50 protein-coding genes and 1 tRNA gene (1 of these 51 cut by a window edge) are annotated in these 57490 nt (G+C 72.1%); 21 read left to right on the forward strand and 30 right to left on the reverse strand.

Annotated features, from left to right (window positions below):
• The first annotated feature begins 198 nt into the window (after positions 1-198).
• Both Psi01_RS09850 and Psi01_RS09855 read left to right on the forward strand, forming a co-directional pair.
• Entirely contained in the window at positions 199-600 is a 402-nt protein-coding gene (locus Psi01_RS09850) for a hypothetical protein (RefSeq protein ID WP_204063648.1), read from the forward strand.
• Positions 601-653: 53 nt separating this feature from the next.
• Positions 654-881 carry a hypothetical protein gene (locus Psi01_RS09855; protein ID WP_204063649.1) on the forward strand — a complete coding sequence of 76 codons (228 nt, stop codon included), beginning with the start codon at positions 654-656 and terminating at the stop codon, positions 879-881.
• A gap of 66 nt (positions 882-947) precedes the next feature.
• On the opposite strand, the gene Psi01_RS09860 is transcribed toward Psi01_RS09855, so the two are convergent.
• The 6 genes from Psi01_RS09860 to Psi01_RS09885 all read right to left on the reverse strand — a co-directional run bounded on the left by Psi01_RS09860 (position 948) and on the right by Psi01_RS09885 (position 7991).
• The gene (locus Psi01_RS09860) at positions 948-1715 is read right to left on the reverse strand and encodes a group II truncated hemoglobin (protein ID WP_204063650.1); all 768 of its coding nucleotides are present in this window, start codon (positions 1713-1715) and stop codon (positions 948-950) included.
• 113 nt (positions 1716-1828) lie between these two features.
• A tRNA-Met gene (locus tag Psi01_RS09865) sits at positions 1829-1905 on the reverse strand.
• Between the two features lie 89 nt (positions 1906-1994).
• On the reverse strand, positions 1995-4961 hold the full coding sequence (locus Psi01_RS09870; protein WP_239127389.1) for a UPF0182 family membrane protein: 2967 nt from the start codon (positions 4959-4961) through the stop codon (positions 1995-1997).
• 259 nt (positions 4962-5220) lie between these two features.
• Positions 5221-6270, reverse strand: coding sequence for a YlbL family protein (locus Psi01_RS09875; protein ID WP_204063652.1), 1050 nt, complete (start codon positions 6268-6270; stop codon positions 5221-5223).
• A 95-nt stretch (positions 6271-6365) separates the two neighbouring features.
• Positions 6366-6791, reverse strand: coding sequence for a molybdenum cofactor biosynthesis protein MoaE (locus Psi01_RS09880; protein ID WP_204063653.1), 426 nt, complete (start codon positions 6789-6791; stop codon positions 6366-6368).
• Between the two features lie 126 nt (positions 6792-6917).
• Positions 6918-7991: an NAD-dependent epimerase/dehydratase family protein gene (locus Psi01_RS09885; protein ID WP_204063689.1), complete on the reverse strand. Its 1074-nt coding sequence runs from the start codon at positions 7989-7991 to the stop codon at positions 6918-6920.
• 79 nt (positions 7992-8070) lie between these two features.
• Here Psi01_RS09885 and Psi01_RS09890 point away from each other — a divergent pair, with 79 nt between their 5' ends.
• The 3 genes from Psi01_RS09890 (at position 8071) to Psi01_RS09900 (ending at position 11067) form a co-directional block, all read left to right on the forward strand.
• Positions 8071-9381, forward strand: coding sequence for a zinc-dependent metalloprotease (locus tag Psi01_RS09890; RefSeq protein WP_239127391.1), 1311 nt, complete (start codon positions 8071-8073; stop codon positions 9379-9381).
• 49 nt (positions 9382-9430) lie between these two features.
• Positions 9431-9976, forward strand: a complete 546-nt coding sequence (locus Psi01_RS09895) for an NUDIX hydrolase (RefSeq protein ID WP_204063654.1) — start codon at positions 9431-9433, stop codon at positions 9974-9976.
• Positions 9977-10062: 86 nt separating this feature from the next.
• A complete protein-coding gene (locus Psi01_RS09900; RefSeq protein ID WP_204063655.1) occupies positions 10063-11067 on the forward strand; it encodes an endonuclease/exonuclease/phosphatase family protein in 1005 nt (334 codons plus the stop codon).
• Between the two features lie 45 nt (positions 11068-11112).
• Here Psi01_RS09900 and Psi01_RS09905 read toward each other — a convergent pair whose 3' ends face one another.
• The 3 genes from Psi01_RS09905 to Psi01_RS09915 form a co-directional block, all read right to left on the reverse strand.
• A complete protein-coding gene (locus tag Psi01_RS09905) occupies positions 11113-11757 on the reverse strand; it encodes a glycosyltransferase family protein (protein WP_239127393.1) in 645 nt (214 codons plus the stop codon).
• The gene (locus Psi01_RS09910; protein WP_204063657.1) at positions 11754-12287 is read right to left on the reverse strand and encodes a M48 metallopeptidase family protein; all 534 of its coding nucleotides are present in this window, start codon (positions 12285-12287) and stop codon (positions 11754-11756) included. Before Psi01_RS09910 ends, Psi01_RS09905 begins: the two co-directional genes overlap by 4 nt.
• 141 nt (positions 12288-12428) lie before the next feature.
• A complete protein-coding gene (locus tag Psi01_RS09915; RefSeq protein ID WP_204063658.1) occupies positions 12429-13214 on the reverse strand; it encodes an enoyl-CoA hydratase/isomerase family protein in 786 nt (261 codons plus the stop codon).
• A gap of 375 nt (positions 13215-13589) precedes the next feature.
• Here Psi01_RS09915 and Psi01_RS09920 point away from each other — a divergent pair, with 375 nt between their 5' ends.
• Positions 13590-14690: a ThiF family adenylyltransferase gene (locus Psi01_RS09920; protein ID WP_204063659.1), complete on the forward strand. Its 1101-nt coding sequence runs from the start codon at positions 13590-13592 to the stop codon at positions 14688-14690.
• A 47-nt stretch (positions 14691-14737) separates the two neighbouring features.
• Entirely contained in the window at positions 14738-16102 is a 1365-nt protein-coding gene (locus Psi01_RS09925) for an ABC1 kinase family protein (protein ID WP_307819228.1), read from the forward strand.
• A 401-nt stretch (positions 16103-16503) separates the two neighbouring features.
• Here Psi01_RS09925 and Psi01_RS09930 read toward each other — a convergent pair whose 3' ends face one another.
• The 6 genes from Psi01_RS09930 to Psi01_RS09955 form a co-directional block, all read right to left on the reverse strand.
• A complete protein-coding gene (locus Psi01_RS09930) occupies positions 16504-17241 on the reverse strand; it encodes a phosphotransferase family protein (RefSeq protein ID WP_204063660.1) in 738 nt (245 codons plus the stop codon).
• An 883-nt stretch (positions 17242-18124) separates the two neighbouring features.
• Positions 18125-18319 carry a hypothetical protein gene (locus Psi01_RS09935; protein WP_204063661.1) on the reverse strand — a complete coding sequence of 65 codons (195 nt, stop codon included), beginning with the start codon at positions 18317-18319 and terminating at the stop codon, positions 18125-18127.
• Between the two features lie 61 nt (positions 18320-18380).
• Entirely contained in the window at positions 18381-18650 is a 270-nt protein-coding gene (locus Psi01_RS09940; RefSeq protein ID WP_203873588.1) for a WhiB family transcriptional regulator, read from the reverse strand.
• A 133-nt stretch (positions 18651-18783) separates the two neighbouring features.
• Positions 18784-19092 carry a hypothetical protein gene (locus Psi01_RS09945; protein WP_204063662.1) on the reverse strand — a complete coding sequence of 103 codons (309 nt, stop codon included), beginning with the start codon at positions 19090-19092 and terminating at the stop codon, positions 18784-18786.
• Between the two features lie 116 nt (positions 19093-19208).
• Positions 19209-20075 carry an acyl-CoA thioesterase gene (locus Psi01_RS09950; RefSeq protein WP_204063663.1) on the reverse strand — a complete coding sequence of 289 codons (867 nt, stop codon included), beginning with the start codon at positions 20073-20075 and terminating at the stop codon, positions 19209-19211.
• Complete coding sequence (locus Psi01_RS09955) at positions 20072-22141, reverse strand: ATP-dependent DNA helicase UvrD2 (protein ID WP_204063664.1); 2070 nt, start codon at positions 22139-22141, stop codon at positions 20072-20074. The genes Psi01_RS09950 and Psi01_RS09955 overlap by 4 nt, the downstream gene beginning before the upstream one ends.
• Positions 22142-22347: 206 nt before the next feature.
• Between Psi01_RS09955 and Psi01_RS09960 the strand changes: the two genes are divergently transcribed.
• Positions 22348-23250 carry an alpha/beta hydrolase gene (locus tag Psi01_RS09960; protein WP_239127395.1) on the forward strand — a complete coding sequence of 301 codons (903 nt, stop codon included), beginning with the start codon at positions 22348-22350 and terminating at the stop codon, positions 23248-23250.
• 130 nt (positions 23251-23380) lie between these two features.
• Positions 23381-23632, forward strand: a complete 252-nt coding sequence (locus Psi01_RS09965) for a mycoredoxin (protein WP_275424511.1) — start codon at positions 23381-23383, stop codon at positions 23630-23632.
• Between the two features lie 97 nt (positions 23633-23729).
• On the opposite strand, the gene nudC is transcribed toward Psi01_RS09965, so the two are convergent.
• Complete coding sequence (gene nudC, locus Psi01_RS09970) at positions 23730-24713, reverse strand: NAD(+) diphosphatase (RefSeq protein ID WP_239127396.1); 984 nt, start codon at positions 24711-24713, stop codon at positions 23730-23732.
• Between the two features lie 218 nt (positions 24714-24931).
• Here nudC and Psi01_RS09975 point away from each other — a divergent pair, with 218 nt between their 5' ends.
• Genes Psi01_RS09975 through Psi01_RS09985 form a run of 3 tightly spaced genes read left to right on the forward strand, consistent with a single transcriptional unit; the run spans position 24932 to position 29414 of the window.
• Entirely contained in the window at positions 24932-26110 is a 1179-nt protein-coding gene (locus Psi01_RS09975; protein WP_204063667.1) for an ATP-grasp domain-containing protein, read from the forward strand.
• Positions 26107-27771 carry an IucA/IucC family protein gene (locus Psi01_RS09980; RefSeq protein ID WP_204063668.1) on the forward strand — a complete coding sequence of 555 codons (1665 nt, stop codon included), beginning with the start codon at positions 26107-26109 and terminating at the stop codon, positions 27769-27771. The genes Psi01_RS09975 and Psi01_RS09980 overlap by 4 nt, the downstream gene beginning before the upstream one ends.
• Positions 27768-29414, forward strand: coding sequence for an IucA/IucC family protein (locus Psi01_RS09985; RefSeq protein WP_204063669.1), 1647 nt, complete (start codon positions 27768-27770; stop codon positions 29412-29414). Before Psi01_RS09980 ends, Psi01_RS09985 begins: the two co-directional genes overlap by 4 nt.
• 55 nt (positions 29415-29469) lie before the next feature.
• Here Psi01_RS09985 and Psi01_RS09990 read toward each other — a convergent pair whose 3' ends face one another.
• From Psi01_RS09990 to Psi01_RS10040, 10 genes are all read right to left on the reverse strand, one after another.
• The gene (locus tag Psi01_RS09990; protein WP_204063670.1) at positions 29470-32952 is read right to left on the reverse strand and encodes an ATP-dependent helicase; all 3483 of its coding nucleotides are present in this window, start codon (positions 32950-32952) and stop codon (positions 29470-29472) included.
• A 118-nt stretch (positions 32953-33070) separates the two neighbouring features.
• A complete protein-coding gene (locus Psi01_RS43245; RefSeq protein WP_239127398.1) occupies positions 33071-36646 on the reverse strand; it encodes an ATP-dependent helicase in 3576 nt (1191 codons plus the stop codon).
• A 127-nt stretch (positions 36647-36773) separates the two neighbouring features.
• Positions 36774-38384 carry a beta-N-acetylhexosaminidase gene (locus Psi01_RS10005; RefSeq protein ID WP_204063671.1) on the reverse strand — a complete coding sequence of 537 codons (1611 nt, stop codon included), beginning with the start codon at positions 38382-38384 and terminating at the stop codon, positions 36774-36776.
• Between the two features lie 92 nt (positions 38385-38476).
• Entirely contained in the window at positions 38477-41374 is a 2898-nt protein-coding gene (locus tag Psi01_RS10010) for a CDP-glycerol glycerophosphotransferase family protein (protein ID WP_239127399.1), read from the reverse strand.
• A gap of 68 nt (positions 41375-41442) precedes the next feature.
• A complete protein-coding gene (locus Psi01_RS10015) occupies positions 41443-41727 on the reverse strand; it encodes an MGMT family protein (protein WP_239127410.1) in 285 nt (94 codons plus the stop codon).
• A 163-nt stretch (positions 41728-41890) separates the two neighbouring features.
• Positions 41891-42259 carry a hypothetical protein gene (locus Psi01_RS10020; protein ID WP_204063673.1) on the reverse strand — a complete coding sequence of 123 codons (369 nt, stop codon included), beginning with the start codon at positions 42257-42259 and terminating at the stop codon, positions 41891-41893.
• Positions 42260-42357: 98 nt separating this feature from the next.
• Positions 42358-43623: a S8 family serine peptidase gene (locus tag Psi01_RS10025; protein WP_239127401.1), complete on the reverse strand. Its 1266-nt coding sequence runs from the start codon at positions 43621-43623 to the stop codon at positions 42358-42360.
• On the reverse strand, positions 43617-44354 hold the full coding sequence (locus tag Psi01_RS10030; protein ID WP_204063674.1) for a hypothetical protein: 738 nt from the start codon (positions 44352-44354) through the stop codon (positions 43617-43619). Before Psi01_RS10030 ends, Psi01_RS10025 begins: the two co-directional genes overlap by 7 nt.
• Positions 44355-44769: 415 nt before the next feature.
• Positions 44770-45969 (reverse strand): S8 family serine peptidase, encoded by a 1200-nt coding sequence (locus Psi01_RS10035; protein WP_204063675.1) that lies wholly within the window; start codon positions 45967-45969, stop codon positions 44770-44772.
• A complete protein-coding gene (locus Psi01_RS10040) occupies positions 45963-46694 on the reverse strand; it encodes a hypothetical protein (RefSeq protein ID WP_239127403.1) in 732 nt (243 codons plus the stop codon). The genes Psi01_RS10035 and Psi01_RS10040 overlap by 7 nt, the downstream gene beginning before the upstream one ends.
• A 131-nt stretch (positions 46695-46825) precedes the next feature.
• Between Psi01_RS10040 and Psi01_RS10045 the strand changes: the two genes are divergently transcribed.
• Both Psi01_RS10045 and Psi01_RS10050 read left to right on the forward strand, forming a co-directional pair.
• Positions 46826-47320: a hypothetical protein gene (locus tag Psi01_RS10045; RefSeq protein WP_204063676.1), complete on the forward strand. Its 495-nt coding sequence runs from the start codon at positions 46826-46828 to the stop codon at positions 47318-47320.
• A complete protein-coding gene (locus Psi01_RS10050) occupies positions 47320-47622 on the forward strand; it encodes a transcriptional regulator (RefSeq protein ID WP_204063677.1) in 303 nt (100 codons plus the stop codon). The genes Psi01_RS10045 and Psi01_RS10050 overlap by 1 nt, the downstream gene beginning before the upstream one ends.
• A gap of 149 nt (positions 47623-47771) precedes the next feature.
• Here the strand turns inward: Psi01_RS10050 and moeZ are convergent, their stop codons facing one another.
• Positions 47772-48953: an adenylyltransferase/sulfurtransferase MoeZ gene (gene moeZ, locus Psi01_RS10055; protein ID WP_204063678.1), complete on the reverse strand. Its 1182-nt coding sequence runs from the start codon at positions 48951-48953 to the stop codon at positions 47772-47774.
• 73 nt (positions 48954-49026) lie between these two features.
• Positions 49027-49950, reverse strand: coding sequence for an alpha/beta fold hydrolase (locus tag Psi01_RS10060; protein WP_204063679.1), 924 nt, complete (start codon positions 49948-49950; stop codon positions 49027-49029).
• Positions 49951-50123: 173 nt separating this feature from the next.
• Between Psi01_RS10060 and Psi01_RS10065 the strand changes: the two genes are divergently transcribed.
• From Psi01_RS10065 to Psi01_RS10075, 3 genes are all read left to right on the forward strand, one after another.
• A complete protein-coding gene (locus Psi01_RS10065) occupies positions 50124-50459 on the forward strand; it encodes a hypothetical protein (protein ID WP_204063680.1) in 336 nt (111 codons plus the stop codon).
• 269 nt (positions 50460-50728) lie between these two features.
• The gene (locus Psi01_RS10070; protein ID WP_203873371.1) at positions 50729-51052 is read left to right on the forward strand and encodes a hypothetical protein; all 324 of its coding nucleotides are present in this window, start codon (positions 50729-50731) and stop codon (positions 51050-51052) included.
• 206 nt (positions 51053-51258) lie between these two features.
• Positions 51259-51603, forward strand: a complete 345-nt coding sequence (locus Psi01_RS10075) for an SH3 domain-containing protein (RefSeq protein WP_204063681.1) — start codon at positions 51259-51261, stop codon at positions 51601-51603.
• Positions 51604-51888: 285 nt separating this feature from the next.
• Here Psi01_RS10075 and ku read toward each other — a convergent pair whose 3' ends face one another.
• A complete protein-coding gene (gene ku, locus Psi01_RS10080) occupies positions 51889-52710 on the reverse strand; it encodes a non-homologous end joining protein Ku (protein ID WP_204063682.1) in 822 nt (273 codons plus the stop codon).
• Between the two features lie 206 nt (positions 52711-52916).
• On the opposite strand from ku, the gene Psi01_RS10085 reads away from it, so the two are divergent.
• From Psi01_RS10085 to Psi01_RS10095, 3 genes are all read left to right on the forward strand, one after another.
• Positions 52917-53150, forward strand: a complete 234-nt coding sequence (locus tag Psi01_RS10085) for a hypothetical protein (RefSeq protein WP_239127405.1) — start codon at positions 52917-52919, stop codon at positions 53148-53150.
• Positions 53151-53292: 142 nt separating this feature from the next.
• On the forward strand, positions 53293-53913 hold the full coding sequence (locus tag Psi01_RS10090; protein WP_239127407.1) for a TetR/AcrR family transcriptional regulator: 621 nt from the start codon (positions 53293-53295) through the stop codon (positions 53911-53913).
• Between the two features lie 143 nt (positions 53914-54056).
• Positions 54057-54290 (forward strand): DUF3107 domain-containing protein, encoded by a 234-nt coding sequence (locus tag Psi01_RS10095; protein ID WP_239127408.1) that lies wholly within the window; start codon positions 54057-54059, stop codon positions 54288-54290.
• Positions 54291-54759: 469 nt separating this feature from the next.
• Here Psi01_RS10095 and Psi01_RS10100 read toward each other — a convergent pair whose 3' ends face one another.
• Positions 54760-55404 (reverse strand): ferritin-like fold-containing protein, encoded by a 645-nt coding sequence (locus Psi01_RS10100; RefSeq protein WP_204063683.1) that lies wholly within the window; start codon positions 55402-55404, stop codon positions 54760-54762.
• A gap of 468 nt (positions 55405-55872) precedes the next feature.
• Between Psi01_RS10100 and Psi01_RS10105 the strand changes: the two genes are divergently transcribed.
• Positions 55873-57490, forward strand: the 5' portion of a protein-coding gene (locus Psi01_RS10105; protein WP_204063684.1) for a DEAD/DEAH box helicase. 194 nt of this gene lie beyond the right edge of the window; only the first 1618 of its 1812 coding nucleotides appear in the window; its start codon is at positions 55873-55875; its stop codon lies beyond the right edge, outside the window.

The raw sequence follows: 57490 nt of genomic DNA on the forward strand, positions 1-57490 counted from the left end.
AGGGTGCGGGGACTCGCCCCGCAGGAAGAACATTAGCAGGACTCCGGCGTCCCAGAGACAACTTGCCAACCATCCCCGGGGCTCAAGCGTCCCAAACCTGTCGGAGCGCGCAACCAGACGTCAAGCCATCCGCAATCGGGTCTGGATATGAATAGGCACGAGGGTCAGAACTCTGACCCCGCCACGGAGGTGACCACCATGACTCGCTCGGAGTTCGACGACATCCGCGCGCACATCACTGCGGAGGCCGATCGCCCCGGCGACCTGCTCCGAGTCGCCCGATCCCTGCTGGACGACCTGGAGGTCGCGAGGATGCGCGAGGCCACTCTGCGCGCCTACTATCTGCGCCTCCTGACCGCCGCACGGGCGACGGTCGCCGCGCAGCGGGCGGGCTACCCGGAGCCTCTCACCTTCCTCACCGACGAGCTCGCCAAGCGTGGCCAGTTGCCGGGGACCGAAGATGAGGTGAACCGGGTACTGGCCGATGCGCACACCGCGGCGGCTCTGCTGGCATGCCTGGAGCAGAGCCCGATGAGGACGACGGGCTCCGCGCCTCGTGTCCGGAAGTGTGCAGGTAGTGGCCGTACTCTCCCCCACTGAGGCATTCCTCATCGTTGACCTGGCCTTGAACTGATATCTGCAAGACTCCAGGCATGTGGCAGCGGGGGATGAACTGGACGGCGACCGTCCTCGTGGGCGGCTTCGGGATTCTCTGGCTCGGCGTCATGGTCTTCGCGGCCGAGCAACTCTCGATGTGGGCCCGGATCGGCCAGGCCTTCCTGGGGGTGTTCCTCATCGGCTGGGCCTTCTACAAGGCCGGCCTGCTGCTGCGCCGTACCGAGCCGAAGTTCACCCCCAGGCACCGCCGGGTCAGGGCCTGAGCACGCGCCCTTCCCACTCCGAGGCTCACTCGCGGGCCCTGAGGCACTGAGCCTCGCCCCGCGCACTCAGTCCTTCGGGATGTACGGCGGCGCCACGCCCCAGCCCCAGTGCGGCACCGGAGCCCGGGTCGGCGGGGCGGCCCCCGGCTGGGAGTTGGCGAAGGCCAGCCGCGTCCCCCACTCGATGTAGCCCAGGAAGGCCGCGCGGAACTCCGGGTCGCCCGGCAGGCCCACCTCGTCGGCCGCGTCGAGGAGCAGGTTCACCCAGCGTCGGCGCTGCGGCTCGGTGATGCCCTTGCCCAGGTGCTGCGAGAGCATGTGCGGATAGCCGCCGCGTTCGCGCGTGTAGCGGTCGGGGCCGCCGAAGACCTCCCCGAGCCACATGGCCACATAGCGCGGATGCCCGGGGTCCATGTGCGCGAAGAGCGGGCCGATCAGCTCGTCCTTGCGCACGAGCCCGTAGAAGGTCTCGGTGAGCCGGTCGAGCGCCTCGGCTCCGCCGGCCCAGTCGTAGAGCGTGGGCACCGAGGAGCCCTGACCCCGGACTCCGGTGGGCTCGTAGTGGCGCATCTCCTCGATGTCCGTGACATAGGGCCGGATCTCCGCGAGGAACGCCGGGAAGTCGGGGCCCTTGCGGAAGCCCTGAAGGTGGTCCTCGGCGGAGGTCCAGGTGATGCGCAGGACGTAGCAGGCGGGCTCCTCCACGCACCGGGTGAGCTCGTAGTCGACGCACTGGAGGGCGTTCGCCAGAGGGACGGCCGCGCGCCGGTAGGCGGCCTCGAACTCCTCGGCGCGGTCGGCGGGGATGCGGTAACGGATGTACTCGACGATCATCGGTCCACCCTTCGGGGGCGATTCGGGTCGATCACATGTAATCATGTAATCGCGATCATGGGTACCCCGGAAAAACAAAAGGCCCGGATCTCGATGAGATCCGGGCCTTCCCGTGGTAGCGGGGACAGGATTTGAACCTGCGACCTCTGGGTTATGAGCCCAGCGAGCTACCGAACTGCTCCACCCCGCGTCGGTGTGTGTCTCAACACTACCGGCCTTCGGGGATGGATGCGAATCGATTAGCCTCGCGCCCTCCTCGGAACCCTCACGGGAACCCTCCTAGGAACTCGGTGACGGTGACGCCGCGGGCGTCGCCGACGGGCTGGGAGTCCCGGACGGGGACGGGGTCGCACTCGCCGTGGGAGACGGTGTGGCCGTCGGCGAGGCGTTGGACAGGTTCACGCCCTCCAGCTTCTTCAGCGCGTCGGCCAGCTTCTTCTGCGCGTTGCCGTACGCCACCCAGTCCGGCGGGTTCTTGGTCAGAGCCGTCTGGGCCTCGTTGTAGGCGGCCTGCGCGTCGTCGATTGCCTTGGCCAGCTCCTCCTCGGACAGGTTCGGCTGCTGCGGTGTGTCCGGCTGATCCGGCTGGTCCGGCTGGCCGTTGTCGGGCGTGGTCGGCAGCCGGTCGGCGTCGGCGAAGACCTGCTTCAGAGCGTCTTCCAGGGTGTTGGCCGAACCCACCTTGCTGCCGTATCCCACCAGCACCCGGCGCAGGATCGGGTACGGCTCCTGGCCGGAGCCTCCCGCGATCTCCACGTAGACCGGCTCGATGTAGATCAGGCCGCCGGCGAAGGGCAGGGTCAGCAGGTTGCCGTACCGGACCTTGGACTGGCCCAGGCCCAGCACGTTGAGCTCACCGGAGAACTTGTTCTGGAAGTTGTTCTGCACCTGGCCCGGACCGGCGACCGTCGTGTTGGACGGCATGCGCAGGATGCGCAGCTTCCCGTAGTCGTCTCCCGGCGTCGCGTTCACGGCCATGAACGCCGCCAGGTTGGGACCCTGGCGCGGCACGAACGTGGTGGTCAGCGAGAACGACGGGTTCGGCGAGCCGGGCATCTTGACCGACAGGTAGTACGGCGGCTGCTTGACGTCCCCGCCCGACGGGTCGTTCGGGACGTTCCAGAAGTCCTGGCCGCTGTAGAAGGCGTCCGGGTCCTCGATGTGGTAGCGGGACAGCACGTCGCGCTGGACCTTGAACAGCGCCTCGGGGTAGCGCAGGTGCTGCTCCAGGCTGTCGGAGATCTCGCTCTTCGGCTTGATGACACCCGGGAACGCGTTGGTCCAGGTCTTCAGGATCGGGTCCTTCTCGTCCCAGGTGTACAGGTTCACGGTGCCGTCGTAGGCGTCCACCGTGGCCTTGACCGAGTTGCGCATGTAGTTGATCTGGTCGCGCGGCTGCTGCACCACCAGGCGCGGGTCGGTCACCGTGTCCCGCGTCATCGCCTCCAGGCTCTTGCTCTCGGAGTAGGGGTAGGCGTTGGAGGTGGTGTAGGCGTCGACGATCCAGACCACCCTTCCGTCCACGATGGCCGGGTAGGGGTTGTTGTCCAGGCTCAGGAACGGGGCGACCTTGGCGATGCGCCGGGCGGGGTCGCGCTCGTACAGGATCTTGGACTTGTCGCTGATGTCACCCGACAGCAGCAGGTTGATCTCGCCGTACTTGGCCGCGTAGAGCATCCGGTTGAAGAACGAGCCGACGGGCACGCCGCCCTTGCCGGTGTAGGTGGTGTTCTTCTGGCCGGTGCCGGTGCCGTTGTTCTCGGAGAACGGGTAGTCGAGCTCCTGGTTCCGGTCGCCGCCCACGATGGAGTACTCGGCTCCGGAGGGGTGCTCGCCGAAGTAGATCCGCGTCTCGGTCAGCTTCGTCTGGTCCACCAGGGGGCCGGTGACCGGCATGTCCTTGGCGGTGAAGTTGGGCAGGCCCTCGGCGTCGACCTCGTTGCCCGGCGCCGCCACGAACCCGTAGCCGTGGGTGTAGACCAGGTGGCGGTTGATCCAGTTGTCCTGCTCCGCCGGAGGTCCGCTGAGCTCTCGCACAGCCACCACGGTGTCGCGCATGTTGCCCGTCGCCGGGTCGGGGTAGCGGTCGACGTCGAGCTTGTCCGGGAAGTCGTAGAAACCGCGGATGCGCTGCTTCTGCTGATAGGTCTTGCCGACCAGGTTCGGGTCGAGCAGTCGCACGCCGGAGACGGAGCTGTCGGCGCTGACGTTGGCGTTGTTCGCCTCACCCTGCGCGTCGTAGGGGATGACCTCGGAATCCTTGATCCCGTAGGCCTTTCTGGTGGCCTCGATGTTTCGGGCGATGAACGTCTTCTCGCGCGCCTGCTCGTTCGGCTTGACCTGGAACTGCTGGACCAGCGCCGGGTAGACCCCGCCGATCAGGATGGCCGACAGCACCAGCAGGCCGAAGGCCACGCCGGGCAGCATGCCGCCGGGCCGTACGACACCGGCGAAGAACAGCGCCGCGCAGATCAACGCGATGATCGCCAGGATGGTCTTGGCCGGCAGCACCGCGTTGACGTCGGTGTAGGAGGCGCCGTGGACGAACCCCCGGTCGGAGAAGACGAGTCCGTACCGGTCGTACCAGTAGGCCACCGCCTTCAGCAGCACGAACACGCCGAGCAGCACCGACAGGTGGGCGCGGGCCGCCCGCGAGGCGTGCACGCCGGGCGACTGGAGGCGGAAACCGCCGTACAGGTAGTGCACGATCGCGGCCATGACGGCCGACAGCACCACGGCGGTGAACAGGAAGTTCAGCACCATCCGGATGAACGGATAGGTGAACATGAAGAAGGAGATGTCCTCCTTGAACTGCGCGTCGATCTCGCCGAACGGCACGGCGTTGACGAACTCGAGCCAGGTCTTCCACTGGCCGCCGAACGACGATCCCGCGAACAGCGCCAGCACCGCGATGCCGATCAGGAAGATCAGCTTGCGGTGCGGGTCGAGGGCCATCCGGTAGCGGTCGGCGCCGCTGGCGCCGCCGAACATCCCGGGGCCGAACATCGGCCGCATCCGGTAGGCCAGCAGCATGTTGCCGCCCACGATGCCGACCATCACCACCGCGCCCACCACGAAGAGCAGGATCTGAGTGACGATCACGCCGGAGAACACCGCCGTGTAGTCCACCGAGTCGTACCAGAGGTAGTCGGTGAAGATACCGGCGAAAAGGAAGAAGAGCGCCACGATCGCGATGAGCGCGATCGCCACAGGAAGCAGCAGTCGTGGCCGGCGGGGCAAGCGCATCGCCCTACCGGCTCCGGGGGTCCGGAAGCTCAAGGCCAACCCCTTGTCATAAGAGCACGGTCCGTGTCTGGCAACCTACACCGGTGAGGGTCCCGTCGCGCTCAGCCGCTCGGTGCGGTCCTCGTACGGTGCCCACAGGTGCCGGTCTAGTACGGCTAACGCGCGGGGGGCCGGATCGGTGCCCGTTCACGGCACGGGTTCCGGCAGGACCGGCGGACGGATTCCGTCATGACCGGCGCGGCGCCGGAGCGACCGGTGCTCAGCCGGCGGAGCAGGCGGGCAGCGCCGCCTCTGAACCCGTGCGCACCGCGTCCATGGCCTGGACGGCGCCGTGGAGCGTCTCGACCTTGATCAGCCTGAGCCCGTCGGGGACCGCGCCGAGCGCCTCGGCGCAGTTCTGGGCGGGGGTCAGGAAGAACGTGGCCCCGGACTCGCGGGCGCCGACCATCTTCTGCTGGATGCCGCCGATCGGGCCGACCCTGCCGTCGGGAGTGATCGTCCCGGTCCCGGCGACGGACTTGCCGCCGGTCATCGCTCCGGGGGTGAGCTTGTCCATGATGCCCAGGGAGAACATCATCCCCGCGCTCGGCCCGCCGACGTCGCCGACGTTGATGTTCACGCTGAACGGGAACCGGTAGGTGATCCCCATGTTGATGCCGACGATGGGAGTGCCGTCACCGGCCGCCGCGGTCGGGACGGTGACGGTCATCTCCTTGCCGCCGCGCTTGACGACGAAGGTGACCTGCTCGCCGACCTTGTGCTTGCGGACGGCCGCGGAGACGGTCTCCCGGTCCTTGCCGGGGACGCCGTCCACCGAGACGATCTCGTCTCCCTGGGTGAACTTCCCGTGCGCGGGCAGGCCCTTCTCCGTGCCCGCCACGGTGATGATCGAGGTGAAGGGGATCTTCAGCTCCGTCAGCGCCGCGGCGGTCGCGTCGTCCTGGGAGTTGGTCATCTCCTGGGTGTTCTGCTCCTCGACCTGCTCGGCGGTGGTCGCCGGAGGGAAGATCGTCTCCTCGGGGACGACCGCGATGGTCGGGTCGAGCCAGCCGCGCAGCGCGGTGAACAGGTCGATCCGGCTGCCCGGCCCGCCCTGGTAGGCCACCGTCACGAGGCTGATCTCGCCCTCGGTCGGGTAGGTCTCGCGCCCGGTGATGCTGATCACCGGCTTGCCCTTCACCTGGCCGATGGTGTTCTCGGTCGGCCCGGGGCTCAGCACGACGTACGGCACCGGCACCAGGGTGCCCACCACGCCCAGGGCGAGGGTGAGGAAACCGGCCACCATGAGGGTCAGCGCACGTCGGGACATGAAAAGCAGCCTATGCGGTCGTAGCGGCTGGAAGCGGACGGCATCGTGCGGTGTGGGGGATCTTCACGGGAAGATCCTTCCCATCCGGCGGGGAGTCACTCGCAGGCGCCGACCCATTCGGTCGAGCCGTCGGCGAAGATCTGGTTCTTCCAGATCGGGACCTCGCTCTTGAGGTCGTCGATGAGGCGGCGGCAGGCGGCGAACGCCTCCGCGCGGTGCGGGCAGGCGACCGCGACGATGACCGCGATGTCGCCGAGCCGGAGGTCGCCGACCCGGTGGACCGCGGCCAGGGCGGTGGCCTGGAAGTCGGCCGCCACCTTGCCCGCGACCCGGCGCAGCTCGTCTTCGGCGCTGGGGTGGGCGGAGTAGGACAGCTGCGTGACCGGCTTGCCGTGGTCCTGATCGCGCACCGTGCCGATGAAGAGCGCCGTGCCGCCGGCGGCGTGATCGCCTACCGCGGCCAGGACCTCGTCCACCGAGAGCGTCTCATCACGAATACCCAGCAACCGGATGACATCCACGCGGAAAGACTACCGCCCCGAAGCACCCGGGCTCCGGGGCGCGTTCCCGTCGCGTCTCCGCTCCCGCCCCGCCCCGTTCTCCCCCTCCGTTCCCGCCCCGTTTCCTCCCCCGCGCTCCCCGTGCTCCTAGGTGCGGCGCTTCTTGCGCGCGACGCGCACGATCGCGGCGGTGCCCAGGACCGCGACGGTGGCGCCGGCCGCGGTGAGCGTCGCCTCCTTGCCGGACAGGCGGCGGCCGACGACCGCGTGCTTGCCCTCGCGCAGCTCCAGCAGCTGGGTCAGGGCGGCCTCGTTGGTCCACTGGGGCTTCCAGCCCGCCGTACGCAGAGCCGCGCAGTCGACCACCCACGGGTAGACGACGTAGTGCAGGTCGGTGGCCGGGGCCGGGGTGATGCCCAGCCGGTGCAGGCGCTGGGCGGTGCCGAAGGTCAGCCCGGCGGGCAGTTCGAAGCGGCGCAGCCCGGAGATCTCCTCCACCTGCTCCTGCTCCAGCCAGCCCTCGCCGCCCACCGCGACCACCCCGGAGACCGTGCCGAGCGCGGCCAGCTCCAGGGCGGAGACCAGGTCGTCGACGTGGCAGAACTGCCAGCGGGGGCTGCAGCCCTTCACGGTCAGCAGCCTGGGCGCCTCGAAGTGCCGGGTGACCACGTTGTCCACACCCGGGCCGACCAGGGCCGCGGGGCGCAGCACGGTCACCTCGAGGCCGGGATGGCTGCGCAGCGCGCGCCGTACCAGAGCCTCGATCTCCAGGTGGTCGCCGACGACCCCCGTGTCCAGCTCGGCCGCCACCGCGGAGTCCTCCGGCAGCGGGACCTCGTTGTCGGGCGCCGCGCCGTACACCATGGCGCTGGTGACCAGGACGACGCGCCGGACCCGGGCGGCGGCGCTGGCGGTGAGCACCGTCTGGGCGGCGCGCAGGTTGTAGGCACGCCGCTCCGCGGCGTCGGACCCGAGTGCGCAGTCCGTCGCCAGATGGACGAGGACGTCGATGTCGGATATCCGGTTCGCCAAGAGCGGATCCCGGATGTCGAGCACCCGCCACGTGACGTCGGGCACGTCGCCGCGCTGCTCGTCGATGGCCACGACTCTGCGGAAATCCGCAGACGAGGCGACCTTCGCGAGAAAGGCGCGGCCTATGCCCGAGGCCGCGCCGGTGACGGCGACGACCGGTGGCCGGAGGCGTTTCGAGGTAGGCACCAGGTCCTCACTTTGCACTGATCCGCCGTCCGACGGATAACGTGGCGGATGTGGACTCCTCCATCCTGCATGAGGTAGAGCGGTGACTGACTTGCCAGGTCGGGAAAACGACCCCAACGAGAACCCGTTCGCCATGTTCGGGAACCCGGAGCAGATCGCGGCGGCGATGCGCCAGTTCGCCGACATGCTGTCCGCTCCGCAGAGTTCCGGTCCCGTCAACTGGGACATGGCGAAGAACATCGCACGGCACACGGTGGCCGCCGAAGGCGACCCCAGTGTCGTGGAAGGCGAGCGGCGTCAGATCGTCGACGCTCTGAATCTCGCCGACCTGTGGCTCAACGAGGCCACCGCGCTCCCGAGCGGTGTGGGCAACCCCCAGGCGTGGAGCCGGTCGGAGTGGATCGAGAAGACGGTCCCCGTCTGGCAGCAGCTCTGCGACCCCGTCGCCGCCCGCATGGTGGAGACCATGGGCGGCACGCTCGGCGCCGCGGGCCTGCCCGCCGAGGCCCAGGCCATGGCCGGGCCGCTGATGGGCATGATGAAGCAGATGGGCGGCATGATGGTCGGCCAGCAGATCGGCCAGGCCCTCGGCTCGCTCGCCCGCGAGGTGGTCGGCTCCACCGACATCGGCCTGCCGCTGTCGGGTGACGCCGCCCTGCTGCCCGGCGGGATCGCCGCGTTCAGCCAGGGCCTGGAGATGCCAGCCGAGGAGATCCGCCTGTACCTCGCGCTGCGCGAGGCGGCCCACCACCGGCTGTTCCAGCACGTGCCGTGGCTGCGCGCCCACCTGCTGAACGCCGTGGAGGAGTACGCCAGGGGCATCACGGTGGACGTGTCCGGGCTGGAGGAACAGCTGCGCGGGCTCGACATCAACAACCCCGAGCAGATCCAGGAGATCCTGGGCGGGGGCGCCCTGCTCAAGCCCGAGGAGACCGAGCAGCAGAAGGCCGCACTGAGCCGTCTGGAGACCACCCTCGCCCTGATCGAGGGCTGGGTGAGCACCGTGGTCACCGGTGCCGCCGCCGGCAAGCTTCCCTCCGCCGCCGCCCTGGGTGAGACGGTACGGCGCCGCCGCGCGACCGGCGGGCCCGCCGAGCAGACCTTCGCCACCCTCGTCGGCCTCGAACTGCGGCCGCGCCGCCTGCGTGAGGCCGCCGCCCTGTGGCAGGCGCTGGAGGCCGACCGCGGCGTCGACGGCCGCGACGCGGTCTGGAACCACCCCGACCTGATGCCCACCGCCTCCGACCTCGACGACCCGGCGGGCTTCGTCCGGGGCGAGCCCGAGTTCGACCTGTCCGGGCTGGAGGCCTCCCTGCGGGAGTCCGCGGGCGAGAACGAGAAGAAGGACGGCGAGGAGAAGAAGGACGACGGCGAGGAGGGCCGCGGCGCGTGAGCGTGCGAGTCGAGGGGCGCGGCCGCGCCGCAGGACCGGCGGGAGCCGAGTGAGCCTGCACGCGGACGCCCGGGCCGTGCTCGGGGGGTGGACGGCGCCGACCGCGCAGGAGGAGCTCCTGCGCAAGGACTTCCTGGAGCACCTGCACGCCAACGAGGACGGGATGTACCGCGAGTGCGTCCCCGGCCACCTGACGGCCACGACGGCGGTGCTCTCCCACGACGGCGAGATGGTGCTGCTGACGCTGCACGGCAAGGCCAGGATGTGGTTCCCGATGGGCGGCCACTGCGAGCCCGCCGACCTCTCGCTGGAGGGTGTGGCCCTGCGGGAGGCCACCGAGGAGTCGGGGATCCCGGGCCTGCGCCTGCTGCCCGGGCCCCTGGCGCTCGACAAGCACCGCGTCTGGTGCCACCAGCCGTTCAGCCACCACCTCGACGTCGAGTACGGCGCGGTCGCCCCGGCCGGGGCCGAGGCGGTGATCAGCGAAGAGTCGATGGACCTGCGCTGGTTCCCGGTGGACGAGATCCCCGACCCGACCGACGAGGCCACCCGGAGGCTGGCCCGGCGCGCCCGGGACGTCCTGCTTTCCGGCTAGGTGCGCCGAAGTTGGACCGTTTTACACGCGTTTCACGTGATGCCGGTTATGGTCGTGCTCACAGACGACGAGTGAATCGGGGCAGCGTGAGTGTGGACATCGCGTCGAGCAGGAGCGTCGGCGGCACGATCGTGACGCCTCCCCGTCGCCGCTGGCGCGTTCCCACCGCGCTGGCCTGGGCGGCGGTGGCCCCGTTCGCCGCCTGGGCGGTCGCCCGGGTGGGCGGTCTGGAGCGGGACTCGCTGACCACGCAGCTCATGACCGCGACGCCGTACGCGGCGGCGGGCTCGCTGGTGCCGGTCGTCTTCGGCCTGCTCGCCCGCAACCGCGCGGCCACCGCCGTCGCGCTGGTCACCACGGCCGCGCTCGGCTTCAGCGTGCTGCCCCGGGCCGTCGGCTCGGCCGAGGCCGCCGGGTCCGGCGCGCCGCTGCGCGTGCTGAGCCTCAACATGTTGTTCGGCCACGCCGAGACCGACGCCGTCATGGACCTGGTCAAGCGGTTGAAGCCGGATGTGCTGAGCACGCAGGAGCTCACGCCGGGGATGGTCGAGAAGCTCGACGCGTCCGGGATCGGGGAGATCCTGCCGCACCGCGTGCTCCAGGACGAGTGGAGCGCCGGAGGCAGCGGCCTGTACTCCCGGTATCCGATGACCCCGCTGGAGAACCTGTTCCAGGCGATCGGGCACAACATGCCCGCCGCCGTCATCACGGTCCCGGGGGTCAAGCCGATCGAGTTCGTGGACGTGCACCCCTACCCGCCGCTGGGCAACCAGGTGCACGACTGGACGGCGGCCATCGAGGCCTTCCCGCCGGCCGCGTCCGACAGGATCCGCATTCTCGCCGGCGACTTCAACGCCAGCCTCGACCACGTGGTGATGCGTCGCTTCCTGGACCAGGGGTACGCCGACGCCGCCGACCGGGCCGGCAAGGGCCTCGTCCCCACGTGGCCGGCGGGCAGGAGCATCCCGCCGATCATCACCATCGACCACGTCGTGGTGGACGAGCGGGTGGGCGTGAACGAGGTCAGCGTCCACACCGTGCCCGGCACCGATCACCGCGCCGTCTTCGCCGACCTGCGCCTGCCCTTCTGAGGGGACGGCCTTCGGGGGAGACGGCTTGCTCTTGTGGGAGAGCGGTCAGCCGTACCTTCCCGTGGCCAGCAGGTCGCGGGTGTTGTCCCAGCCCTCCAGGCCCGGGTCGAGGCGCCCGATGTCGCCGGGGACGCGCAGGCGGTGCCAGCCGGGGCCGGCGGCGACCATGCGGCGGCCGGGAGCCGAGGCGCGCAGCGCCTTGACCGGGTCGGCGTCGTCGAGGCCCGCTCCGGCCCACTCGGGATAAGGCAGGTGGGCGGCCACCGCCACGGCCCCGCCCCCGTCGGCGGGGCAGACCGCGATCCTGGCGCGTCCCAGCTCGCGGAAGAGCTTGCCGATCAGCAGCGGCGGCAGGTCGGGCGCGTCCCCGCTCAGCAGGACCGCCTGCCCGCCGTCCGGCAGGGCCTCGGAGAGCGTCGCGAAGGCCGCCGTCACCAGAGCGCCTCCGGACAGCTCGGGATCGACGGGCAGCACCGGCGTCCCCGGCCAGACGATCTCTTCCATCCCCGGCACACTCGTCACGAGCACGGGCGTCACGAAGTCGAGCCCGGCGGCCACCTCGTAGCTGTCCTCGGCCACAGCCGTCAGGAACTCGCCGGGGTCGACGCCCGCCGGCGCGGCGTCCGCGATCGCGGGCGTGACGAGGACCGCGACCAGCCGTCGATCCGCGGCCGGAAGCTCCTCAGTCACCATTCTTCAGGTGCCCCGCTGTCTTCCGCGGCGCCGTTGGAGGCCATCGAGAACCCCTCCAGGAACCCGCGCGCCCGCTCGGCCCGCGGATAGTTCTCGACCAGCGCCCAGAACCGGGGACCATGGCTGGGCACCAGCAGGTGCGCGAGCTCGTGCATGATCACGTAGTCGACCACCCACGCGGGCATGCCCCTCAAGCGCGTGGAGATCCGGATCGTCCCGTGGTCGGGGGTGCACGAGCCCCACCGGTGATGCTGGTTCTCGACCCATCGCACGCTCACCGGCCGTGCCCTGTTGTCGAGATAGCGTGCCGACAGCTCGTTGGCCCGGTCGAGGAGGCCTTGGTCGGAGGGCCTTCTGCGTTGCTCCTTGGCCGCCAGTCTGTCGAGCATCCGGCGTACCCACTGCTCTTCATCGGTCCTGCTCAGTCCGTCTGGAAGCAGCACGATCGTTTTCTCGCCGTCGCGGTACGCGGAAACGGTCCGCCGACGACGAGAACTCCGACGGACCTCGACTGTCTCGGGGGGCACATATGCACGGTAGCCGAGAATGGTGAATCACCACCAGAGGGGAGAACACGTTCCTGCTGGTCAATCCCCGTTCGTTGATTGTTCTTCCAGACCGATCGACTATGGGTCCGGCTTATCGAATTAACCGGGATATCCGCTGTCTCACGAGTTCCCGAATCGCGGGGCCCGCCGTTCTCTCTGCGCCGCGAGCCCTTCACGCATGTCGTCGGAGGTCATCGTGACCGGCTGCGCCAGGGATTCCCAGCGCAGTGCGGCCTCCAGATCCGCGTGGCCGCCGCCGGCGAGGGCGAGCTTGGTGAGCCTCGTGGCGATGGGGGCGTTGGCCGCCGTCCTGGCGGCGATCGCCAGCACCTCCTCGAGCAGGGACTCGCGGGGGAAGGCACGGGTGACGAGCCCGACGGAGGCGGCCTCGGCGCCGAGAACCGTGCGCCCGGTCAGGAGCATCTCCCTGGCCACGCCCACCCCGGCGACCCTGGGCAGCAGGTAGGTCGCGGCCATGCCGGGGTGCAGGCCGAGCGAGGTGAAGGGGACCAGCAGTTTGGCGTCCTCGGCCGCGTAGACCAGGTCGCACGCGAGAGCGAAGCAGAACCCGGCCCCGACGGCGGCGCCGTTGACCGCGGCGATGGTCGGCACCTCCAGGTCCGCGATCGACAACCACGTCCGGTAGAAGGACAGCATGCGCTCACGCAGGACGGGGACGCTCTCCGCACCCCGCTCGGCCAGCCAGGACAGGTCCCCCCCGGAGGAGAAGGCGCCCCCGGCGCCGGTGACGACGACGCACCGCACATCCCGGTCGCGGCGCAGCTCGGCGATGGTCCGCCGCCACTGCTCGGTCATCCCGTCGGTCATCGCGTTGCGCCGGTCGGGACGGTTGAGAGTGAGCAACACCACACCGTCGTCCCGCCGCTCCACCAAGAGCTCATCCATGCGGGCGAGCGTAGTGGACCCGAGATCGCCGCCACGGGCGCCCCGGGCGGTCATCCGGCGGCGGGGTCATCCGGCGGCGGGGTCGTCGGCGGCGGGTTCATCCACAGGCAGGGTTCATCCACAGGCGGATCGCCCACGGCCGGGTTGTCCACAGGCAGGTGGAGAGCCCCTCCGTGCCCGGTGGGGCCGTGGCACGCTGACACCTCCCCGGCGCCACCGGTGCGTCGCCCCCGCAGAAAGGCATCCGCATGAGGTGCTGTCCGACCCCTCGCAGGAAGGCGATCCCATGAGGTCCTGTCCGGAGCCTCGCACGGAGTCTCCATATGAGATCCCGCAGGAGGCCGGTCCCGTGCGGTCCCGTGGGAAGGCGGTCGCATGAGGCCTCGCCTGAAGCCCGCGCTCCGGCGGGTCGTCCGTGACGAGCGCACCCTGCAGTTCGGCGTGCATCCCCGTCGCGCGGTCGTGCTGACCGATCTCGAACCCCGGGTCCGGCGCTGGGTCGAGAGCCTGGACGGCACGCGCGACCTGGACGCGGCGCTGGCGGGTGCGGCCGCCGCCGGCCTCGGCGGAGATCGCGGCCGGGCCCTGCTCGGCATGCTGACCGACCGGGGAGTCGTCGACGACGCCGGGGCGGCCTCGCGGCCGGCGCGCTCCATGACCCTGGCCGAGCGCGACCGGCTCCAGCCCGACCTGGACGCGCTGTCCCTGGCCCCCGGCGTGACCGACGGCGGGCTCGCCGTCCTTGAGCGCAGGCGCGCCGCCCAGGTGCGGGTGTACGGCGCCGGCCGGGTCGGCGCGCAGATCGTCGCCCTGCTCGCCGCCTCCGGAGTCGGGCAGCTCTGCGTGGTCGACCCCGGTACGGCGCGCCCGCAGGACCTCGTCCCCGGCGGGCTCACCCGGATCGAGCCGGGCATGAGCAGGCAGGACGGCGCGGTGGAGCTGGCCAGGCGCCTGTCCCCCTCCGTCACCGCGTGGACCGGGGAGACCGCCGCCCACCTGTCCGACGGCGCCAGGCGCCCCACGCTCGTGGTGCTCGCACCGGTGACGCCGCTGGACGGCCTGCTCGTGCGCGATCTGGTGACGTGGCGGATCCCGCACCTGCTGGCGACCGCCTTCGAGGGGTTCGGCTCGGTCGGCCCGCTGGTGCTGCCGGGGCAGAGCGCGTGCCTCGACTGCCTCGACCTCGCCCGGCGCGACCGCGACCCCGGCTGGCCCGTGGTCAGCGCCCGCCTCGGCGGGTTCCCGGCAGGGGAGATCGCGTGCTCCACCGCCCTGTCCTCGCTGGTGGCGGCCATGGCGGCCGGTCATGCGCTTGCTCAGATAGATGGGTATGAGTCCTCTGTGACAAACGGCACAATAGATGTAATGCCTGATTGGAGATGGAAGAAGGCATCCTGGAACGTTCATCCTCAATGTCGTTGCTTCCGAAACGAGTTGGGTTCGCTGACAATGGTCGCGTCGGCACCCTGCCGTTGACAGGCACCACAGCGAAGGGAGGGAGCGGCGTCTCGCTAACGGGAGGCATGCCGCGAACCGAGGTGAGTGACCTTCCGCGTCGCGCAGTCACGCGCTCCGCCAAGCTGGCGGCCCTGCCCATCGGGTTCGCCGGTCGCACCGCCCTCGGCCTGGGAAAACGCATCGGAGGAAAGTCCGCCGAACTCGTCGCTCAGGAGATCCAGGAGCGTACGGCGGAGCAGATATTCAAGGTTCTCGGCGAGCTCAAGGGCGGGGCGATGAAGCTCGGCCAGGCTCTGTCGATCTTCGAGGCCGCCCTGCCTCCCGAGATCGTCGCCCCCTACCGCGCCACCCTGACCAAGCTTCAGGACGCCGCTCCGCCGCTCCCGGCCAAGACCGTGCACAAGGTGCTCTCCGAGCAGCTGGGTGACGACTGGCGCGAGCACTTCCAGTCGTTCGAGGACCACCCGACGGCGGCCGCCTCGATCGGCCAGGTGCACAAGGCCGTCTGGCACGACGGGCGCACGGTCGCGGTGAAGATCCAGTACCCGGGGGCCGGCAAGGCGCTGCTGTCCGACTTCAACCAGCTCGCCCGCCTCGGCAAGCTCTTCGGGGTGCTCCTGCCCGGACTCGACATCAAGGCCGTCCTCGCCGAGCTGCGCGAGCGGATCGTCGAGGAGCTCGACTACCTCCAGGAGGCCGAGGCCCAGCACGCCTTCGCCCTGGAGTTCAAGGACGACCCCGACTTCCTCGTCCCGGACGTCGTGGCCGCCAACGAGCAGGTGATCGTCTCCGAGTGGGTGGACGGCACCCCGCTCTCTCGGATCATCGCCCAGGGATCCCAGGAAGAGCGCGACCGGGCCGGTCTGCTGTTCGTCCGGTTCCTGTTCTGCTCCCCCTCCCGGGTCGGCATGCTCCACGCCGACCCGCACCCGGGGAACTTCCGGATCACCGACGACGGCCGGCTGTGCGTGCTCGACTTCGGCGCGGTCAACCGGCTGCCCCAGGGCTACCCGCCCGCCTTCGGCAGGCTGACCCGCATCTTCCACCAGGGCGACATGGACACCGTGATCCAGGGTCTGCGCGACGAGGGCTTCATCCTTCCCCACATCGAGGTGGACCCCGAGGCCCTGCGGGCCTTCCTGGCCCCCTACGTCGAGCCGACCGCGGTGGAGGAGTTCAGCTTCAGCCGCGAATGGCTGCAGCAGCAGGCCGCCACCGCCACCGACCTGCGCCCCGGCAACGTGGTCCGTCAGCTCAACCTGCCGGTGTCCTACGTCCTCATCCACCGCGTCCACGCGGCCGGCGTCGGCGTCCTGTGCCAGCTCGGCGCCACCGCCCGCTTCCGCGACGAGGTCGTCCGCTGGGTCCCCGGCTTCTCCGACGAATTCCCTGACCAGGACACCCCGTCCGACGACACCCCCGAGGAGTGAACCCGGGCCGCCCCCGGGATCCCGGAAAGGACGGTCACGCAGCGCCCGGCGAAACCCGCTCACGGAGCGGCCGGGCGAGACCGGTCGCGCGGTGGCGGGCGCAGTGGACGGGCGAGGGACACTCGCGCTGCGGCGAAAGCGGTGGGCGGGTGAGAAACGCCCGTCCCGTGGTGAGCGAGCGAGAGGCACTCGTGCCGTGACGGATGGGTGTGAGACGCCCTTGCGGTGGCGGGCGCAGTGGTGTCGGCGTACGGGTTCCGCTGCAGAGACAGGTACGTATCGACGCACAGAGATCGCAAGCCCGAGGTACGGGGCGTCGCCGATCACGCCTGCCGGTCCTCGCGTCAGCCTCTACGCCTGGTCACGGGCGCGTCCGCGTGGTCGTCGAGCGTGTGCGGAGCTCACATGCGGGCTCGCAGTACGTCGAACTCGCAGCCGGGCAGGGACGGGTCGAAGCCGTTCTCGATCAGCGAGCGGGCCGCCACCAGGCTTCGCCATGACCACCACCCGCGGATCACATCAAGGTCGACGTGGGTGCCATAGCCGACGACCACGTCGTCAAGGTGCTCCTCGTGTCCGAGCGTCAGGACGGCGAGGTCGTACAGGGCATCGCCCGGGGCCGCCTCGGACCAATCGATCACACCGGTGATCTCGTCATCGTCGACGAACACGTGGGCGATCTGCAGGTCGCCATGGATGAACACCGGTTTCCACGGCCGCAGCACAGCCTCAGCAATCTGGCGGTTACGGATGACCACGTCCGCGGGAAGGAGGCCGTTGCTGACGAGCCACGCGCATTCGCCGTCGAGGCGCGATGCGATCTCCTCCAGGCGCCGACCGGGCCATGGCGGCAGGGGCGCGTCGTGCAGTGCCCGCACGGCCGCACCCGCCGCGGCCCACGCCGCCGACGACGCGGGCGACGGCTCGCCGAGGCGACCCAGCGCCATCCCCGGCAGGGCAGCGAGCGCGAGCACGGGTGGCTTGCGCCACAGGACCTGCGGAGTCGGGATCGGCGCCAGAGCCATCGCCCTGACCTCGACGTCGGTGCGCGTCTGATCGACGTCGATCTTCAGGAACACATCACCCACGCGCAGGGTCGCTCGCTCGCCATGGGCGACGACGACCTCGATCTCCGCCATGCCGGCCATTATCGGGAGACGTTCACCGACGTCACAACGGGTTTACCGGGTGCTACCGCCCGGCTGACCATGTTCCCCCGGCCTACGACCTCGTGCACGATCCCGGCCGCCGGCGGGCCGGACGCCGCCGGACGACGCGTCGGGGCCTGGGCACGTGGATCGTGAAGCCCAGCGGTATGCCGCCGGGTCCGTGACCTCGACTTGCCCGAGGCCGTCGGCCGGGTGATGTCGCCGATCATCGCTGTGTACGTCCAGGCGTACCCGACTCTGCACCGATACCTGTACGCCGACAGGTGGGCGCGGTGGAGAGACCTGAAACGCTCGGGCAGCGGTAGGTGGAGTGGACATGAGAAGAGGGATGCCTCGTGTGATGAGGCATCCCTCTTCGTCATCCCGGCCGGGCCGGTGGGCCCGGGGTCGGTTCGGCCAGGTGCTCGGGGGAGCCGGACTCGGCTGAAGCCCGGCTCCGTCGAGCTTGCGGCGTCTCTGCCGGGCCCCGTCGGGCCCGTTGTCCGGGTGACCGCTGTCGACCCCGGGCCGCGGATCCCGTTCGATCCCCGGCCCGGGGGACGTGGTCGGTCCCCGGTGCAGGAAACGCCCATCACTTCCCGGCCCGGCCTCGGGAAAACATCGTTTTCCGAGGCCGGATCCCGGTTCCGGGGAGGCGGTGCGTGGGGTGGACTGGGGGCAGCCCGCGGGGGCACCGTCCCGCCGGGGCGGGAGAGGTGATCCGCGGGCTGCCTGTGGAGATGGTGCCCTCTGTTTCGGGGGGCGGCCTGTGGGGGCCGCCTTCCGGGTTCCCGTTCCGGGGTCCGGAGGGGGGAACCGGGTTCTGGATGGTGATCAGTGGGCCCGTGCCGGGTGGGGCACGGGCCCGCAGGGATCAGACCAGGCGCAGGAGGGCGTGGCGAAGGCGGACGGAGGCGCGTTCAGCGTCGCGTCGGGCGCGCTGAAGACGCTGGATGCCGGCGGCCCGGCGGTACTCCGCCGCCTCGCGGTGGAGGGTTCGTATTCGGTCGCGCACCAGTTCTTCTTGGATAGACGGTGCGTCGAGGCTCCAGGTGGAGAAGGAGTTCATCGGGGTGGTCCTTTCAGGACGTTTCAGGTTTGTCGGCTGGTGAAGCTGGTGAATCGGTCGGTCAGGCAGCGACCGGGGTCTTGCGAGGACGTCCACGCGGGCGCTTCCGCGGAACGATGACGCCCCGCAGGATGAGCTCGCCGCCCCAGACGCCCCACGGCTCCTCGCGCTCGAGCGCGCGGGCCAGGCAGGCCTGCTGGATCGGGCAGCCTCCGCAGAGCGCCTTGGCGAACTCCACGTCCTCCGGAGACTCGGCGAACCAGAGGTCGGGGTCGGTACGACAGGGGATTGCGGCTTCGTCGATCAGGTCCATGACCGTCTTGGCCCCCATCTGTGTCACCTCTCTGTTGGTATTGATCTTTTGGACTACCTCGTGGGTGGGGGTCAGGGATGATGCGGCTAAATAAGTAAGGCCGCGGATCCTGTCTGCGGATCCGCGGCCTGAAGGCTCTCCCTCTGTCAGGTCAAGTGACCTGAGGGTGCCTCCAGGGTTGCGGACCACGCAGTCCACCCTTGTTGGGGATGTGCTTGGTCTGCTGTGCGCCGTAGCCGCCGATTTCCGGGGCCGGGACAACCAGGGCGCCGTTCACCGCCGGGAAAGCGGCGGAAACGGCCTGACGGCTGGCCTGGATCTGGAAGAAGACGGACTTCTCCTGCCGAAGCCGGGCAGCCGGTGCATCCGCGAGGATGACCCGACCGGCACAGGCGGGCAGGGTCGTGCCAGTGCATGCGGAAGTGAGCCCCGTCAGGACCGGCATCATGTTGATCTTCACAGCGGACTCACCTCCATTCGTGGACCGTCGGACAGGACTGTCCGACTTGCTTGACCATGACCCTAAACCCGCCCCCCGGGAACGGGCAACATATTTTCTACCTGCAGTTTTACAGATTACGAGACGCGGATCATCGCTTCCTGCACCACGGACACCGCCAGTTCACCGGACCGGGTGAACATCTGTCCCCTGGCGAGCCCGCGCGCCGCCCCCGACCAGGGCGACTCCTGGGCGTACAGCACCCAGTCGTCGGCGCGCAGCGGCCGGTGGAACCACATCGCGTGGTCCAGGGAGGCCCCGGAGACGTTGGAGGCCCCCCACGCCAGGCCGTGGGTCAGCAGCACCGTGTCCACCAGCGTGTAGTCGGAGGCGTAGGCGGCCAGCACCACGTGCAGCAGCGGGTCGTCGGGCAGGTCGGCGTCGTAGCGGAACCACACGTTCGTCTCGGCGCCGCGCAGCTGGGGGTCGCGGTGCGCCTCCCAGGTCAGCGGGGTCACATAGCGCACGTCCACCGGGCGCGGCCTGCTCAGCCACTCGCGCAGCGGCGAGTTCTCACCGATGACCTCGCGCATCCGATCCTGCAGCGTGGGGAGATCCTGCGGCTCGGGCACGTTCGGCATCGCCGACGCCTGGTGCTCGACGCCGCTCTCCAGGATGTGGAAGGAGGCCGACATGGTGAATATCGCCTTGCCGTGCTGGACGGCCACGACCCTGCGGGTGGTGAAGGAGCGCCCGTCGCGGACACGCTCGACGTTGTAGACGATCGGGATCGCCGGGTCGCCGGGCCTGATGAAGTAGGCGTGCAGCGAGTGCACGTGCCGGTCGGAGGGCACCGTACGGCCCGCCGCCACCAGCGCCTGGGCGGCCACCTGGCCGCCGAAGACGCGCTGGATGCGCTCCTCGGGGCTGCGGCCCCTGAAGATGTCCAGCTCGATCTGCTCCAGGTCGAGCAGGTCGAGCAGCTCCTTGAGCGCCTCGTTCACGCGTTCTCCGTCCTGTCCGCGGCGTCCCGGCACAGCCCGAGCACCGCATCGCCGTACCGCTCCAGTTTGACGCGTCCCACTCCGGTGATGGACAGCAGGTCCTGTTCGGATGTCGGCGCCTTCTCGGCGATGGCCTGAAGGGTGACGTCGGTGAAGACCACGTAGGCGGGGACCTTGGCCTCCTTGGCCACGCTCGTGCGCCAGGTCTTGAGGCTCTCCAGCAGGGCCTCGTCGTAGTCGACCGGGCAGGTGGCGCACCGGCCGAGCTTCTGCTCGGCCGCGGCGACCAGCGTCTTGGCGCAGACCCGGCAGCTGACCGGGGCGGCGGCCTGGCGGCGCTCCTTGGGCGCCGCGGAGGAGGTGCGGGCGCGGGAGGCGGGGCGGCCGGTGAGTCCGTCGAGGAAGCGCGAGGGCCGCCGGGAGCGCCGGCCGCCCTGGGCGCGCGCCAGCGCCCACGACACCGTCAGGTGGACCCGGGCACGGGTGATCCCCACGTAGAGCAGGCGGCGCTCCTCCTCGATCTGGTCGGGCGTCTCGGCGTAGACGATCGGCAGCATGCCGTCGGTGGCGCCGACCAGGAAGACCGCGTCCCACTCGAGGCCCTTGGCCGCGTGCAGGGAGGCCAGCGTCACGCCCTCGACCGGGGGCGCGTGCTGCTCGCCGGCCCGGCGCTCCAGCTCGGTGACGAAGTCGACGAGGTTGGCTCCCTCGGCGGCCATGTCCTCGGCCAGATCGGCCAGGGCCTTGAGCGACTCCCACTTCTCGCGCGCCTTGCCGCCGCCGGGGGGCTCGGGGGTGAGGCCGACGCCCGTCAGGATGTGATGGACGGTCGGGGCCAGTTCGTCGTCGGCACCGGCCGAGCGGGCGGCGCCGCGCAGCAGTACGACCGCCTGGCGCACCTCGGGACGCTCGAAGAACCGGTCGGCGCCGCGCACGAGGTAGGGGATGCCCGCCTCGCTGAAGGCCTGCTCGTAGGCCTCCGACTGGGCGTTGACCCGGAACAGCACGGCGATCTCGCGCAGCGGCACGCCGCCGTCGGCGAGCTTGCGCACCGCCCGCGCCACGCCCGCGGCCTCGGCGGGCTCGTCGTCGTACTCGGCGAAGACGGGCTCGGGGCCGTCGGGACGCTGGGCGATCAGGCTCATCCGGTGCGGGGTCCGCGCCGCCGCCAGGACCCGGTTGGCCAGGGAGACCACCTGCGGAGTGGAGCGGTAGTCGCGGACCAGCCGGATCACCGCGGCGTCGGGGTACTCGACCGGGAAGTTGGTCAGGTAGCGCGGGGTCGCGCCGGTGAAGGAGTAGATCGTCTGGTTGGGGTCGCCGACCACGCACAGGTCGTCGCGGCCGCCGAGCCAGGTGTCGAGCAGCAGCTTCTGCAGGGGGTTGACGTCCTGGTACTCGTCGACGACGAAGTAGCGGTACTGCTGGCGGATCTGGGTGGCCACCTCGCGGTGCTCGGTCATCAGCGCGGCGGTGAGTTCGAGGATCGTCTCGAAGTCGATCAGGTGCCGCTCGCGGCGGATCGTCTCGTAGGCGTCGTACAGGCGCACGACGTCCTCGGCCGGGATGGGCGGGGTGCGGTGCGCCTTCGCGGCGGCCTCGGCGTAGTCCTCGGGGGCGATCTGGGTGACCTTGGCCCATTCGATCTCGGAGGCGACGTCGCGCAGCTCGGAGCGTTCGAGGTCCCGTCCGAGGTGGCGGGAGGCGCTGATCAGCAGCGGCAGCTTCGACTCGATCACCGCGGGCGGGTCGCCGCCGATGACGCGCGGCCAGAAGTAGGTGAGCTGGCGCAGGGCGGCGGCGTGGAAGGTGCGCGCCTGCACCCCGGGCGCGCCGAGCGCGCGCAGGCGCTGGCGCAGCTCACCGGCGGCCCGTGTGGTGAACGTCACGGCGAGCACCCCCTGGGCGTCGACCGCGCCGCTGCGCACGGCGTGGGCGATGCGGTGGGTGATCGCCCGTGTCTTGCCGGTGCCCGCGCCCGCGAGGACGCACACCGGACCCCGTACGGCCTCGGCGACCTCGCGCTGCTCGGGGTCCAGCCCCGCCAGGACGTCAGCGGGCTCCATGGGACTCCTTAAACGCTCTCGACGGTTCGGGCCCCGGCTTTTCCGGCCGTAACCCGGGCTCCACCCATTCTGGCACCGTAACGTCTCTCACTTGGGTCACCCCTGAGATGCGTAAACAGGGATGTTTACTCCACAATGGGTGCCGACCAAACCCGGGGAGAGGAAGAGAACCCGTGCGAACTGCGGCAACCGTGGGTGCACTCGTCATGGCGACACTCGTGCTCGCGCCTGCAGCGGTGCACTCCTCCCCCGCGCTCGCCGCCCCCGTGACGGCCGCGGCGGCCGGTGGCGGCGACCCCACCCCGGCTCCCCCGAAGACCGACGCCCTGGTCAAGGGGACCCTCGTCGACACCGTCGCCTACGGCCCGCACGTCCGCCAGCGCATGGACGTCTGGCACCAGGCCGACGAGCTCAAGCGACCCGGCGTCTTCCTGATCCACGGCGGCTGGTGGTCCTCGGGCGACAAGAAGTACATGACCGAGGTGAGCCGGAGCTTCGCCGAGCTGGGCTACACGGTCTTCAACATCAACTACCGCCTCTCCGGCGACGCGGCGTGGCCCGCCCAGCGTGTCGACGCCTTCGACGCGATCGCCACGGCGCGGCGGCACGCGGCCCTGTGGTCCTTCGACCCGAACAACTACGTGGTCATCGGCTTCTCGGCCGGCGGCCACCTGGCCACCGCGGTCGGCACCTACAAGACCGGCGGCCTGCCCGGCCTGCGGGGCGTGGTGGGCATCTCGCCGGTGGTCTCCCCGCTCACCGCCTACCTCGACGGCGCCGACACCCTGGACCCGAACAAGCGCAAGCTGCGCGATGCGGCCATCAAGCTCGCCGGGGGCTGCGAGCCCTCCGGCAAGTGCGCCAGGATCTGGCAGAGCATGGAGGTCCCCGAGCACGCCAGCCGCGGTGACGTGCCCGTGCTGAGCGTGCACTCCCAGGACGAGTTCGTGCCGGCCTCCCACAGCAACCAGCTCAAGGACCGCCTGCGCCAGTTCGGCGTGCAGATGACGGTGGTCACCGAGCCGGGGATCAACCACAGCGCGCCGCTCTACCGGATGCCCGGCGTGGCCGATCTGGTCCAGGAGTGGGTCGCCGACAAGCTGCTCTGACGCGGGGGCGGGGCCGTCCCGCCCCCGCGGCTGAGGCGCGCCCTCACGGCCGCCGGGACATCGGGAAGATGTACGGCCCGCGCTGTGTTGGCAATAAGCGCCAAACACCACCAGAGGGGATATTCACGCCATGGCGCTCACCGTCTACACCACCACGTGGTGCGGTCCCTGCAAGCGGCTCAAGGCTCAGCTCACCCGTGAGGGCATCTCCTACGAGGAGATCGACATCGAGCAGAACCCCGACGCCGCCGCGTTCGTGATGAGCGTCAACAACGGCAACCAGACCGTCCCCACGGTCGTGGTGAACTCCACCGCAGGCAAGGTGTCGCTGACGAACCCCTCGGTCGCCGAGGTGAAGCGGCTCCTCGAAGGCGCCGCCTGACCCGGTCCGGCAGAACGCGGGGCTCCGGCCTCCCCGAAGGCCCCGGCGGTTTCCCGGGAGCCCCGCGGCCACGGCTCCCCGCACGGGGAGCCCGCGATCACCAGTCGCCGTTCAGCTCCGCGCCGTACCAGGTCTCGATCAGCCGGCGCGCGATCGAGACCGACGGCGGCAGGCGCAGCTCGCCGCTCTCCAGCGCGGCCAGCAGCTCCGCGCGGCTGAACCAGCGCGCCTCGGCGATCTCGTCGGGGTCGAGGGAGAGCTCGGTGGAGACGGCACGCGCGAAGAAGCCGAGCATCAGGCTCCTGGGGAACGGCCAGGGCTGGCTGCCCAGGTAGCGGGGGGCGGTGACGCTCACCCCCACCTCCTCGACCACCTCGCGGATCACCGCGTGCTCCAGGGACTCCCCCGGCTCCACGAACCCGGCCAGCACCGACATCCGCCCCTCGGGCCACTGCGGCCCCCTGGCCAGCAGGCACCGGTCCGCGTCGTCGTGGACGAGCATGATCACCGCGGGGTCGACCCGGGGGAAGTGCTGGCTGCCGTCGGCGGGGCACACGCGCACGTGCCCGCCCGCCCGCACCTCCGTGGGACCGCCGCAGCGCGGGCAGAACCGGTGCGTGGAGTGCCAGGCGTCCAGCGCGACCGCGTAGACCAGCAGCCCGGCGTCGAGATCTCCCAGCAGTGCGCCGACCTGGCGCAGACCGGCGAGCACGGGCTCACCCTCGGGCAGCGCGGCGGCTCCCAGCGGGGCCACGATCCGGGGCACGGGACCGCCGCGGCCGGTCTCCCCGTCGGCCAGCGGGGCCGTCACCGAGAAGTAGGCGACGCCGTCGGCGTCCACGCCCAGCAGGTGACGCGTGCCCTCGGGCGCCTCCGCGGGGGACAGCAGGACCAGGCGGGCCTCCTGCCCGCTGCGCCGTACCAGCGCCTGCCCGTCGTCGACGACCACGACCCTGGTCTTCTCGTCCGCCCAGGCCCCCGCGAGCCAGTCGTCGTCGCCGCGCAGCGCCGCCGAGCGGTCGATGGCACTGCGCGCGAGCAGCAGCGGCCCCAATAGTCCTTCTTCTGCCGTGATCTCCACGCGTCCGTCCTTCCGAGCCGCAGACATCCTAGGCCAGGGAACGCAAAGACGCCGGAGCGGGGAGCTTTCCCCCTGCCCTCTCGTGGCTCCGGAGACGACAGGCGGGACCGGCCGAGGGCACATATACGGTTAATACGGAGTCTCACCTCCGCGATGATCTCCAGGCGACTAGGATGCACCGGGTTAGGTTAGCCTTACCTGATATCGGGGGTCCTGAATTGCGGCTGTACCTCACCGCGCTCAAACCGACGGATTCGGTCGCCGACGGCTTCCTGCCCGCGGCCCGCGCGCTGGGTTGCGACATCACGATCCTGACCGACCGCCCGGAGCACTACCGGGACGCCGGGGCCGAGGTGCTCGCGTGCGACGTGCGCGACGCCCGCGCGGTCATCGACGTCGTGGCGCACCATCACCCGCCCGCCGCGATCTTCTCCAACTCCGACCACATCCAGGTGGAGACCGCCCTGGCCGCCGCCTACTTCGACCTGCCCGGCAAGGACTGGCGGGCCTGCGCCACGGCCAAGAACAAGGCGCTCACCCGGCGCAGGCTGGCCGAGGCCGGGGTCGAGACGGTGCGTTCGGTACGGCTGGCGCCCGGCGACCCGGTGCCCGGAGACGTGCCGCTGCCCGCCGTGGTCAAGCCCCGGGAGGGGGTGGCCAGCGAGGACGTCGTGCTGGTCGGGGACGCGCGCGAGCTGGCCGAGGCCGTAGGGGCCATCCGCGCCCGCCGCCCCGGCGAGGCCCTGGTCGTGGAGGAGTATCTCGACGGCCCCCTGCACACGCTGGAGACGCTGGGCGACGGCCGGACCCTGCAGGTCCTGGGCGGGTTCCGCACCACGCTCGGGCCGCTGCCGCACTTCGTGGAGGAGCGCCTGGACTGGGAGCCCCCGCCCGGAGCCGATCACGTGCTGGCGGCCCTGCGGGCGCTGGGAGCAGGCTTCGGCGCCTGCCACACGGAGTACGCGATGACGTCCGGCGGGCCGCGGATCATCGAGGTCAACTACCGGGTGATCGGCGACCACTGCGACTTCCTGATGGCGGACCTGCTGGGGATCCCGCTGTTCGAGCGCATCCTCGGCGTGCACCTCGGGGCCGCTCTGGCCCCGGAGCCCGGAGCCGTCGGCGGGAACGGCGCCGCCCGCGGGCACGGCACCGCCCTGAGCCTGGTCGCCGAGCGCTCGGGGACCGTCGTGGCCGCCCCGGGGACAGTCGCGCCCTCCGGCCCCGGCCCGGTGCGGATCTGGCACCGTCCCCTGCGCGCGGTGGGCGACCGGATCGACCTCAGCCACACCAACCGCGACTACCTGGGCATCGTCCGCGCCATCGGACCCGACCGGGCGAGCGTGGACGAGGCCCTGGCCGCGTTCGGCGCCCGGAGCCCGTGGGTGGTCGAATGAGCGCGAGGACCGCCCTGACGGCGCGGGAGCCGTACCTCGCCGCCCGGGTCCTGGACTGCCTGCTGCGTGAGAACTACGGCGGACTGGCCGGCCGGGTGACCCGGAGCAAGGACGGCGTCGCGCTGGTCCTGCCCGCCGGGCGCCGCATCCGGCTCGTCCCCGGCTCGCCGTTCCAGGACTTCGTGGTGGCCCCCGAGGAGCACCTGCGCCTGGAGGAGGTGCTCTCCGCCCTGCGGGAGATCGCCCCCACCGCCGACGCGACGGGCGTTGAGGCCTTCGTCCGCGAGTGCCACGAGGCGCTGCGCGCCCTGGACCTGCACGCCGCCCGGTCGGAGGAGATCCTGGAGCGCCTGGGCCGCGGGCCGGGCGCGGGCGCCGTGCGCTACGAGGCGCTGGCGGCCTTCGTCGACCATCCGGTGTATCCGACGGCGCGGTGCAAGAGCGGGCTGACGGACGAGGATCTGACGGCGTACGCGCCGGAGTTCGCCCCGAGCTTCGAGCTGCGGTGGGCGGCGGTGCCCCGGGATCGGGTGACCGGGGCGCCCCTGCCCCCGGCGCCGGGAGGTCCCGCCGGGGACTCGCGGATGCGGGACGCCGATCCGGCCGAGGGCTTCGCGGCGGCCGGGCTGCCCCGGGAGCTCGCGCGGACGCACGTGCTCTTCCCCGTGCACCCGCTGACCCTCCCGGCCGTCCGGGAGATCCCCTGGGCCGTCCCGGCCCCGGAGCCCGGCGTGACGGTCAGGCCCACCCTGTCGATGCGCACCGTCGCGCTCGACGGGCGCACGCACCTGAAGCTGCCGCTGGCCACCAGCACCCTCGGGCTGCGCAACCGGCGCTCGATCAAACCCGGCACCCTGGCCGACGGAGCGCGCGCGGAGCTGCTGCTGCGTGCGATGCCGTTCCCCGGGGTGCTCCTGGCCGACGAGCAGACCCACGCCCACGCCGGGCACGAGTATCTCGGCTGGCTCGTCCGCCGCCTGCCGCCGGGCGAGGCCGTGCCGGTCGCCGCGCTGCTCGCCCCGCTGCCGGGCGGGGGCACGGTCGTCGAGGAGCTCGCCCACCGCCGGTGGGGAGGTGACGTGGCCGGGCTGCTCACCGAGTATCTGCGGCTGCTGTTCGGCTTCGCCGTACGGCTCCTGGTCCGGTACGGCACGGCGCTGGAGGCCCACCAGCAGAACCTCTCCCTGGTGTTCGGCGAGGGCCCGTTGCGGCTGCTGGTCAAGGACAACGACGGCCTGCTGGCCTCGCCCGACCGGCTGCGGGCGGCGGGGCTGGCCGTACCGGACTTCTCCGACGAGCGGATGCTGACCGACGACCCGCACGCGCTGGCCGACGTCTTCGTGACCATCACCCTCCACCTGGCCGCCGCCGCCCCCGCGTTCGGCGCGCTGCCCGCGCCGCGGGCCGCCCGGCTGCTGCGGGAGACGCTCGCCGAGGCCCTGGAGCCCTACGGCGACGACCCGACGGCCCGCCTGCTGCGCGCCAGGACCCTCGACGCCGCCCGGCTCGTCGGCAAGTCGATGGTCACCGCCGGGACCCTGGTCGACAAGGCCCGCACCGGGGCGCGCGACATCAACAAGTTCTACGGCACCAGCGGCCCCAACTACCTTCGCCATCCCCCTCAGGCCATCCGCCCCGTGACCACGCAGAGGACGCCATGACCAGCCTCGCGCTCGACTCCCCCGCCGCCGTCGCCGAGGAGGCCTCGCTCGCCGCGTTGCTGCGCTGCTGCGTCAGGGAGGTGGCCGGGCCGCGCGGGCAGGTCCGGCACTCGGAGCCGTACGTGCTCCTGCGCGTGGCGGGCGTCCCGCTGCGGGTCCGGGCGCACGGCGGTCTCGCGCTGCGTTTCGAGGGCTCCCCCGAGTGGCTGGACGGCGACGGCTGGCAGCCGCTGTCCACCGGACGGCTGGTCCGGCTCGTGGAGGCCGAGCTTGGCGGCGGCAACGAGGAGTTCGCGGCCCAGGTGGCGGCGAGCCGGCGGGCCATGGCCACCCTGCTGCGGGCCCGGCGGGACGCTCCCGCCCCGGCGGACCCGTGGCTGGCCTCCGAGCAGGCGCTGGTGTTCGGGCACCCGTTCCACCCCAGCCCGAAGGCGCGCGGCGGCGTGCCCGGCGGGAGCCCGGACGACGCCGTGGACGACGTCGAGGGCGGCGTCGAGGGCGGCGCCGGCTGGGCGGCCTACGCCCCCGAGGCGCACGCGAGCTTCCCGCTGCGGATCCTCGGGGTCCGCGACGACGTGCTGGCCCAGGCGGGCGACACGGCCGCGCTGGACGCGCTCGGCACGGCCCCGCCCGGATACTCCCCGCTGCCGGCGCACCCCTGGCAGCTCGACCTGCTGGCGGCCGAGCTGGCCGCGCCGCTGGCCGACGGGAGGCTGATCGACCTGGGGTACGGCTCCCGCCCGGCGGTCCCGACCTCGTCGGTGCGCACGCTCTACGAGCCGGCCGTCGACCGGTGCCTGAAGTTCAGCCTGGACGTGCGCATCACCAACTGCGTGCGCAAGAACTCCTGGTACGAGCTCGCCGGGGCGGTCGAGCTGACCTCCCGGCTGGGCCCGGTGTTCCGGGAGCTGTCCGAGCGTTTCCCCGGCACCCGCTGGCTGCCCGAGCCCGGCTACCGGTCGGCGGACCTCGGCACCCGGCTCCTGGAGGGGCTGGGGGTGATCGTCCGGATGAGCCCCTGGCAGGTCTGCCGCCCCGGCGTCACCCCGCTGCTGAGCGGCGCCCTGGCCACGCCGGGGCTGCCGGGCGTCGTCCCGACCGTGTCCGAGGCCGTCGCGGCCGACCCCGTGCGCTGGTGGCGGGCCTACGTGGAGCGGGTCGCGCTCCCGGTGCTGGACGCCTACCTGACGCACGGCGTGGTGCTGGAGCCGCATCTGCAGAACGTGCTGGTCGGCGTGGACTCGGCCGGCATGCCGGTGGAGGCGGTCTTCCGCGACCTGGAGGGGACCAAGCTCGTGGCCGGGCGCCACGACCTGTCGGGCGTCCCGCGCCGGGTCGCCGAGGCGCTCACCTACGACGCGGCCGGCGGCTGGAACCGGGTGCTGTACTGCCTGATGGTCAACCACCTGCCGGAGGTCGCCGCCACGCTCGCCGGGACCGGGCCGGTGCGCGAGCTGTGGGCGGTCGCCCGGGACGTGCTGGCCGGGTACGCCTCCCGGCGGGGATGGCCGCGCGAGCTGTCGGACCTGCTGGCCGGGGCGCCGCTGCCCGCCAAGGCCAACCTGTCGGTGCGCTGGGCGCGCTCGGCCGACCGCAGGGCCGGTTACGTGCCGGTGGCCAACCCGCTGGCGGGTCCGGTCTGAGCCCTCCGGCCCGCCGTACGCGGCGGGCCGGAGCCGTACCGCGACACGCCTGGGGTCATCTGAGTACGGGGACCGACTCGATGAGCGCGACCAGCCCCCGCTCGTCCAGGAGGTTCACCGGGCGGACCGTCTCGTTGGCGCGCACGTAGTGGAAGGCCGCGCTCACCCGGTCGAGGGGGACGTCAGCCAGGTGGGACCAGGCCAGGCGGTAGGCGGCCAGCTGCACCGCGGCGGCGTCGGCGGCCTTGCCCGTGGGGCGCCTGCCCGTCTTCCAGTCGACGACCTCGTAGCCTCCGTCCGGCGTCTGGAAGACGGCGTCCATCCGGCCGCGGACCAGCCGGTCGGCGATCATCGTCTCGAACGGGACCTCGACGTCGAGGGGCTCGCGGCCCGCCCACTCGCTCTCCTCGAACCTCTCCCGGAGCTCGGCCAGCCGGGCTCCGGCGCCGTCGAAGTCCGCCATGCCCTCGGCCTCGTCCCCGGCGCCGGGCAGCTCCATCTCGTCGAGGAGGCGCTGCTGGCCCCAGCGGGACTCCAGCCACTCGTGGAAGGAGGTGCCCCGCCGGGCCAGGGGGGCGGGCTTCCTGGGGACGGGACGGCGGATCTGGCGGGCCAGGGCCTTGGCGTCGGCGGCCAGGGTGACCAGGGACGACACGGTGAGGTGGGTGGGCAGCTCGACCTCCTTGCCGCCGCGCCGCCGGTTGCGCTCCCGCTCGCGCAGCAGCAGCTCGGTGTCCCGCTCCCAGGCCTTGGCCCGCTCCCGGTCCCACCCGCGCAGCTCCGCCGGCAACCGGTCCCCCTCGCTCCCGGGCTCGGCCCCCGCCTCGCCCGCCCCGGCAGCGGGCGCGCCGGTCTCCGCAGCGGGGACCCGCGCACCGGAGGAGGCGGCGTCCGGCGCGTCCGGCGCGTCCGGCGCAGAGGCCTCCCCGGCGGGTGTCGCGGGGGTCTCCTCGGCGGGCGTCTCGGGAGTGGCGGCCTGGGCGGCGAAGTCGGTCAGGGCGGCCTCGACGAGGAAGGCGCCGTCGACGATGGACTCGTAGCGGGCGCCCTCGGGGGTGACCGGCCAGGTGGTCTCGGCGGGCTCGTCCAGCAGGGGGTTGGTGGCGCCCTCCTCGATCTCGGGGGCCCAGGTGGCCACCCGGCCGCAGGTGTCGCGGATCTCCAGCAGGAAGTCCGACGGCTCCAGGGGCTTGGCCGCGGTGCCCCAGCGGTAGCCGGAGGCGACCAGCAGATAGTGGGCGCGGGTGACGGCGACGTAGGCCAGCCGCCGCTCCTCCATCAGGTCGCGGTCGCGGCAGCGCTCGTCGAAGTCGGCGAGCTCCTCCTTGGCCAGCCCGGTCAGCGCGGGCAGGTCGGAGGCGTCGCCGCGCAGCGGGTACGGCAGCCGCCGCGGGTTCTCCGTCCACCTGGGGCTGACCATCGGCCGGGCGGGGAAGATCGTGCCGACGGCCAGGCCGCCGGTCTTCGACAGCGCCTGGGACATGCCGGGCACGACCACGACCGGCCACTCCAGGCCCTTGGAGGCGTGCACGGTCATCAGCTTCACGCTGTTGCTCTCGCCCACCCGCCCGGAGTCCAGGCCGTTCTCCTCCTCGTCGGCCGCCTTCAGGAACGCCAGGAACGCGCCCAGCGTCGGGTCCTCGGAGTCCCCGGCGAAACGGGCGGCGGCGTCGAGGAAGGCGTCCAGGTCGGCCCGGGCGGCGAACGCCCCGACGGCCGCGTGGCGGGCCGCCACCTCGATGTCCAGGCCGAGGCGGCGCTCGACCTCGACGATCAGGTCGGGCAGCGGCTGGCCGGCGTGGGCGCGCAGCGTCCGCAGCTCCTGGGCCATGGCGAGCAGCCGTACCCGCGCCGCCGGTGAGAACCGGTCCTGCCACTCGGGGCGGTCGGGCAGCTCGTCCAGGGCGTCGACCAGGCTGCCGCGCTCCTCGGCGAGGTCGGCGACGACCTGGTCCAGCGGATCGGAGACCGGGGACGCGTCCTCGCGGGTCTCCCGGTTCAGCTCGCGGGCCCGCTCGCCCAGCTCCTTCAGGTCGGCCGGGCCGATCCGCCAGCGGGGGCCGGACAGCAGCCGGACCAGGGCGTCGCCGGCCGTCGGGTCGTAGAGCACGCGCAGGGTGGCCACGATGTCCGCGACCTCGGGCACGGTGAGCAGACCGCCCAGGCCGACCACCTCGACCGGGATGCCCCGGTCCTCCAGCGCCCGGCGCAGCGCGGGGAACTGCGAGCGCTTGCGGGCCAGGATCGCCACGTCGTGGGGCTGCAGGCACTGCGGGCCGCCCCACATGCTCTGCTTGGCCTTCTTGCGCTCGCCCTCGCCCCACGGCAGGCCGTCCGGCGCGGTGTCGCCGCCCAGCAGCCGGGAGATCTCCCGGGCGATCCACTGCGCCTCGTCCTCGGCCGTCTCGTGGAAGGCGGTCACCACCCGGCCGCGCTCGACCCGGTTGCCGCCCGGCACCAGCACCGGCACCTCGCGGGCCTCCATCCGCAGCGGGATCTGCACCCGGGCGGCGACGTCGAGCACGGCGTCGCCGTTGCGGAAGCTGACCGACAGCTGCCGGACCTGGGCGAGCTCCCCCGAGGCGGTCCTGAAGTCGCGCGGGAAGCGGGTGAGGTTCCCGGCCGAGGCCCCGCGCCAGCCGTAGATGGACTGGCAGGGGTCGCCGACGGCGGTCACCGGGTGCCCGTTGCCGAACAGCGAGCGCAGCAGGACGAGCTGGGCGTGGCTGGTGTCCTGGTACTCGTCCAGCAGGACGACGGCGAACCGGCTGCGTTCGAGCTCCCCGACCTCCGGGTGCTTGCTGGCGATCCGGGCGGCCAGGGCCATCTGGTCACCGTGGTCGACGACCTCGCGCCTGCGCTTGAGCCGGTTGTAGGCCTCCACCAGCGGCAGCAGCTGCTCCCTGGCCTTCTGCACGGCCAGGGGCTTGCGCTGGGCCACGATCGGCGAGCCGGGCAGCGCGGCGTACCGCTCGGCGAGCCAGGCGCCCACCTCCCGCACGTCCGCCGGCTCGCGCAGGTGCTCGGCCAGCTCCCCGGCCAGCTCCAGCACCGCGCGGGTGACGGTGGCCGGGCTCCACTCGATCTGCTCCATCGATCCGTCGTAGCCGCTGACGACCCGCCCGGCGAGCTGCCAGGCCACGGCGGGGGTGATCAGCCGCATGGTGGGCTCCAGCGCCTCGCGCAGGGCGTGGTCGGTGACCAGCCTGGCGGCGTAGGCGTGGTAGGTCGAGATCGTCGGCTCGCCCGCCAGCATGTCCGCGGGGACCCCGGTGCCCAGGGCGTTGAGCCGCTCGCGGACGCGGTGCGACAGCTCGCTGGCGGCCTTCCTGGTGAAGGTCAGGCCGAGCACCTGCTCGGGCCGGACCAGGCCGTTGGCGACCAGCCAGACGACCCGCCCGGCCATCGTCTCGCTCTTGCCGGACCCGGCTCCGGCCACCACGACCATCGGTTCGAGACCGGCCTCGATGACCGCGGCCTGTTCGGGGGTCGGGGGAAGGATGCCCAGCTCCGCCGCGAGCTGGATCGGGCTCAGCACACCATGCCTCCGTCTGGACCTCCGTCTGTGCCTCCGTCCGGGCGTCCGGAGACGGCACGATGGGGAGTCGTACGGCCCGCCGCTCCGCCCGTGCCGGGACGGTCCAGGGTAGTACGGCTCAGCACACCTGGCCCCCGCTGTCGTTGACCGGGCAGCTGGCCCGGGCGGCGCAGGTGCGGCAGCCGTCGTTCACCTTGGCCTGGAAGAAGGGGCCGGACATGCCCAGCGCCACGGTGTCGACCATGTCACGGGCCCAGCCGGGGTCGTCGTCCTCCGAGAGCGGGCGCTGGGCCTGCTCCCTGGCGTCCTTGCCCGCCGCCTTGCCCACCTGGACCAGGGCGGCGCCGCCGGGCTCGGTCATGCCGTGCCGCTCGAAGGCGCCCAGCAGCGCGGCGAGCTGGTAGACGCCGAGCTGGGGGTGACGGTCGAGGTCGGCGTCGGAGGGCTTGGTGCCGCCGGTCTTGATGTCGATGATCACGGCCCGGCCCTCGCCGTCGCGCTCGACCCGGTCGACGCGGCCCTTGATCTGGACGCCCTCGGAGACCGTGGCGATGAAGGACTCCTCGATGCCGACCAGCTCGCGGGGGTTCTCCTGGTGCCAGCGGACGAACCTGGCGATCATCTTCTCGGCGACCCGGCGCTGCTTGCGGTTGTACCAGACGCCGCCGAAGTCCAGCTCGTTCCAGACCTCGTCGAGGCGCTTGCCCAGAGTCTCCTCGGTGGGCATGCCGGTCGCGGCGAGCACGGCCAGGGCGTGGATGACCGTGCCCAGGCCACGGGCCATGTCGGTGCCGCTCGCGCCCACGGAGGTCTCCAGCAGCCAGCGCAGGCCGCACTTGCTGAAGCTCTCCACGGCCGAGGGTGAGATGCGCACGGTGTCGTCGGGCCAGCCGAGCGGGCGGTCGTCGGAGATCGGCGTGAGGGCGTACCACTCGTCGGGGTGGGCGCCCTGCACCCCGGCGGCGGCCAGCCGGGCCAGGTGCCCGGCCGCGGCCCTGCGCAGCGGTTCCGGCCTGGTCGGGTCGCACACCGCCGAGCGCAGGTCGGCCACCAGGGCGGACATGCTCAGCCAGCGGGACCGCTCGTCGAGGACGGCCGTCTCCTCGCCCGAACCCGGCACCAGCTCGGTCAGGAAGCGCGAGGGCCGCTCCTCGACGTCCTCGCCTCCCACGGCGGTGACGACGAGCTTCTTCCTGGCCCTGGTCGCGGCCACGTAGAACAGGCGGCGCTCCTCGGCCAGCAGCTGGGAGGCGAGCGCGGCGCTGACCGCGGCGGGGTTCTCGTGCTCGGAGCCCTCGGCCCGGGCGACCATGTCGTCGGTGCTCAGGACGGTTCCGCGCAGCCGCAGGTCGGGCCAGGTGCCCTCCTGCACGCCCGCGACGACCACGACGTCCCACTCCAGGCCCTTGGACCGGTGGGCGGTCATGATGCGCACGGAGTCGCCCTCGGGCGACCGCGCCGCCAGGGAGTCGCCGGGGATCTCCTGGGCGATCAGGTCCTCCACGAACACGTCGACGCCCGCGTGGGGCAGCCGGTCGACGAACCTGGCGGCGTAGTCGAACAGCGCCACCACGGCGTCCAGGTCGCGGTCGGCCTGCCGTCCCCGGTGCCCGCCCGCGGCGCTGGTCTCGCTCCACTTGGCGGCGAGCCCGGTGGCGTCCCAGACGGCCCACAGGACGTCCTCGGCCGTGCCGCCCTGCCGTACGGCCTCGGTGGCGGCGGCGATGAGCCGGGCCACGCGCTCGGCGGGCAGGGCCACGTGCGGGTCGACCCGGACCAGCTCCCGGGCGTCCTTCAGCGCCGCGATGAGCAGCTCGCCCGACGACCTCGGCTCGCCGGGGCGGGAGCGGTGGGAGGCGGACAGCGCCAGGTCCCCCGCCTCGTCCGGATCACCGACGCCCATCGGGAGTACGGCCTCCGCGGCGTCCCCGGTGTCCCCGGTGTCCTCAGCGTCATCGGCGTCCCCGGCCTCGTCGAGATCGTCGAGGTCACCGCTCTCCGCCGGGGCCGCGCGCTCCCGCGCCTCCATCCGGGCCCGGCGCTCCCGGGCGGCCGCCGTACGGGGATCCGGTCGCGTGCCGGCCGGCTCGTCGGAGGCCCCTCGCCCGGCCGCCTCGGGATCCCGGGTCCCGTCGCCGGAGGCCTCACCACCGGGCGCCGCGGAGTTCCGGGTCCCGCCGTCGGCCGTCCCGTCACCGGAGGCCTCGGCCGCGCCCGGCCCGCCGCCTTCACCGTTTTCACCGGCTTCGCCGCTCTCGCCCGCTTCGCCGCTCTCGCCCGCTTCGCCGTCGAGCTCCACCGGCAGCGCCATCGCCTCGTGCTCGGCGATGCGCAGCGCGCGGCGCAGGCGGCGCACCCCGATCATGTCGGTGCCGCCCAGGGCCCCGGTCAGCAGTTCCTCGGCCACGCCCTCGTCGAGGGTGTCGGGGTGCATGGCCACCTGGATCAGGCGGATCAGCGGCCGCACGCCCGGCTCCTGGAACAGCGGCACCTCGCCGCCGCCCACCACGACCGGCACCCCGGCCGCGACCAGCGCCCGGCGCAGCAGCGGCGTCTGCCGGGTCGCCGACCTGACCAGCACGGCCATCCGCGACCAGGGCACGCCGTCGAGCAGGTTGGCCCGGCGCAGGGTGTCGGCGACGATCGCCGCCTCCTGGGTGGGGCTGTCGGCCACCACCACCCGGACGGTGCCGTGCTCGGCCTCCGGCAGGGGCGTCAGGTCGCGGTGGGCGGCCCCGCCGGGGACGGCGGGCAGGCGGGCGGCCACGCGGCGGGTGGCGGTCAGCAGCCCCGGGCCGCTGCGGCGGCACACGCGCAGCGCGACGATCGGCGCCCGGCGGCCGTCGGCGTCGCGGAACCGGTCGGGGAACCCCATGATCCCGTGCACGTCGGCGCCGCGGAAGCCGTAGATCGACTGGTCGGGGTCGCCGACGGCGATCAGGTCGCGGCCCTCCCCGGCCAGCTGCGCCAGCAGGAACTCCTGGGAGGGGTCGGTGTCCTGGTACTCGTCCACGAGGACGACGTCGTAGGCCGACCGTTCGCGCAGCCGCACGTCCGGATCGGTGAGCAGGGCTCCGGCGGCCCGGATCAGCTCGGCGTAGTCGAGCACCGGCTCCAGGTCCAGGTCGAAGCGGGCCTGGTAGCGGTCGGCGAAGCGCCCGGCCGCGATCCAGTCGACGCGGCCGTGGCGGCGGCCCAGCTCGACCAGGCCCTCCCCGTCCAGGCCCCGCTCGGAGGCGCGGGCGATGAAGTCGCGCAGCTCCTGGGCGAAGCCGCGGGTCTTGAGCGCCTCGCGCATGTCCTCGGGCCAGTGGAGCGCGCCGTCCTCCAGCTCGCCCAGGAGCAGGCGGCGGATCTCCAGCAGCTGCTCGGGGGCCGTCAGCAGCCGGGGCGGCAGGTCCCCGGCCAGCACCGCCTCGCGGCGCAGCAGGGCGTAGGCGTAGCTGTGGAAGGTGAGGGCGAGCGGCGTCCTGGTGGTACGGCGCAGCCGGCCGGTGATCCGCTCGCGCAGCTCGTCGGCGGCCTTGCGGCTGTAGGTCAGGACGAGCACCCGCTCGGGATCCGCCCCCCGGCGCTCCACGCGGTCCACCACGGTCTCCACGATCGTGGTGGTCTTTCCGGTGCCCGGGCCCGCCAGGACCAGCAGGGGGCCGCTCTCATGGGTCACCACCGCCCGCTGATGCTCGTCGAGCACGGGGGCAACGGCCCTCCCCGTATCCCCGCGACGCACCAGCCGCCAGCCCTGACCACTCACAACTCGCAATTCCACCAGATCCCGGGCAATGATCGTGCCGAGTCGGCGGGTATGGCATGACGGGAGATCAGTTCGGCCAGGTCACCGCCGGTGAACGGTGGAAGTCCACACCCAGCTCGGCCCACCGGGGCCCGTGCCCGGCCAGGCGGGCCGCGAAGTCGCCGAAGTCCCTCGACTCCTGCGGCGTCCAGGCCACCTCGGCGACCGCGGGCAGCCGGGGGAAGGCCAGATACTCCAGGTCGTCCATCGTCTCGGCGGTCTCGGTCCACAGCGGGGCCTCCACCCCGAGCACGCGGTCGTCCCCCACCCCGTCGACCAGCTCGGCCGGGTCCCAGCCGTAGGCGTCCTCGACCTCGATGAGCCCGGCCCACTCCAGCCCGAGCCGGGTCTCGTCGTCGTACTTCATGTCCAGATAGACCCGGGACGCCGGAGACATGATCACTTTCGCGCCCCGCCGTACGGCGCGGTGGACGTCGTCGGGGGTGCGGCCGGTCTGCCAGTACTGGCTGACGCTGTCGGGGGCGAGCCGCGCGCCGCCGATCTCCTGCCAGCCGACCATCCGCTTGCCGGCGGCCCTGACCAGCTCCTGCGCCCGCTCGATCAGGTCGTTGTACTGCTCCTGCGAGAGCGTCTCCACCTCGTCGCCGCCGATGTGCAGGTAGGGGCCGGGCGTCAGCCGGGCCATCGTCGCGATCACGTCGACGAGGAAGCGGTCGACGGCGGGCCGGCCCACGCACAGCGCGCTGAAGCCGACGGCGATCCCGGTGTACGGCCTGCGCCGCCTGCCGTCGCAGCTGAGCGCGGGGTCGGCGGCCAGTGCCGCGGCGGTGTGGCCGGGCATGTCGATCTCGGGCACGATCTCGACGTAGCGCTCGCGGGCGTGGGCGACGATCCGCCGGTAGTCCTGCTCGGTGTAGAAGCCCCCGGGCCCGCCGCCCACCTCGGTGGCCCCGCCGACCGCGGTCAGCTCGGGCCGCCCCGCGACGGCCAGCCGCCAGCCCTGGTCGTCGCTGAGATGCAGGTGCAGCACGTTGATCTTGTAGGCCGAGACGAGGTCGATGTACCGCTCGACCTCCTCGACGGTGAAGAAGTGCCGGGCGACGTCCAGCATCGCGCCGCGCCAGGCGAACCGCGGCCGGTCGGCGATCCGCACGCCGGGCAGGGTCGCGCCGTCCCCCGGCAGGAGCTGGGCGAGCGTCTGCACCCCCCGGAAGAGCCCGACCGGCGTACCGGACCGCACCCTGACCCCGTCCCGGTCCACGGTCAGCTCGTACGCCTCGGCGCCGGGGTCGCCGACGACCGGCCCGTCCGCGGAGGGGTCCCCCCTTCCGGCCGCGCCCGGGTTCCCGGGGGACTCCCCCCGGCCGGACGCGCCCGGCCGCTCCCCGGTCAGCTCCAGGCGGATCTCCCCCTCCCGGCCGATCCGCGGAGCCCACCCGGTCGCCCGCCGTACGGCCGCCGCCAGGTGCCCGGCCGCGCGCCCGGCCTCCGGCGGCGCCGCGATCGCGGTGTCGCGGCCGATCGTGAAGCCGGCCCCGCGGTAGGCGACCTCGGCGGGCAGGGGCACCAGGCTGTGCCAGGTCCCGCTCGGCGACGCGGTCGCGCCGTCGCCGGAGCACGCACCGGTGGCCAGGACCGCCGCCGCGGCCAGCGCGGCGGGGAGCATGCGCCATCTCATGTGCGCATCAGATCATCGCGATCCCGGGGAGGGGAACCTCCCGCGGCGGGATCCGCCGCGGGAGGGCCGGAGGCCGGGACGGGAACGGCAGGTCAGGACGGGAAGACGTGGTCGACCAGGCGGGCGGTGGCCTTGCCGTCGTCACGGGGCGCGTAGGTGCGCCTGAAGTTCTCGTAGCGGTCGGCGTTGGCGGCGGCCACCTGGTCGATGGTCCGGATCGCCTCGATCACGTCGGCGCCGGTGGACAGCAGCGGGCCGGGGCCCTCGGCCTCCAGGTCGAGATAGAGGCCGCGCTTGGACGAGTAGCGCTGCAGGTCGTAGGTGAACAGCAGGATCGGCCGCCCGGTCGCGGCGAAGTCGAACATGACGGACGAGTAATCCGTGATCAGCACGTCCGCCACCAGCAACAGATCCGCCATATCCGGATATGTCGTGACGTCGTGTCCCAGTCCCCGGGGCACGTTGGGCGAGGCCTGCATCGAGTGCCCCCTGATGAGGAACTCGTGGTCGGAGCCGAGCACCCGCCGCGCCTCGGCCAGGTTCAGCTTGAGCGAGGCGTTCTTGCGGTCGTAGTCGCGGTAGGTCGGCGCGTACAGCACCAGCCGGACGCCCTCGGCGATGCCGAGCCGCGCGCGCACCCGCGCCGCCAGCTCCTCCCGGTCCGGGGAGGCCAGCACGTCGTTGCGCGGGTATCCGCTCTCCAGGACCTCGCCCTGGTAGCCGAAGGCCTTGCGCAGGATCGGAGTGGCCCACGCGCTCTGCGAGACCAGCAGGTCCCAGCCGCGCACCTCGACGGCCTGCCGGTGCCAGGCCGGCGGCTTCGGGTCGCGGGACATGTGCGGCAGGTCGTTGCCCATGCGCTTGAGTGGGCTGCCGTGCCAGGTCTGCACGACCGCCTGGTCCTCGCGCGCCCGGAACCACGGCGGCAGGAAGGCGTTGGTCACCACGTACCGCGAGCGGGCGAGCGCCGCGTAGTGCTCGCGGCTGCCCGCGCGCACCACGGTCGGCCGGACGTCGCCGAACCCGAGCTCCGCCGACCCCGGCGGCGTGAACGCGCCGTCCTTGACGATCCAGATGTGCTCGCGGTCGTCGCCGCGCCGTACCCGCTCCTCGTAGACCGCCCGGACGTTGCCCTCGTACTGCCGCCCGTCGTAGGCGACGTAGACCGTCGCGTCGTTCAGGTCGCGGGAGCGCTCGGCCGGGTAGAACGAGCGCTGCAGGGCGTACAGCCCGCCGGGGCCCTTCTCGTCGTCGGGCCGGTCCTCGGCGACGGCCAGCACCGGCACGTCGAACCGGGTGGAGATCAGGCGGTACTCGCGGCCGTCGACGACCTTCGGGCTCTCGTCCAGGTCGTCGAGGGCGGCGTGGTCCATCCGGATCGGGACGATCTCGCCGGACTCCTCGCGGGCCGCGATGCTCCAGTTGCCGCCGCCCAGCGGGACCGTCTCCCCGAAGCGGGGCATCGCGGCCGGGGCCAGGCGCACCGAGAAGCTCTCGCCGTCGCGCTCCATCCGCGTGGCGTAGATCAGCCCGGTGCGGTGGCGCAGCGTCAGCTCCGCCGGCCCCGAGCCGGGGTAGGACCCTTCGAGCAGGAGCGTGCCGTCCTCGCCCCAGACCGCCCGGGAGACGACCGGGCGGACCCGGTGCGCGGAGACCATCACGCGGTCGCGCCGGTCGCCCAGCACCGTGATCTCCCGCTCGCCGATGATCGAGCGGCTCTCCTCGGCGGACCCGAGCATGACGGGGGCCGCCGGGTCGCCCTTGGGCTCGATCCAGAGCCTGCCGCCGTCGCGCTCCTGCAGGAGCGACGACACGGCCAGCGGGACGACGACCTCGGTGCCCTTCGGCCCCGGGGTGAAGTCGGCGGCGATGCGGTGGCCGTCCAGCCGCGCGTGCCCCTTGGCGAAGCGCCGGTCCGGCAGGAACACCGTCAGCTCCAGCCGCTCGCCCTCCAGCCGCACCCCGGTCAGCTCGGCCCGGGTGGGCTGGAGCACGACCTGCAGGGCGCGGTCGGAGGTCCAGACCGGCCGCACCCACCAGCCCTTGCGGAGCTCGGTGCCCCGGGGACGCTCGGTCCGTCCGCTGGAGGGCCCGCGGAGCAGGCCGACGGCGCGGGCGCCGCGGCTCCAGATCACGATCTCGGCGCGCCAGGTGGTGGTGTCGCGCACCGTGGCGCGGCGGCGCAGCAGCCGCTTGCCGCCGCGGACGACGGCCCGCAGGGCGGCGCGCCACCGCAGCGCCGAGGGGTTCAGCTCGGCCGTGAAGCCCGACCAGTCGTAGTTGCAGCCCGCCTCGCGGGCGCCGTACGTCGCCTCGGGGTGGTGGACCCGGCGGGTGCGCAGGCGCACCGGGGGCAGCCAGCGGGGGCCGCGCAGCACGACGGTCGCCCGGTTGAAGCGGCGGCTCCGGACCGACAGCCCCGCCAGATAGGCGTGGCCGCTGACCCGCAGCCGGCCGTTCTCCCAGGTGATCTCCTCGACCTGCGTCACCGGGATGAGGTCGGCGGCGCGCAGCCGGTACAGCGACTCGGGAAGCTCGTCGCGCAGCGGAAGGTCGGCGTACCAGCGCATCTTCTTCCTGACGCGCCGGGACGGCTCGGCGGCGGCGGTGACCAGCTGCTGCAGCGCGTCGCTCTCGGCCAGCTCCTCGATGTCGCGGTGCTCGACCAGGTGGAAGGCCAGCCGGCGGGCCACCGGGAGATCGAGCTTGACCTTGGGGTCCACCCCGGTCACGTAGGGCTTGACGACCGTGAGGAACTCGCGGCGGCGGGCGGCGCCGCGCTTGACCGCGATGTCCATCCTGGAACCGAGTGGACCGGCGAGGACTTCGGCGTCGAACCGCTTGCGCTGCGCGGGGGTCAGGCCTCCCGCGGTCAGCGCCTCCATGATCGCTGACAGGGGCTCCCCCCGGTCGCAGAGATCCTGGACGATCCGCAGACGCTCGGCGACGGCATCGCCGCTCGCTCGCGCGGGTGAGACGCCGGTGGCCATGGGGGAGGCACCGCCTTTCGGGCAGACGCTGTCCGTCCCACGCCATGTTAGTGGGACCGGGGAGCCGGTTAAGCGCTACTTTCCGACTGTCCATCCCATCTCGCGGATCTCATATCCGCCCGGGAGCCCCTCAGCGGGGTCCCCTCCTCCCGCCATCGGGCGAGACACCGCTGCTCATGGCCGGGAGGCGGGGTGCCGTCGGCGTGCACGACCCGCCACCACGGAACGCCGCCGCCCCACGTCGACATGACTCTGCCGACCTGACGCGGACCGCCGGAGCCGAGATACTCGGCGACGTCGCCGTAGGACATCACCTTTCCGCGCGGGATGCGCTCGACCACGTCGAGCACCAGCTCGGCGTAGGGATTCGGGTGCCCCCGCGACCCCGCGTCCTCCGCGACGTCCTCCCCCGTGTCCTGCGCGGTGTCGTCCACGGCGTCTTCCGCTGTGTCGTCCACTGTGTCTTCCGCGGCGTCTCTCATGGAGTCTCCCCAGCGCTCCCCGCGTCCCCGGCGCTCAGGCCCTCCACGCGGCGGGCCCGGCCGCGAGGATCTCCTCCAGCCGCCCGAACTCGTAGGCCGCCTGGTCGCCCGTCTGCTCGACGACGCCGTCGCGGATCGCGTAGGACTCCCCGTCCTCCCCGACCAGCCGGGCCCCGAGCAGGCCCGAGACCCGCGCGAGCTGGGCCACCTGCCAGTCGGACCCGGGCGCGCCGGACAGCGCGCCGTCCCAGACGGCGACGGCGTGGACCCCCTCGCCGTGGCGCGCGAGGACCTCTCCGGACTCCGGCGAGCCACGGAACTCGAAGCCCGCACGCCCGAGCACATTCGCGAGCTCCGCGAAGGAGAGAGGCGCCTGGCGCTCCACTCGCAACTCGTACCCCATGGGCGGGACATTAGCGAACCTCGACCGGCTCCCGGAGCGGTAAAGGCATCATCGGGCCGACCGCGTCCGAACAGTGTCCAAACCGCGCTCGAATCGCGTCACACGCGTCCCTCGGCGCCGAATCCCGTGTCCGGCCCGGTCCCGGCCGCCGATCTGACCCCGGACTTGCGGTTGAGGACCACCACGGCCCCGACGAAGGCGAGCACGCCCAGGGCGAGGCCGGCGCCGTACAGCCACAGGAGGAACGGGTCGGCCCCGGGCGGGGCCGGCTCCTCGGGGAGCGGGCCCCCGCCGAAGTGCCGGCCGTCGGCCACCGGAGGCGGGGACGCGACGCCCGCCAGCTCCCCGGCCCTGGCCAGCGCCGCCCCGGCGTCCACCACGCCGAACCCGACGTGCTCGTCGTAACCGGCGCCGGGGGTGAAGCCGGCTGTGGAGGTCAGGGCCCGCGACACCTGCTGCGGCGTCATGTCCGGGTACTTCGCCTTGATGAGCGCGGCCACCCCGGCCACCAGGGCGGTCGCCACGCTCGTCCCGTCGGAGTTCGCGTACTTCCCGCCGGGGAGCACCACCGGGACCTGCACACCCGGCGCGGAGACCAGGACCGACAGGTTGTCGCTGCTGAAGACCGCGGGCTGGCCGAACCGGTCGGCCGCGCCCACCCCGACGACCCCCGGGTATCCGGCCGGGAAGTTCCAGTAGGAGGTCCGGTGGGTCGTGGAGTACTCCTCGCCGCCCTCGTTGCCCACGGCGGCGATGAGCACCACCCCCTTGGACAGGGCGTAGGAGACCGCCTCGCGTTCGGCGCGGTGCGGGCCGTACGCGCCCAGCGACATGCTGATCACCTGCGCCCCGTGGTCGGCGGCGTAGCGGATCGCCCGGGCCACCGGGCTGCCCCGGAGCGTGCGCTGGTCCGCCTCGGGGACGTCCTCGCGCTCCTCGAAGTTCAGCGGCAGGGACAGGATCCGCGCCTCGGGGGCGACCCCGAGCAGGCCGTCGTCGCCGCCCTTGCCCGCCCCGGCGATGAGGGAGGCCATCGCGGTGGCGTGGCGCATGCCGGAGAGCCGCTCGTCGCCGGCGGCCTGCGTCCCCATCCCGGGCCCGGGGACGACCCTGCCGCGCAGCTCGGCGACCTCGCCGTCGACCTCGCCGTCCACCACGGCCACGGTGACCCCGGCTCCCCGGGTGACCTTCCAGGCCTCCTCGACGTTGAGCGCGTCCAGCACCCACCGCTGCTCGTCCCGGATCTCGTCCGCGACGGCCGGGGGCGCCGCGGTCACGGAGAGCGCGGTCAGGAACACGGTCAGCAGGACGGCCGGGACCGCCGACGGCGCCTTCCTCCCCCGTCTCCCCCGCCGGCTCAGCACACGTTCCCCTGGGTGCAGCGCGGTACGGCGGGCTCGGCGCCCAGGGCGCGGGCGATGCGACCGGCGACCGCCTGGGCCGCCGGCCACAGCTCGCTGTGCAGGATCTCCTCCTGGGCCACCGCCTCGCGGGTGCGGCCGTCGGTGTATCCGGCGGTGGAGAAGACGATGTACGGACCGACCCCGACCCAGGCGTTGCGCTGGCGCTGGGCCGCTCCGAACAGCTCGGTCGCGGTGCCGGGGAAGGCCACCGGCCGCACTCCGACCCGGTCGTCGGTCGCCAGCTGCCCGGTCGCCGCCCGGCGCTTGTCGGCGTCCTCCATGACGGCGACGCCCACGGTGATCGCGAAGGTGGACGTCTGGTCGACGTAGGTGGCCCGCAGCAGGGTGCGGCAGCCGTTCTCGGACAGGATGGCCCCCACCGCGGCGTCCGTCCCGGCCCGGCAGGGGATCTCGGGGGCGATGCCGACCCGGCGGGCGTACTGCTGGGTGCGGCCGAGGCCGATGTACTCCAGCTCACCGGGGAAGACCAGCGTCGTGGGCCAGGTGTGCCAGCGCCTGGCGATGTCCTCCTGGACGTAGAGGTTCTGCTCCGCGGCGGTCAGCGGGCGCGCGGCGGTCTCGCGCAGCAGCCCGACGGAGCCGGACAGCACGTCGGTCGTGGCGATGGCCAGGATGGTCCCCATCAGCAGCAGGAAGATCGTGCGCAGCCGGATGCCCTGCTCGAGCGCCATCACCTCGGCGCGGTCGGCCCCGGGCTGCCTGCGGTTCGCCGCCGGCCACGGACGGACCCGCGCCCTGCGGGCCCCGGCCGGCGGGGCGGACGCGCGGCGCCTGCGCGTGGCCCCGGGGAGCCCGGTCGCGGAGGACCCGCGGAACGCGCGTCCCGGCGAGGCGCCCCCCTCGGCGCCCGGTGTCGGCGCGCCCTTGCGCGTCCCGCCCGGCGGCGATCCGCTCCGGGGACTTTCGTCCTGCGACGCCCCGTTCCCGTCCGGCCCGATCCGCGCGGCGCGCGACCCCGCGGGGGGCCAGCCGCGGGCGCGCGGCGTCGAGGGTTGCAGGCGCCGGCGCGGCTCCTGTGACCTCCCGGGCTGCGACATACTTCGATGCTACGTCCCGGGAGTCCGACACCCCATATCCGGAGTGTATTTATATCCTCACCCTGCGCACGCGGCGGACGATGACCATGATCACCACGAGGGAGACGGCCGCCACGGATCCGGCAGCCACGGCCACCCCTCCGTAGAGGGCGATCCTGCGCTGGTCGCGGTGGACCACCTGCACCGGTCCGGCCGGTCCGCCCAGCGGGCGGTCGGGGTCCTGGGCGTCGCCCTCGCGGGCGGTGTGGGTGTGCCGGGAGATCCTGGCGGCCTCGGCGAGCGCCCGGCCGGCGTTGACGATGCCGAACCCCGTACCGGTGTCGTATCCGCCCGCGGGCTTGCGGGTCGCCCCGGCGGTGAGCGCCTGCACGACCAGGGCGGGCGACATTTTCGGATATTTCGCTTTTATGAGGGCGGCGACCCCGGAGACCAGGGCGGTCGCCTGCGAGGTGCCGCGGCCGACCCAGTACTCGTCGCCGGGTCCCGCGCCGAGGATGTCCACCCCCGGAGCCGCCACCAGGACCGAGGAGTTGGAGTTGGAGAACGACGCCCGGCGCATGCCCCCGTCGGTCGCCGCGACCGAGACCACGCCGGGGAAGGAGGCCGGATAGGAGTACGGGGCGTGCCCGTCGGCGTCCCGCCTGTCCGCCCCGTCGTTGCCCGCCGCCGCGACGAGCACCACGCCCTTGGAGATGGCGTGGCGGACCGCCGCACGTTCCTCCCGGGTCGCCAGATCCTTGGAGATCGACATGTTGATCACGTCGGCGCCGCGGTCCACGGCGTACCTGATGCCCTTGGCCACCACGTTCTCGAACCGCTCGGAGGCGTTGAACTCGCGGAAGCCGGCCTCCTCGTCCTCCAGGATCACCCGTACCGACAGGATCCTGGCCCTGGGGGCGACCCCGATCACCCCGTCCGCGCCGCCCGGACCGTGTCCGTGCCCGGCGATGAGCGAGGCCATGTAGGTGCCGTGCAGCCGCAGCGGCTCCACTCCCGGCGGGTTGGCGCCCTCGGTGAAGTCCCGGCCCTCGGCCACCGAGCCCACCAGGTCGCGGTGCACCGCGTCCACCCCGGAGTCGAGCACCGCGACGGTCACGCCCTCGCCCTCGGAGATCCGCCACGCCTGCGGGAGGCCCAGGGTCTGCAGCACCTGCCGCTGACCTTCGCGGACGTCGTCACCGTGGGCGGGCGGGGTCAGGGACAGGGCGAGAAGAGCCGCCGGCGCCACGACGGCCAGACGCCTCAGCACCGCCACTCCTCGGAGGAGCAGTCGGGCGGAACGGGGGTGGACACGCCGGCGAGGATCTGCGCGGCGATGTCGTCGGCGAAGGCGAACATGGTCGGCCGCTGCTCCCCGGTGGCCTTCGCCGGGCGGCCGTCCGTCTGACCGATGGTGATCATGACGAGGTACGGCCCGCTCCTGCGAGCCGAGGAGGTCTGCCGCCCCGCCGCGGTGAAGCGGTCGGTGACCGTGCCGCGGAAGGCCAGCGCCTTGAGCCCCGGCGAGGGGCGCCCGCCCTTGGGCAGCGCCGCCTTGGCCGCGGCGGCGCCCTCGTCGTCGGGGAAGGCGGCGACGCCGACGGTGATGACGACGGCCTGGAGCGCGTCCAGATAGGTGGCGCGCAGGATCGCCCTGCACCCCGCCCGCCGCAGGGGCTCCCTCAGCCTGGCGTCCACGGCCCGGTCGCACCGGGTCTCGGGAGAGATGCCCACCCGGCGAGCCTGCTCCTGGCCGCCCTGCTCGGCGGAGTAGCGGACCCGCGCGGGGAAGATCCGGCCCGCGGGCCAGACCTGCCAGCGGCGGCCCACCTCCTCGGCGGCCGCCCTGCGCAGTTCCCCCGGGCTCGGGCCCCGGGTGAGCTCTGCTCCCGCGGTGCTCGCTGCGACTGCGGCCACGACCGCGCAGCTCAGGGTGAGCGCGGACGCCGCCACCAGCGCCGGCCACACCCGGCGCCGGTCCGGCACGTCGTTCACCCCATCGACATTAATGCGAGAGAGCGGATGCCACCTCCGATCCACTCCGATCCGATCGCATGGAAAGTACTTGACGCATCGGAAAGTAGAAAGTACTTTCCTTATTGGAAAGCGAAACGGAAGGAGCACCGGTGAACGACACCTCCCGCGAGGCCGACCTCTCCCCCGAGGAGGCCGCCCGCGCCCTGTCCGGCATCCGCGCCACCCAGGCCCGCGCCGTGCGCTCCACCCCCTGGTTCCCCACGTGGTTCGTCATCGGCATCGGCCTGTCCATCACCCTCATCCAGTTCGCCGCCGACCCCCTCACCTCGCTGCCCCTGCGGGTCGCGGGCCTCGTCCTGGCGGTGGCCGGCATCACCGGCTGCTCCATCGTGATCGGCCGCAGCGGCAAGATGCGCACGCACAAGAGCGTCGTCGAGGCCGGGGGCCTGCTCGGATACTTCGTCTGGGTCATCGCGCTCGTCATCTTCGCCGTGGCGCTCGCCCTGGTCCTGGCCGCACTGGACATCCCCTACGCTGCGACCTGGGCCTGCCTGGCGATGACGGCGGTCATGGGCCTCACCGGCCCGATCCTCGCCCGATGGATCTCCCGCCGCATCGCCGACAAGCTCGAAAGGGGTCGCTGATGGGTCTCGACCCGGTCATCCACGCCCCGGTGCGGCTGCAGATCGTCGCCCTGCTGGCCGCCGCGGAGGAGGCCGAGTTCGCGTTCGTCCGCGACCAGGTCGAGGTGAGCGACTCGGTCCTGTCCAAGCACGCCAGCGCCCTGGAGGCCGCGGGATACGTCGACATCCGCAAGGGATACGTCGGCAAGCGGCCCAGGACCTGGCTCAAGCTCTCCGCCCGGGGCCGCCAGGCCTACCTCGCCCACGTGGCCGCCCTCCAGGCCATCGTCGCCCGGTCCGGCCTCCGGCTCACCCCCGAGTGACGCCGCCCCGCCACGCCTTCCCGGCCTCCGGCTCGCCCGGACGACGCCGCCGCCGTACCCGTCCCGACTTCTCCGGGAAACGCCGAACGCCCCGCGGAGCGTGTGCTCCGCGGGGCGTTCACGTTCGGCCGGGGTGGGGCGGACCCGCCTCAGTAGGTGGGCAGGCTGGGGTCGACCGTCTTGACCCAGCTCAGCACGCCGCCGCCCACGTGGACCGCGTCGGAGAAGCCGGCGTTCTTGACGATCGCCAGGCACTCGGCGGACCGGGCGCCGGACTTGCAGTGCAGGACGATCTTCTTGTCCTGCGGGAGCTTCTCCAGGGCCGAGCCGTTGAGGAACTCGCCCTTGGGGATGAGCACGGCGCCGGGGATGGAGACGATCTCGTACTCGTTCGGCTCGCGGACGTCGATCACGTAGATGTTCTCGCCCTGGTCCTGCCAGGACTTGAGCTCGGCCGCGGTGATCGTGGAGCCGGAGGCGGCCTCCTGGGCCTCCTCGGAGACCGCGCCGCAGAACGCCTCGTAGTCGTCCAGGAGCTGGGTGACCGTGGGGTTCTTGCCGCAGAGCACGCACTCGGGGTCCTTGCGGACCTTGACCGAACGGTAGTTCATCTCCAGGGCGTCGTAGATCATCAGTCGGCCGACCAGCGGCTCGCCGATGCCGGTGAGCAGCTTGATGGCCTCGTTGACCTGGATCGAGCCGATGGAGGCGCACAGCACGCCGAGCACGCCGCCCTCGGCGCAGGAGGGGACCATGCCGGGCGGCGGGGGCTCGGGGTACAGGCAGCGGTAGCAGGGGCCGTGCTCGGCCCAGAAGACGCTGGCCTGGCCGTCGAAGCGGTAGATCGAGCCCCAGACGTACGGCTTGCCGAGCAGGACGGCCGCGTCGTTCACCATGTAACGGGTGGCGAAGTTGTCGGTGCCGTCGACGATCAGGTCGTACCGGGAGAAGATCTCCATGACGTTGTCGGTGCTCAGCGCCTCGTTGTGCACGACCACGTCGATCAGCGGGTTGATCTCCCTGACCGAGGCCGCCGCGCTCTCGGCCTTGGGGCGGCCGACGTCGGACTGGCCGTGGATGACCTGACGCTGCAGGTTGGACTCGTCGACGACGTCGAAGTCGATGACGCCCAGGGTGCCCACGCCGGCGGCGGCGAGGTACAGCAGGGCGGGGGAGCCCAGGCCGCCGGCGCCCACACAGAGCACCTTGGCGTTCTTCAGGCGCTTCTGCCCGGCCATGCCCACGTCGGGAATGATCAGGTGGCGCGAGTAACGGCGCACCTCGTCGACGGTCAGCTCGGCTGCCGGCTCTACCAGCGGTGGCAACGACACAGTTCTGCTCCCGTTTCAGGGGTCTTGAGGAGTGCGGCTAGCGCACCCCTCACAACCTAGCCGGGGGCCCCGGTCATTCCCCAATCGAGATGGGAGTCGTCTCATATATCAGACGGCGTGCCTCACGAGCCACCCTTTCGGGCACTTCCATCTGCGCCACGTGCCCGGCGTCGGGCAGCAGCACCAGCCGCACGTGCGGGAACGTCCGCCCGGCCCGGACGGCCGAGCGCGGGTTGACGAGCCGGTCGCGGCGGCCGTGGATCACCAGCGTGGGCACCTTCACCTGGGCCGCCTGCCGCCAGAGGCTGTCGGCTCCGCGGCTGAAGTACTCCCTGAAGTACTCGGACACGAGCGCGCGGGCCGAGCTGGCCAGCGCCGTCCCGGCGTACGGCAGGTCGTCGCGGCGGCGCAGCTCGTCGGCCGCCTCCCGCAGGCGCACCGGGTGGACCCGGCCGAGGTCGGCGTAGCACATGCCGAGGGTGGCGTTGAGCCTGCGCTCGGCGGGCAGGGCCCGCAGCCGTTCGAAGGCCCACTCCCCCAGGCGGGGCAACGCCGACAGGGCCACCCGGGCGGGGCCGTACCTCGGCAGCAGGTCGGGCAGCGCCGGGGAGACGAGCGTGAGCGAGCGGACCAGCTCGGGCCTGGTGGCGGCCACCCGGACCGCGACCGCGCCGCCCAGGGAGTTGCCGAACAGGTGGACGGGCCGGTCGGCCACCCTCTCGACGAGCCGGGCGACGGCCCCGGCGTACGCGACGATGGAGTAGTCGCCGTCCGGCGGCTCCGGCGAGTATCCGGCGCCCGGAAGGTCGATCGCGTGGCCGGTCACCACGTCGGACAGCTCGCCCATCAGGTCGGTCCAGTTGGTCGCCGACCCCGCGAGACCGTGCACGTAGACCGCCGTCTCGGCGGGACCTGACGGGGTCGAGCGCACGTGGACGCGCTGCCCTCCCAGGTCGACCAGGGTCCCCGGCCAGCACGGAATCGGGTTGTTCCCCACGTGTCCTCCCACGGTTCACTCACTGCTCCGTCCTTATTCCACAAGAGTGAACCCGAAGAACCTATGCGTTCGGCATACAGACCGAGCGTCGCCCCACATTGAGCGTCGAATGGTGACATCCAGGACGGAACAGGCTCTTACCTCTCGTAGGTACCTCTCGAAGGAGTTCCGTCATGCGACTCAAGCGCCTTCTCGTCGCACTCCTCACCGCCGCCCTCGCCGCCGTCGGCACGGTGGTGGCGGGTGTCGCCCTGGCGAGCCCCGCCCGGGCCGCGGACCTCAACTGCGTCTATCTGGTCAAGCGCACCGCCGCGGTGAAGGCCGATCCCGCCAAGAAGGCCGAGACGACGGACCGGATCCGCCGGGGGGACCGGACCCTGGGCAGCTGCCGCAAGTACGGCAAGGAGAAGAACTGGCACAAGGTCGTGGGCACCCGCAAGCTCAAGAAGGGCTACACCCGGCAGCGCAACCTGAAGAGGCTCGGCACGACCAAGCAGTTCGGTCTGTGAGCCGGCCGTAGAGGCCTGCGGGTCGGCCTCGGAACGGCCCCGGAACGGCCCCGGAGGGGCGGCCCGCCGGGCCGTCCCTCCTCTCACTCCTGTCACCTTCGTACCGCGGAGCCGATTCGCCCTGCGGTATGTCCCTTTTGTCCGAAAATAACAAAAGGGCACGCATCTTAACTCTATGTGTTTGGTATATGACGCTCTGTGCCCGTTTTCGGTTCACGAATCCGGACATCAAGGCCGTAGTCACCGCATCGATAGAGAAGGAGTGACTAATGATCTTTAAACGACTCGCTGGCGCTCTGATTGCCACCACCGTCGCCGGCGGCGGCATGGTCGTCTTCAGCGCCGTCACCGCAACCGCGGCCGAGGCCGCAGTCTGCGCCTACCGGGTACGCAACGTCCCGGCGGGCAACCAGCTCGCCGTCCGCGCCCAGCCCAGCAGGGTCGCCGACGTCATCGACGTCCTGCGCCCCGGCCAGATCACGATCGGCAGGTGCGCACTGCAGCGGCCGAACTGGCGAGCCGTCAACGGCGTCAACGGAGTCCAGGGCTTCTCGCACAAGCACTACCTCAAGAAGCTCTCGCGGCTGTCCTGACAGCCGGATCGACTCTCGGACGGCGATGACGCGGCGCTCACGAGGAGGGCCCCGATGTGTCGCGTTTGTCCGCATGTACACGGGCCTTGAAAAGACGCGTCCGACAACTTTCCCCTTGCGATAAACGGCTATTTGCGACATATGAGGCAATTGTCCGTTGCAAGGCGACGAGTTAGTCCGAAACGACTGCAAGGAAGTGACCGAAAATGAAGTTCCAGCGCCTCGCGAGTACTCTCGCGGCAGCGACCATCGCGGGTGGCGGTCTGATCGTCGTCAGCGCCATCACCGCGACTCCGGCCAGTGCGGAGACCGCCTGCTTCTACAAGGTGCGTAACGTCTCCGCCGGCAGCTACCTCAACGTTCGCCGAGGCCCTGGCATCAAGGCCAACGGCAAGCGTTACAGGGTCATCGACGTTCTCCTGCCCGGCCAGACCACTGTCGGCAAGTGCAGGCGCGCCACGGAGAACTGGCGTGCGGTGGTCGGCAACTCCGGCCTGCAGGGCTTCTCTCACAAGTACTACCTGAACAAGGGACAGAAGTTCCGGTACTGATCGGTGACTGTCGAACCTGCCATATCCCGTGCCGTGGCGCCCGCAAGGGCCCACGGCACGGGCTCTGTTTACGGCGACGCTACGCGTCGCAGGCTCGGGGGCTCCTTGATCCGGCGGGGCTCCTTGATCCGGCTCCCGCTGTCGTCGCGTCCTCGCTCGTTCCTCGCTCCGGGCGCTCCTCCGTCGGTTCACCGGCGCCCCCTCGCGGGGGCCGTGACGGCAGGAGAGGTCGTTGGGCGGTTCAGATGTCCCTTGCCCCATCGCGGGTCTCCGGCTCTCCCGGGTTCAGGCGGAGCGGCGGGTCTTGCGGGGTTTGCGCTCGGTCGTTCCGCGGTCCCGCTTCGCGGCGTCCACGCTGGCCCGCAGTACGGCCATCAGGTCCGCCGAGGGACCGCCCTCCGTCACCGGCGCCTGCGGGCGGACGACCTCGTGACCGTCCACCTTCGCCTGGATGACCTCCTGCAGCGCCTCGCGGTAGGCGTCGTGGTGGGCGGCCGGGTCGAAGTCCTCGCTCATGGTCTCGATCAGCGACGCGGCCATCTTCGACTCCTGCGCCCGGATCTCCACGCCCTCCTCCAGGAAGCCGAACTCGGCCTCGCGGACCTCGTCGGGCCAGAGCATGGTCTCCAGGACGAGCAGGCCCTCCCTGACCCGCAGCGCCGCCAGCGACTCGCGCTGCCGCAGCGCCACCTTCGCGATCGCCACCCGTCCCGACCGCTGGAGCGCGTCGCGCAGCAGCACGTACGGCTTGACGCCCTCGTCGCCCGGCTCCAGGAAGTAGGACTTGTTGAACAGGATCGGATCGATCTGGTCGGCGGGGCTGAACTGCAGCACCTCGATCCGGTGGGCGGTCGTCAGCGGGAGGTCGTCGAAGTCGTCCTGGCCGAGCACCACCATCTCCCCGGTCGGCAGCTCGTACCCCTTGGCCACATGCGCGAAGGGCACCTCCTCACCGCAGACCTCGCAGACCCGGCGGAAGCGCACCCGGCCGCCGTCCTCCCGGTGGACCTGGTGGAAGGCGACGTTGCGCTGTTCGGTCGCGGTGTAGAGCCTGATCGGGATCGTGACGAGCCCGAACGACACCACGCCGTTCCAGATGCTTCGCATGACGTCTCCCTACCTCGACCTGCTCCAGAGCTTCCTACTGATTTTCGCGCATGTGTTCGGAAATATCGCCAAATGGATGGAAACACTTACCGGCGGGGCACATACCCGCCACGGGGAAACCGATGCCCCTGCCTTGTCGAACGGGTGGGGACCAGGGACGTACGCTGGATCACGCCCATTGCCGAAGAGGACGGAAGGACAGGCCGATGTCGGAGATGGATGTGAACGAGACCACCCTGGAGGAGATCGACGACGCCCTGTCCGGTGAGATCGGGACGGAGATCGACGTCGAGACCCCCGAGGCCGACGCGGCCGAGCAGCACCGCTCGATGCAGGAGGAACGCTCCGCCTGGCCCGACCGGATCCCGTTCGACGCCGACCCGGCCGACGCCGCCGACCAGACCCGCGAAGTGGGCATTGACGAGGACGACTATCGCTGACCTGGTTACCCGCGCGTAGGATGACCCGAGACATGGAGTGCCCGACAGCAGGAGCACGCACAGCAGGCTCCGCCTGGGCGGCGCTTGGTGAGGCCGCCTCCGCCGCCGGACACTCATAGGAGCATCCCGCAAGGAGACCGCCGTGACCGCTACCCCGGACGCCAAGCCCCGGGGCACCCGGCTGCCCCGGATGGCCCGCCGCCGCCAGCTGCTCAACGCGGCGCAGGAAGTGTTCGTGGAGAACGGCTACCACGCGGCCGCGATGGACGAGATCGCCGAGCGGGCCGGGGTCAGCAAGCCGGTTCTGTACCAGCACTTCCCCGGTAAGCAGGAGCTCTATCTGGCTCTGCTCGACCTGCACGTTGACGACATGATCACTCGCTGCCGCGACGCCCTCGCCTCCACGACGGACAACAAGCAGCGCGTCCAGGCCGCCATCGGAGCCTTCTTCGACTTCGTCTCGGGCCAGGGCGAGGCCTTCCGCCTCGTCTTCGAGTCCGACCTGCGCAACGTCGCCCAGGTCCGCCAGCGCATCGAGCGCAACCTCCGCGAGAGCGCCGAGATGATCAGCCAGGTCATCCAGGAGGACACCGGCTGCTCCAGCGACGAGGCCCGCCTCCTCGGCGTCGGCCTGGTCGGCATGGCCGAGGTCAGCGCCCGCTACTGGATCAGCAGCACCGGCTCCATCCCCAAGGACGCCGCCACCCAGCTCATGGCCCGCCTCGCCTGGCGAGGCATCTCCGGCTTCCCCCGTACGAGCTGATCGCGACGCTGCGCGCCGCTGGTTCGGAGGCGGCTTGATCCGGCTCCCCCTCACAGCTGCGCAGTGTTCGCTTGACGCGATCAACCGGCGCGTCGTGGCGGGGATGGGGTGACGATGGGACGGAGCCGTCGTCGAAAGGGAACATGATGGAAGTCAAGATCGGCGTACGTTCCGTGCACCGTGAGCTCGTGGTGGAGACCGAGCTCACGGCCGAGCAGGTGGAGGAGGAGCTGGGCAAGTCCCTCTCCACCGACCGCGGCATCTTCACCCTGACCGACGTCAAGGGGCGCAAGGTCCTCGTTCCGATCTCCTCCCTGGGGTTCATCGAGATCGGCGAGGAGGAGGCCCGGCCGGTCGGCTTCGGCGGCACCCTCTAGGAACCCTCCGGAACTGCGGGGCCGCGGCGCAAGGCGTGCCCTCGCCGGAGGTCTCCGGAGGATCGGAGGCTTCCGGCAGGGGCGACGGCCCCGGCCGGCGGGGCCGCGGGCAGCCTGACGGGAGGCCGGTGACACGACCCGGCCGAGAGCCGTCCGGACGGCCCGGTGGGATCAGTCGCCCCGGCACTCTCCACGCCCGCCGAACCCGCAGCCACGCGGGCGCCGGGTGCGCTGGACGTCGTCCCGTCCCGGATCGGTGGCCGGGCAGTCCGCGCTCCCCCTGCGCAGCACTGCGCGCGAAACCCAGCGATTCGGCCCACATCTCGTCAAGGAACTGCCGTAGCGGCGCGAGGCCCTCATGCTTGGCACGCTACCGCCGTTCGCACCCCTCACGCCGCCCGATCAGAAGACAGAGCCTGTCCGCATCGGACATCGAAGCCGCCGGACGCCCCTTGAGGACTCGCCGGAGTCAGGGACCCGGGGTCAGGCCCAGGGCGTCCATCCGCCTGTTGTGGGCCTCCGTCAGCCGGGTGAACATCCGGGCGATGTCCTCACCGCTCACCAGCAGCGCCGCCAGCTCCGGGCGGGCCGCGGCCACCTGCTGCGCCTGGCTCAGCGCCTCCCCGACCATCCGCCTGGCCCACAGGGCCAGCCGTCCGGCCTGCCGGGGGTCCTCCTTGATCGCCGCGCCGACCCGCTCCACCGCGAACTGCGAGCGCCCCTCGTCGGCCAGGACCTCCTCGACCAGCCGGCGCGTCTCGTCGTCCAGGTGGGCCGCCGCCTCACGGTAGAAGTCGAAGGCGATCCCCGTACCGACGTACGCCTTGACCAGGGCCTCCAGCCAGTCGGCCGGCGCGGTCTGCCCGTGCCAGCCGTCCAGCGGCCCGACGAACGGCTCCATCGCCTCCTCCGGGTCCACCCCGAGCGAGGCGAGACGCTCGCGGAGCAGACGGAAGTGCGCGTACTCGGCCGCCGCGAGCTCGCCGAGCGCGGCCCGGTCGGCGAGCGTCGGAGCGTGGCACGCGGCGTCCTCGGCGAGGCGCAGGAACGCGGTCAGCTCGGCGTAGGCGAGGACACCGAGCAGGTCGGCGACACCGGGAGAGGAATCACTCATGAGCGCAGCCTACGAGCCGGGACGCCCGGCGTCGCCACGCGGCGGGCGGATAATCACCGTGCGTCGGGCCTCCGGGAGGCGGAGCGGCGCGGTGGCCCGGAGACCTGCGGTTGAAAGACGGAGGCACTCGACGATTCAGAGGGAATGCCGAGCAATCAGTTCTCCGTTGTGGTATCGGGTACACTACTGTGTGAAAGTGCGACCGCACTGTGTTAATCCGGGGGTTCTCCTCCCGGACGCCCCCAAAAGTCGGCGTGACGCCGCAGCGGTCGCTGATGACATGAGAGGGCTGGCCCTTCCGCGAGGACCCGGCACGGGGAGACTTTTTCGCCCGCGGTCCCGGCAGGACTGCCTTCAACGGAGATTAGGCAGGCCAAGCTGACGACGTTCCGAGACCTCGGAGTCACCCCGGAGATCGCCGATGCCCTCGAGACAGAGGGCATCATCACGCCGTTCCCCATCCAGGAAATGGCACTCCCCCTGGCCCTCAGCGGCCAGGACATCATCGGTCAGGCTCGCACCGGCACCGGCAAGACCTACGCCTTCGGCGTGGCGATGCTCCAGCGTGTCGGCAAGCCCAGGAAGAACCGCAAGAAGCCGCGCGGGCTGGTCGTCGTGCCGACCCGCGAGCTGGCCCTCCAGGTCACCGAAGACCTGGTGACCGCCGCCGGCAAGCTCGGCTCCCGCATCCTCACGGTGTACGGCGGGCGCGCCTACGAGCCCCAGATCGAGGCGCTCAAGCAGGGCGTCGACGTGATCGTCGGCACCCCCGGCCGCCTGCTCGACCTGGTCAAGCAGAAGCACCTCGACCTCAGCCAGATCGCCATGCTGGTCCTGGACGAGGCCGACCGCATGCTCGACCTGGGCTTCCTGCCCGACATCGAGCGCATCATCAAGCTCGTCCCGGCCGAGCGGCAGACCATGCTGTTCTCCGCGACGCTGCCGGGTGAGATCGTCGCCCTGTCCCGGCGTTACCTCAACCGCCCCACCCACGTGCGGGCCGAGAACAACGACGCCGAGGCCGAGGCGACCCCGCAGACCGCCCAGTTCGTCTGGCGCACGCACCGGATGGACAAGATCGAGATCATGGGCCGCCTCCTCCAGTGCGAGGGCCGCGGGCTCACGATGGTCTTCTGCGAGACCAAGCGCGCCTGCGACATGGTCGTCGAGCAGCTCAAGGAGCGCGGCTTCGCGGCCGCGGCCGTCCACGGCGACCTCGGCCAGGGCCAGCGCGAGCAGGCCCTGCGGGCCTTCCGCAACGGCAAGATCGACGTGCTCGTCGCGACCGACGTCGCGGCGCGCGGCATCGACGTCGACGACGTCACCCACGTCGTCAACTACGACTGCCCGCAGGACGAGAAGTCCTACGTGCACCGGATCGGCCGCACCGGCCGGGCGGGGCGGACCGGCGTAGCGGTGACCTTCGTGGAGTGGGAGGACCTCACCCGCTGGAAGGTCATCAACAACGCGCTCTCGCTCCCGTTCGCCGAGCCCGTCGAGACCTACTCGACCTCGCCGCACATCTACAGCGACCTGGGCATCCCCGAGGGCACCAAGGGCGTGCTGCCGCGCGCCAACCGGTCCCGCGCGGGCCTGGCCGCCGAAGAGGTCGAGGACCTCGGCGAGACCGGCCGCGTCCGCTCCCGCTCCCGCAAGGGCCGCGACGACGACCGTGAGGAGCGTCGCGAGCGTCCCGCCCGCACGCCCCGCGAGCGCCGCCGTACCCGCGGCGGACGCAGCGTCGAGGGCGTGGAGCAGGTGATCGCCGAGCCCCGTCCCGTCGAGGAGCCGGCGGGGGACATCCTCGCCGAGGAGCCCGCGAGCCGTCCCGCGGAGGAGCCGAAGGCCCGCCGCACCCGCGGCGGCCGCACCACCGGGGAGACCCCGGCGCCGGTCGCCTCCGAGGAGAACCAGAGCCCCGTCATCGAACTCCCCCCGGTGGAGGCGGACGTGACACCGCGCAACGAGGAGTCCGCGCCCCGGCGTGGTCGCACCCGCAAGGCGGGTCTCAACCCCGAGGTCACCCTCGGAACGACGCCGCCCGTGCAGGCCGAGGTCTCCGGCTGGGACGACGAGCCGGACTATG

The organism is Paraplanobispora siamensis (assembly GCF_016863175.1).
In the GTDB taxonomy this organism is placed as follows: Bacteria; Actinomycetota; Actinomycetes; order Streptosporangiales; family Streptosporangiaceae; genus Planobispora; species Planobispora siamensis.

Excerpts from the sequence above, each read along its gene's own strand:
- Psi01_RS09850 (WP_204063648.1), top strand. The coding sequence starts at position 199 with ATGACTCGCTCGGAGTTCGACGACATCCGCGCGCACATCACTGCGGAG.
- Psi01_RS09855 (WP_204063649.1), top strand. The coding sequence starts at position 654 with ATGTGGCAGCGGGGGATGAACTGGACGGCGACCGTCCTCGTGGGCGGC.
- Psi01_RS09860 (WP_204063650.1), bottom strand. The coding sequence starts at position 1,715 with ATGATCGTCGAGTACATCCGTTACCGCATCCCCGCCGACCGCGCCGAG.
- Psi01_RS09870 (WP_239127389.1), bottom strand. The coding sequence starts at position 4,961 with ATGCGCTTGCCCCGCCGGCCACGACTGCTGCTTCCTGTGGCGATCGCG.
- Psi01_RS09875 (WP_204063652.1), bottom strand. The coding sequence starts at position 6,270 with ATGTCCCGACGTGCGCTGACCCTCATGGTGGCCGGTTTCCTCACCCTC.
- Psi01_RS09915 (WP_204063658.1), bottom strand. The coding sequence starts at position 13,214 with ATGGATGAGCTCTTGGTGGAGCGGCGGGACGACGGTGTGGTGTTGCTC.
- Psi01_RS09920 (WP_204063659.1), top strand. The coding sequence starts at position 13,590 with ATGAGGCCTCGCCTGAAGCCCGCGCTCCGGCGGGTCGTCCGTGACGAG.
- Psi01_RS09925 (WP_307819228.1), top strand. The coding sequence starts at position 14,738 with ATGCCGCGAACCGAGGTGAGTGACCTTCCGCGTCGCGCAGTCACGCGC.
- Psi01_RS09930 (WP_204063660.1), bottom strand. The coding sequence starts at position 17,241 with ATGGCGGAGATCGAGGTCGTCGTCGCCCATGGCGAGCGAGCGACCCTG.
- Psi01_RS09935 (WP_204063661.1), bottom strand. The coding sequence starts at position 18,319 with ATGAACTCCTTCTCCACCTGGAGCCTCGACGCACCGTCTATCCAAGAA.
- Psi01_RS09940 (WP_203873588.1), bottom strand. The coding sequence starts at position 18,650 with ATGGGGGCCAAGACGGTCATGGACCTGATCGACGAAGCCGCAATCCCC.
- Psi01_RS09955 (WP_204063664.1), bottom strand. The coding sequence starts at position 22,141 with ATGGAGCCCGCTGACGTCCTGGCGGGGCTGGACCCCGAGCAGCGCGAG.
- Psi01_RS09960 (WP_239127395.1), top strand. The coding sequence starts at position 22,348 with ATGGCGACACTCGTGCTCGCGCCTGCAGCGGTGCACTCCTCCCCCGCG.
- Psi01_RS09965 (WP_275424511.1), top strand. The coding sequence starts at position 23,381 with ATGGCGCTCACCGTCTACACCACCACGTGGTGCGGTCCCTGCAAGCGG.
- Psi01_RS09980 (WP_204063668.1), top strand. The coding sequence starts at position 26,107 with ATGAGCGCGAGGACCGCCCTGACGGCGCGGGAGCCGTACCTCGCCGCC.
- Psi01_RS09985 (WP_204063669.1), top strand. The coding sequence starts at position 27,768 with ATGACCAGCCTCGCGCTCGACTCCCCCGCCGCCGTCGCCGAGGAGGCC.
- Psi01_RS10005 (WP_204063671.1), bottom strand. The coding sequence starts at position 38,384 with ATGAGATGGCGCATGCTCCCCGCCGCGCTGGCCGCGGCGGCGGTCCTG.
- Psi01_RS10010 (WP_239127399.1), bottom strand. The coding sequence starts at position 41,374 with ATGGCCACCGGCGTCTCACCCGCGCGAGCGAGCGGCGATGCCGTCGCC.
- Psi01_RS10020 (WP_204063673.1), bottom strand. The coding sequence starts at position 42,259 with ATGGGGTACGAGTTGCGAGTGGAGCGCCAGGCGCCTCTCTCCTTCGCG.
- Psi01_RS10030 (WP_204063674.1), bottom strand. The coding sequence starts at position 44,354 with ATGGCGCTCGAGCAGGGCATCCGGCTGCGCACGATCTTCCTGCTGCTG.
- Psi01_RS10050 (WP_204063677.1), top strand. The coding sequence starts at position 47,320 with ATGGGTCTCGACCCGGTCATCCACGCCCCGGTGCGGCTGCAGATCGTC.
- Psi01_RS10065 (WP_204063680.1), top strand. The coding sequence starts at position 50,124 with ATGCGACTCAAGCGCCTTCTCGTCGCACTCCTCACCGCCGCCCTCGCC.
- Psi01_RS10070 (WP_203873371.1), top strand. The coding sequence starts at position 50,729 with ATGATCTTTAAACGACTCGCTGGCGCTCTGATTGCCACCACCGTCGCC.
- Psi01_RS10075 (WP_204063681.1), top strand. The coding sequence starts at position 51,259 with ATGAAGTTCCAGCGCCTCGCGAGTACTCTCGCGGCAGCGACCATCGCG.
- ku (WP_204063682.1), bottom strand. The coding sequence starts at position 52,710 with ATGCGAAGCATCTGGAACGGCGTGGTGTCGTTCGGGCTCGTCACGATC.
- Psi01_RS10085 (WP_239127405.1), top strand. The coding sequence starts at position 52,917 with ATGTCGGAGATGGATGTGAACGAGACCACCCTGGAGGAGATCGACGAC.
- Psi01_RS10095 (WP_239127408.1), top strand. The coding sequence starts at position 54,057 with ATGATGGAAGTCAAGATCGGCGTACGTTCCGTGCACCGTGAGCTCGTG.
- Psi01_RS10100 (WP_204063683.1), bottom strand. The coding sequence starts at position 55,404 with ATGAGTGATTCCTCTCCCGGTGTCGCCGACCTGCTCGGTGTCCTCGCC.